Source organism: Streptomyces sp. NPDC048290 (assembly GCF_040652095.1).
Taxonomy (GTDB): domain Bacteria; phylum Actinomycetota; class Actinomycetes; order Streptomycetales; family Streptomycetaceae; genus Streptomyces.
Window position 1 is genome coordinate 1 of record NZ_JBEZLM010000040.1, and the last position, 55,972, is coordinate 55,972.

46 protein-coding genes and 3 pseudogenes are annotated in these 55,972 nt (G+C 71.7%); 33 read left to right on the top strand and 16 right to left on the bottom strand.

Features of this window, described 5'->3' with window-relative positions:
• Positions 1–247 precede the first annotated feature (247 nt).
• The gene (locus AB0D49_RS39440; protein ID WP_362768273.1) at positions 248–1,492 is read left to right on the top strand and encodes an MFS transporter; all 1,245 of its coding nucleotides are present in this window, start codon (positions 248–250) and stop codon (positions 1,490–1,492) included.
• Here AB0D49_RS39440 and AB0D49_RS39445 read toward each other — a convergent pair.
• From AB0D49_RS39445 to AB0D49_RS39455, 3 genes are all read right to left on the bottom strand, one after another.
• Positions 1,479–2,027, bottom strand: coding sequence for a kinase (locus AB0D49_RS39445; protein WP_362768276.1), 549 nt, complete (start codon positions 2,025–2,027; stop codon positions 1,479–1,481). The genes AB0D49_RS39440 and AB0D49_RS39445 overlap by 14 nt on opposite strands.
• Before the next feature lie 56 nt (positions 2,028–2,083).
• A complete protein-coding gene (locus AB0D49_RS39450) occupies positions 2,084–3,022 on the bottom strand; it encodes a GNAT family N-acetyltransferase (RefSeq protein ID WP_362768278.1) in 939 nt (312 codons plus the stop codon).
• Positions 3,023–3,900: 878 nt separating this feature from the next.
• On the bottom strand, positions 3,901–5,460 hold the full coding sequence (locus AB0D49_RS39455) for an APC family permease (RefSeq protein ID WP_362768281.1): 1,560 nt from the start codon (positions 5,458–5,460) through the stop codon (positions 3,901–3,903).
• Between the two features lie 334 nt (positions 5,461–5,794).
• Between AB0D49_RS39455 and AB0D49_RS39460 the strand changes: the two genes are divergently transcribed.
• The 3 genes from AB0D49_RS39460 to AB0D49_RS39470 all read left to right on the top strand — a co-directional run bounded on the left by AB0D49_RS39460 (position 5,795) and on the right by AB0D49_RS39470 (position 8,102).
• Positions 5,795–6,430 (top strand): lipoprotein, encoded by a 636-nt coding sequence (locus AB0D49_RS39460; RefSeq protein WP_362768284.1) that lies wholly within the window; start codon positions 5,795–5,797, stop codon positions 6,428–6,430.
• Between the two features lie 104 nt (positions 6,431–6,534).
• Positions 6,535–7,836 (top strand): phosphodiester glycosidase family protein, encoded by a 1,302-nt coding sequence (locus tag AB0D49_RS39465; RefSeq protein WP_362768287.1) that lies wholly within the window; start codon positions 6,535–6,537, stop codon positions 7,834–7,836.
• Between the two features lie 98 nt (positions 7,837–7,934).
• On the top strand, positions 7,935–8,102 hold the full coding sequence (locus tag AB0D49_RS39470; protein WP_362768290.1) for a hypothetical protein: 168 nt from the start codon (positions 7,935–7,937) through the stop codon (positions 8,100–8,102).
• A gap of 1 nt (position 8,103) precedes the next feature.
• Here AB0D49_RS39470 and AB0D49_RS39475 read toward each other — a convergent pair whose 3' ends face one another.
• Positions 8,104–8,742: a methyltransferase domain-containing protein gene (locus AB0D49_RS39475; protein WP_362768293.1), complete on the bottom strand. Its 639-nt coding sequence runs from the start codon at positions 8,740–8,742 to the stop codon at positions 8,104–8,106.
• A 110-nt stretch (positions 8,743–8,852) separates the two neighbouring features.
• On the opposite strand from AB0D49_RS39475, the gene AB0D49_RS39480 reads away from it, so the two are divergent.
• Complete coding sequence (locus tag AB0D49_RS39480; protein ID WP_362768296.1) at positions 8,853–9,305, top strand: NAD(P)H-dependent oxidoreductase; 453 nt, start codon at positions 8,853–8,855, stop codon at positions 9,303–9,305.
• A 159-nt stretch (positions 9,306–9,464) separates the two neighbouring features.
• Here the strand turns inward: AB0D49_RS39480 and AB0D49_RS39485 are convergent, their stop codons facing one another.
• On the bottom strand, positions 9,465–10,181 hold the full coding sequence (locus AB0D49_RS39485; protein WP_362768299.1) for a response regulator: 717 nt from the start codon (positions 10,179–10,181) through the stop codon (positions 9,465–9,467).
• Positions 10,178–11,848, bottom strand: a complete 1,671-nt coding sequence (locus tag AB0D49_RS39490; RefSeq protein ID WP_362768302.1) for a sensor histidine kinase — start codon at positions 11,846–11,848, stop codon at positions 10,178–10,180. The genes AB0D49_RS39485 and AB0D49_RS39490 overlap by 4 nt, the downstream gene beginning before the upstream one ends.
• Before the next feature lie 323 nt (positions 11,849–12,171).
• On the opposite strand from AB0D49_RS39490, the gene AB0D49_RS39495 reads away from it, so the two are divergent.
• The 10 genes and pseudogenes from AB0D49_RS39495 to AB0D49_RS39540 all read left to right on the top strand — a co-directional run bounded on the left by AB0D49_RS39495 (position 12,172) and on the right by AB0D49_RS39540 (position 24,466).
• Complete coding sequence (locus tag AB0D49_RS39495; RefSeq protein WP_362768387.1) at positions 12,172–13,155, top strand: tripartite tricarboxylate transporter substrate binding protein; 984 nt, start codon at positions 12,172–12,174, stop codon at positions 13,153–13,155.
• A complete protein-coding gene (locus tag AB0D49_RS39500; RefSeq protein ID WP_362768305.1) occupies positions 13,152–13,691 on the top strand; it encodes a tripartite tricarboxylate transporter TctB family protein in 540 nt (179 codons plus the stop codon). Before AB0D49_RS39495 ends, AB0D49_RS39500 begins: the two co-directional genes overlap by 4 nt.
• Position 13,692: 1 nt before the next feature.
• The gene (locus tag AB0D49_RS39505) at positions 13,693–15,192 is read left to right on the top strand and encodes a tripartite tricarboxylate transporter permease (RefSeq protein WP_362768308.1); all 1,500 of its coding nucleotides are present in this window, start codon (positions 13,693–13,695) and stop codon (positions 15,190–15,192) included.
• A gap of 188 nt (positions 15,193–15,380) precedes the next feature.
• Positions 15,381–16,244, top strand: coding sequence for a DUF4232 domain-containing protein (locus AB0D49_RS39510; protein WP_362768311.1), 864 nt, complete (start codon positions 15,381–15,383; stop codon positions 16,242–16,244).
• A 37-nt stretch (positions 16,245–16,281) separates the two neighbouring features.
• The gene (locus tag AB0D49_RS39515; RefSeq protein WP_362768314.1) at positions 16,282–16,740 is read left to right on the top strand and encodes an SRPBCC family protein; all 459 of its coding nucleotides are present in this window, start codon (positions 16,282–16,284) and stop codon (positions 16,738–16,740) included.
• A gap of 133 nt (positions 16,741–16,873) precedes the next feature.
• Positions 16,874–17,377: pseudogene (locus AB0D49_RS39520) on the top strand (hypothetical protein); the annotation flags it as partial.
• 90 nt (positions 17,378–17,467) lie between these two features.
• Positions 17,468–18,880, top strand: a complete 1,413-nt coding sequence (locus tag AB0D49_RS39525; RefSeq protein WP_362768390.1) for a hypothetical protein — start codon at positions 17,468–17,470, stop codon at positions 18,878–18,880.
• A gap of 14 nt (positions 18,881–18,894) precedes the next feature.
• On the top strand, positions 18,895–20,331 hold the full coding sequence (locus tag AB0D49_RS39530) for a VWA domain-containing protein (protein WP_362768393.1): 1,437 nt from the start codon (positions 18,895–18,897) through the stop codon (positions 20,329–20,331).
• 167 nt (positions 20,332–20,498) lie between these two features.
• A complete protein-coding gene (locus tag AB0D49_RS39535) occupies positions 20,499–21,647 on the top strand; it encodes an AAA family ATPase (RefSeq protein WP_362768317.1) in 1,149 nt (382 codons plus the stop codon).
• Positions 21,644–24,466 carry a hypothetical protein gene (locus tag AB0D49_RS39540; RefSeq protein ID WP_362768320.1) on the top strand — a complete coding sequence of 941 codons (2,823 nt, stop codon included), beginning with the start codon at positions 21,644–21,646 and terminating at the stop codon, positions 24,464–24,466. The genes AB0D49_RS39535 and AB0D49_RS39540 overlap by 4 nt, the downstream gene beginning before the upstream one ends.
• Positions 24,467–24,549: 83 nt before the next feature.
• Here the strand turns inward: AB0D49_RS39540 and AB0D49_RS39545 are convergent, their stop codons facing one another.
• From AB0D49_RS39545 to AB0D49_RS39555, 3 genes are all read right to left on the bottom strand, one after another.
• On the bottom strand, positions 24,550–25,020 hold the full coding sequence (locus AB0D49_RS39545; RefSeq protein WP_362768323.1) for a hypothetical protein: 471 nt from the start codon (positions 25,018–25,020) through the stop codon (positions 24,550–24,552).
• Positions 25,021–25,038: 18 nt separating this feature from the next.
• A complete protein-coding gene (mgrA, locus tag AB0D49_RS39550) occupies positions 25,039–26,082 on the bottom strand; it encodes an L-glyceraldehyde 3-phosphate reductase (RefSeq protein ID WP_362768395.1) in 1,044 nt (347 codons plus the stop codon).
• Positions 26,083–26,247: 165 nt separating this feature from the next.
• Complete coding sequence (locus AB0D49_RS39555) at positions 26,248–28,257, bottom strand: hypothetical protein (RefSeq protein WP_362768326.1); 2,010 nt, start codon at positions 28,255–28,257, stop codon at positions 26,248–26,250.
• Between the two features lie 724 nt (positions 28,258–28,981).
• Here AB0D49_RS39555 and AB0D49_RS39560 point away from each other — a divergent pair.
• On the top strand, positions 28,982–29,818 hold the full coding sequence (locus AB0D49_RS39560; protein WP_362768329.1) for an aldo/keto reductase: 837 nt from the start codon (positions 28,982–28,984) through the stop codon (positions 29,816–29,818).
• 197 nt (positions 29,819–30,015) lie between these two features.
• On the opposite strand, the gene AB0D49_RS39565 is transcribed toward AB0D49_RS39560, so the two are convergent.
• The gene (locus AB0D49_RS39565) at positions 30,016–30,702 is read right to left on the bottom strand and encodes a DUF2848 domain-containing protein (protein ID WP_362768332.1); all 687 of its coding nucleotides are present in this window, start codon (positions 30,700–30,702) and stop codon (positions 30,016–30,018) included.
• A 164-nt stretch (positions 30,703–30,866) separates the two neighbouring features.
• Here AB0D49_RS39565 and AB0D49_RS39570 point away from each other — a divergent pair, with 164 nt between their 5' ends.
• Both AB0D49_RS39570 and AB0D49_RS39575 read left to right on the top strand, forming a co-directional pair.
• On the top strand, positions 30,867–32,228 hold the full coding sequence (locus AB0D49_RS39570; RefSeq protein WP_362768335.1) for an MFS transporter: 1,362 nt from the start codon (positions 30,867–30,869) through the stop codon (positions 32,226–32,228).
• 56 nt (positions 32,229–32,284) lie between these two features.
• The gene (locus AB0D49_RS39575) at positions 32,285–33,076 is read left to right on the top strand and encodes a carbon-nitrogen hydrolase family protein (protein ID WP_362768338.1); all 792 of its coding nucleotides are present in this window, start codon (positions 32,285–32,287) and stop codon (positions 33,074–33,076) included.
• 79 nt (positions 33,077–33,155) lie between these two features.
• Here AB0D49_RS39575 and AB0D49_RS39580 read toward each other — a convergent pair whose 3' ends face one another.
• Positions 33,156–33,824, bottom strand: a complete 669-nt coding sequence (locus AB0D49_RS39580) for a GntR family transcriptional regulator (RefSeq protein WP_362768341.1) — start codon at positions 33,822–33,824, stop codon at positions 33,156–33,158.
• A gap of 322 nt (positions 33,825–34,146) precedes the next feature.
• Here AB0D49_RS39580 and AB0D49_RS39585 point away from each other — a divergent pair, with 322 nt between their 5' ends.
• Together AB0D49_RS39585 and AB0D49_RS39590 are read left to right on the top strand one after the other, a co-directional pair.
• Complete coding sequence (locus tag AB0D49_RS39585; RefSeq protein ID WP_362768398.1) at positions 34,147–34,542, top strand: helix-turn-helix transcriptional regulator; 396 nt, start codon at positions 34,147–34,149, stop codon at positions 34,540–34,542.
• A 9-nt stretch (positions 34,543–34,551) separates the two neighbouring features.
• Positions 34,552–34,962 (top strand): VOC family protein, encoded by a 411-nt coding sequence (locus tag AB0D49_RS39590; RefSeq protein WP_362768343.1) that lies wholly within the window; start codon positions 34,552–34,554, stop codon positions 34,960–34,962.
• Positions 34,963–35,146: 184 nt separating this feature from the next.
• On the opposite strand, the gene AB0D49_RS39595 is transcribed toward AB0D49_RS39590, so the two are convergent.
• Entirely contained in the window at positions 35,147–35,782 is a 636-nt protein-coding gene (locus AB0D49_RS39595; protein ID WP_362768346.1) for a hypothetical protein, read from the bottom strand.
• A gap of 220 nt (positions 35,783–36,002) precedes the next feature.
• Between AB0D49_RS39595 and AB0D49_RS39600 the strand changes: the two are divergent.
• A pseudogene (locus AB0D49_RS39600) lies at positions 36,003–36,338 on the top strand (metalloregulator ArsR/SmtB family transcription factor); the annotation flags it as partial.
• A gap of 170 nt (positions 36,339–36,508) precedes the next feature.
• A complete protein-coding gene (locus AB0D49_RS39605) occupies positions 36,509–36,997 on the top strand; it encodes an SRPBCC domain-containing protein (protein WP_362768349.1) in 489 nt (162 codons plus the stop codon).
• A 58-nt stretch (positions 36,998–37,055) separates the two neighbouring features.
• Here the strand turns inward: AB0D49_RS39605 and AB0D49_RS39610 are convergent, their stop codons facing one another.
• On the bottom strand, positions 37,056–38,219 hold the full coding sequence (locus AB0D49_RS39610; RefSeq protein ID WP_362768352.1) for a S1 family peptidase: 1,164 nt from the start codon (positions 38,217–38,219) through the stop codon (positions 37,056–37,058).
• Positions 38,220–38,557: 338 nt separating this feature from the next.
• On the opposite strand from AB0D49_RS39610, the gene AB0D49_RS39615 reads away from it, so the two are divergent.
• Both AB0D49_RS39615 and AB0D49_RS39620 read left to right on the top strand, forming a co-directional pair.
• Positions 38,558–39,193, top strand: coding sequence for a class I SAM-dependent methyltransferase (locus AB0D49_RS39615; RefSeq protein WP_362768354.1), 636 nt, complete (start codon positions 38,558–38,560; stop codon positions 39,191–39,193).
• Positions 39,194–39,437: 244 nt separating this feature from the next.
• A complete protein-coding gene (locus AB0D49_RS39620) occupies positions 39,438–40,406 on the top strand; it encodes a pirin family protein (protein ID WP_362768356.1) in 969 nt (322 codons plus the stop codon).
• Between the two features lie 1,006 nt (positions 40,407–41,412).
• On the opposite strand, the gene AB0D49_RS39625 is transcribed toward AB0D49_RS39620, so the two are convergent.
• From AB0D49_RS39625 to AB0D49_RS39635, 3 genes are all read right to left on the bottom strand, one after another.
• Complete coding sequence (locus AB0D49_RS39625; RefSeq protein WP_362768358.1) at positions 41,413–42,465, bottom strand: methyltransferase; 1,053 nt, start codon at positions 42,463–42,465, stop codon at positions 41,413–41,415.
• 588 nt (positions 42,466–43,053) lie between these two features.
• Positions 43,054–47,358: a trypsin-like peptidase domain-containing protein gene (locus tag AB0D49_RS39630; RefSeq protein ID WP_362768361.1), complete on the bottom strand. Its 4,305-nt coding sequence runs from the start codon at positions 47,356–47,358 to the stop codon at positions 43,054–43,056.
• 1 nt (position 47,359) lies between these two features.
• Positions 47,360–48,082, bottom strand: a complete 723-nt coding sequence (locus AB0D49_RS39635; RefSeq protein ID WP_362768364.1) for a CU044_2847 family protein — start codon at positions 48,080–48,082, stop codon at positions 47,360–47,362.
• Between the two features lie 320 nt (positions 48,083–48,402).
• Between AB0D49_RS39635 and AB0D49_RS39640 the strand changes: the two are divergent.
• The 9 genes and pseudogenes from AB0D49_RS39640 to istB form a co-directional block, all read left to right on the top strand.
• Positions 48,403–48,576: pseudogene (locus AB0D49_RS39640) on the top strand (type I CRISPR-associated protein Cas7); the annotation flags it as partial.
• A gap of 178 nt (positions 48,577–48,754) precedes the next feature.
• Positions 48,755–49,699, top strand: coding sequence for a transposase family protein (locus AB0D49_RS39645; RefSeq protein WP_362768368.1), 945 nt, complete (start codon positions 48,755–48,757; stop codon positions 49,697–49,699).
• A gap of 91 nt (positions 49,700–49,790) precedes the next feature.
• Positions 49,791–50,141, top strand: a complete 351-nt coding sequence (locus tag AB0D49_RS39650; protein WP_362768370.1) for a prealbumin-like fold domain-containing protein — start codon at positions 49,791–49,793, stop codon at positions 50,139–50,141.
• A 153-nt stretch (positions 50,142–50,294) separates the two neighbouring features.
• Positions 50,295–50,477, top strand: a complete 183-nt coding sequence (locus tag AB0D49_RS39655) for an LPXTG cell wall anchor domain-containing protein (RefSeq protein WP_362768373.1) — start codon at positions 50,295–50,297, stop codon at positions 50,475–50,477.
• Positions 50,478–51,089: 612 nt separating this feature from the next.
• Positions 51,090–51,443 (top strand): DUF317 domain-containing protein, encoded by a 354-nt coding sequence (locus AB0D49_RS39660; protein ID WP_362768375.1) that lies wholly within the window; start codon positions 51,090–51,092, stop codon positions 51,441–51,443.
• Between the two features lie 159 nt (positions 51,444–51,602).
• A complete protein-coding gene (locus AB0D49_RS39665; RefSeq protein ID WP_362768401.1) occupies positions 51,603–51,878 on the top strand; it encodes a hypothetical protein in 276 nt (91 codons plus the stop codon).
• Between the two features lie 210 nt (positions 51,879–52,088).
• On the top strand, positions 52,089–52,652 hold the full coding sequence (locus tag AB0D49_RS39670; RefSeq protein ID WP_362768378.1) for a DUF317 domain-containing protein: 564 nt from the start codon (positions 52,089–52,091) through the stop codon (positions 52,650–52,652).
• An 847-nt stretch (positions 52,653–53,499) separates the two neighbouring features.
• Entirely contained in the window at positions 53,500–55,122 is a 1,623-nt protein-coding gene (istA, locus tag AB0D49_RS39675) for an IS21 family transposase (protein WP_362768381.1), read from the top strand.
• Positions 55,119–55,883, top strand: coding sequence for an IS21-like element helper ATPase IstB (istB, locus tag AB0D49_RS39680; RefSeq protein ID WP_362768384.1), 765 nt, complete (start codon positions 55,119–55,121; stop codon positions 55,881–55,883). The genes istA and istB overlap by 4 nt, the downstream gene beginning before the upstream one ends.
• Positions 55,884–55,972: the final 89 nt, after the last annotated feature.

The window sequence follows — 55,972 nt, forward strand, 5'->3', positions numbered from 1 at the left end:
GCAATGGCTCCACACCTACAATCACCACCGCGGACACACCGCACTCGCAGGCAAACCACCCGCCAGCCGCGTCCCCAACCTCACAGGGCAATACATCTAGCCCGCCCGGCCCCGCGCACACCATCCGCCGGGCTCGCCTCACAACCACGTGTTGTGGGGCGGGCCCGGCGGTTGTTTGTGTCCGGTCCCGCCGGTCGTTTGGATGACCGGTCCGGAGTCCGGACGGTGTCAGGGGCGGAGGAGTGTCATGGGGCGGCGGTCGCTGGGGCCCGCGTTCACCCGGCTGTGGGCGGCGTACGCCGTCAGTTCTTTCGGTACGCGGCTGGCGTTCGACGCGTTCCCGATGATCGCGGTGCTGGTGCTGCACGCCGGGCCCACCCGGGTCGCGGTGCTCGCGGCGGCCGGTACCGCGGTCGGCGCGGTGGCGGCGGTGCCGCTCGGGCCCTGGGTGGAGTTCCGGTACAAGCGGCCGGTGATGATCGGCACGGATCTGGTCCGGGCCGCGGCGCTGGGGACCGTGCCGGTCGCCTTCGTGCTCGGCCTGCTGACCTTCGGCCAGCTGCTGGTCGTGTCGGTGGTGGTCGCCGGGGCCGACATCGCGTTCGGCGCGGCGGCGGGCGCCCATCTGAAGGCACTGCTCCCGCCACGGGACCTGCTGGCCGCCAACGCCCGCTTCGAGTCGACCAACTGGACGGTCACCATGGTCGGGCCGCCGCTCGGCGGGGCCGCCGTCGGACTGCTCGGGCCGATGGTGACCGTGCTCGCCGACGCCGTGAGCCATCTCCTGTCCGCGCTGGGCATCCACGCCACCCCCGGCACGGAGGCCGCCCCGCGCCCCGCCCCGGCCGGCGGACCCGGCCGCGCGGACCTGCTGGACGGCTGGCGCCACCTCCTCGGCCACCCGGTCCTGCGCCCGCTGCTGCTGAACAACGCCCTGGTGAACGGTCTGATCATGGCCGGTGCGCCGCTGCTCGCCGTGCTCATGCTCGGCCCGCTCGGCTTCGCCCCCTGGGTCTACGCCCTCGCCTTCGCCGCGCCCTGTCTGGGCGGACTGCTGGGCTCCCGGCTGTCCCGGCCCCTGGTGGCCCGCCATGGCGCGCACCGGGTGCTGCGGGTCGCCGGGACCCTGCGCGTCTGCTGGTCAGTGCCGCTGGCCTTCGTGGGGCCCGGCACGGGCGGACTGCTGCTGGTCATGGCCGCCGAACTCGCGCTGATCACCTGCGCCGCCGTCTTCACGCCGGTCCTCGCCACCCGTCGGCTGGACCTCACCCCGCCCGGCCAGGTCGCCCGTACGCTCGCCGCCTGGACCGTCACCACCAGGACCGTCACCGCCGCGACCACGGCCCTGTGGGGGCTGCTCGCCGCCGCCGTGGGCATCCGCCCCGCGCTCGCGCTCGCGGGTCTGCTGCTCCTGGCGACCCCGCTGCTGCTGCCCCGCCACGACCCGGACCCGGAACCGGACCGGGAGCGGCCCGCCGTCACACCGGGCTGACGCCCTGCGCCCGCGCCGCCAGCCCGGACGTGCGCAGCACCAGCTCCACCGTCTCGGCCAGCGCACTGCTCGCCGGTACGACCGTCTCCAGCCCGCCCGGCAGCAGATCGGCCGGGTGGTACCACTCCCGTAGCTGCGCGGCGCCGACCGTGTCCGCGATCGGCTTGGTGGCGTGCCGGGCGAGGGTCTCCTCGAAGGGGACGTCGAGGTAGAACCAGTGGTCCCGCCCCGCGTAGTCGGCCCGCAGCCGGGCCAGCATGGCGCCGTAGTGGGCGACGGAGAGGATGCCTTCGAGGACCGTGTGGAAGCCGTGGTCCAGCGCGTGCCGCACGGTCAGTTCGATCAGGCCGATGTTCGCCCCACCGGGGACGTCCCGCTCGCGCAGCACCTCGCGCCGCAGCACGTCCTGGCCGACCAGGGCGATGCCCCGGCCGTACCGTGCGCGCAGCCCGGCGGCCACGGAACTCTTGCCGGAGGCGCTGTTGCCGCGCAGCACCAGCAACTGAGTGGGGGGAGTGGTCGGGTCCTTCGTCACCGGGTCATCATCGCCGACCGGTGGGGTCCACCGGTGACGGTCCGTACACCGCCGCCTCAGCCGTCGACGGTCGTCTCCCAGGTGTCCACCGCGTAGCGGACCGTCATGCCGTGGCGGCCGTAGAGCTGGGGCGCTCCCGTGTCGTTGGCCGTGTCGACGCCCAGGCCGATCTTCTCCCGGCCCCGGCTCGCGAACTCGGCGAACGCCCGGCGCAGCAGGAAGCCGCCGAGGCCGCGGCCCCGGGCCTCGCGGACCACACCGAGACCGCTGACCCAGGCCGAGCTGCTGAGGTCGTTGCGGCCCAGCAGGAATCCGGCGTCGCCCAGACCGTCGACCGAGACGATCCAGACCAGGGACCAGTCGATCAGCTCGGTGTCGAGGTCGGCCAGCCACTGCTCGTAGGTGCGTGCCTGGTGGTCGAAGTGGTCGACGAACGTCAGCTGGTCCAGGGCGTGGGCGCGGACCTGGTCCTCCTCGGTGAGACACGCCCGCACGCTCACTCCGGGCGGCGCCTCGGGCGCCAGGTCGCGCGCCGGGTCCAGGGGACGGGTCAGATGGTGGTAGCGCCGTACGGGATGCCAGCCGTGCTCGGTGAGCAGGGCCGTGTCGGTGGTGGGGCTGGTGTTGAGGGCCATGTGGATCACGGCCCGCGCGGCGCCGTTGGAGCGGGCCTTGGCCAGGGCGCGGGCCTCCATCGCCCGCAGCACCCGCTGGCCGGTCTCCTGGTGGTCGGGCAGCACATAGTGCTCGATGTCGATGCGCTCGGCGCCCGAGTCGTCCCAGAGCAGCCCATAGGCGACCAGCCGGTCCCCGTCGTAGGCGAGCCAGGAGTCGGTCTTCAGGTCCGCCTCCGGGTGCCGCAGGTCCGACTCGATGGTGTGCAGATCCGTGTCGGGGGTGCCGATCTCGATCCGGTCGATCTCATTGAGCAACTCGGTGATGGCCGGGGCGTCGGCGAGCGTGGCGGGACGTATGGAGAGGGAGGAGGTGGGCATGGCGCCAGGCTCCGGGACGAACGGGGCGGCACGCAACGGAATTTATCCCCGGTGGTCGGCCTCGCGGCCCGGTCGGTGGCGGCTGACCTCGCCGCGTGGTCCCTGGTGGTCGGTCTCGCTGCCTGGTCTCCGGCGGCCGACCGAGCTGCCCGGTCCGCGGCGGCCGACCGCGCTGCCTGGCTCCCGGTGGTCGGCCTTGCTGCCTGGCTCTTGGTGGTCGGTCTCGCTGCCTGGTCTCCGGCGGCCGACCGAGCTGCCCGGTCCGCGGCGGCCGACCGCGCTGTCTGGTCTCCGGCGGCCGACCGAGCTGCCCGGTCCGCGGCGGCCGACCGCGCTGTCTGGTCTCCGGCGGCCGACTGCGCTGCCTGGCTCCCGGTGGTCGGCCTTGCTGCCTGGCTCTTGGTGGTCGGTCTCGCTGCCTGGTCTCCGGCAGCCGGCCGAGCTGCCCGGTCCGCGGCGGCCGACTGCGCTGCCTGGCTCCCGGCGGTCGGCCTTGCTGCCTGGCTCCCGGTGGTCGGTCTCGCTGCCTGGCTCTTGGTGGTCGGTCCCGCCGCCCGGTCTCCGGCGGCCGGCCGAGCTGCCTGGCTCCCGCTGGTCGGCCTTGCCGCCCGGCTGCCGCTGGTCGGCCGCGCTGCCCGGCTCCTGGTGGTCGGCCTCGCCGCCCTGGTCTCCGGCGGCCGACCGCGCTGCCTGGCTCCCGGCAGCCGACCGAGCTGCCCGGCTTCCGGTGGCCGACCGCGCCGCCCGGCTTCCGGTGGTCGGACTCGCGGCCCAGCCCCCCACAGCCGCCCGCGCCGCCCAGCCCCCACAGCCGCCCGCGCCGCCCGGTCCCCGGCGACCGATCGCGCCGCCCGCCCCCTCCCGCCTCCTCGTCGCGCTCAGCTCTCCGCCACCAGTGCCGGTGTCGACTTCGTCAGGATCTCGCCGCGGAAGAACGCCGGGCTCTTCCAGCGCATCACGAACATGATCACCAGGCCGAGGGCCAGCAGACCCACGCCGATCACGAAGACCGAGCCCACACCGAACACTGACGAGCCGCTGCCGTACGCCGGGTCCCACATGTCCGCGAGGGTCTTGCCGAAGACCGCCGCCAGCAGCAGTCCGCCGACCACCGGGAACAGTCCCTTGAAGAGGAGGTCGCGGCCCGACCTGCGCAGCTCGGCGCGGAAGTACCAGGCGCAGGCGAAGGCGGTGAGCGCGTAGTAGAAGCAGATCATCAGGCCGAGCGCGTAGATCGTGTCCACCAGGACGTGCTCGCTGACCAGCGTCATCAGGGTGTAGAACACACCGGTCGCCACGCCCGCCGTGACGGTCGCCCGGCCCGGTGTGCGGAACCGCTCGTGCACCCGCGCGTAGGACGCGGGCAGCGCCTCGTACGTCGACATGGCGAGGACCGTGCGGGCCACCGGGATGAACGTGGTCTGGAGGCTGGCCGCCGCCGACGCGAGGACCGCGACGAACAGCAGGACGCCGAGGCCGGGACCCATGATGGGACCGGCCAGCGCGGCGAAGACGTTGTCCGAGGTCTCCGGGTTGGCGAGGCCGAGGCCCTGGTCGCCGGAGCCGACCACCATCTGCGCGGCCACCCCGGTGGCCAGGTAGGAGCCGACCAGGACCACCATGGCGACCAGCGCCGCGCGGCCCGGCGTACGGTCGCTGCCGGTGGTCTCCTCGTTGGCGGTGAGACAGGCGTCCCAGCCCCAGTACATGAAGATCGACAGCGACAGGCCCGCCGTGAAGGCGGCGAAGGACTGGACGGCGAACGGATTGAGCCAGGACCAGGAGAAGTCCATGGAGGTGGTGAAGTCCGCGCTGCCCGCCTTGCCGAAGGCCATGGCGACGAAGACCGCGAGCACCACCAGCTGGAGCGCCACCAGCGCGTACTGCACGCCCTTGGTGGCCGTCATGCCCCGGTAGCTGATCACCGTGGCGATGGCGATCAGCGCCAGACAGGTGCCGATGTGGACCGCCTTGTTGTCGTCCAGCGCGGCCACCGCGGAACTGCCGGTGATCTCCCCGGCCAGCAGCCAGAAGTACGAGGTCGCCACGCCCGCCAGGTTCGACAGCACGATGATCGTGGCGATCACCAGACCCCAGCCGCACATCCAGCCGACCTTCGGGCCGAACGCCTTGACCGTCCAGGTGAAGGAGGTGCCGCAGTCCGGCATCGCCCGGTTCAGCTCACGGTAGGCGAAGGCGACCAGCAGCATCGGCAGGAAGCCCGCGAGGAACACCGCCGGCATCTGCACGCCGACCTCCCCGGCCGTGGAGCCGAGCGTGGAGGTGAGGCAGTAGACGGGGGCGACCGTGGAGACACCGATGACCGCGCTGCCCAGCAGGCCGACGGAGTTCCCGCTCAGGCCCTTGGTGCGTATGCCGTCGGCGGGGGCCCCGTCGCCGTGGTCGGTGGCCTGGGGCCGTACGTCCAGCTCAGTCATGAACGAGACGTTAAATCCTGCGGTTTCCGTGGTTCCGGTTGTGTGGACCGGACAGGGGGAAGGGGGCGGGTCTGGCAATCCAGTGTGTCTGGTGTTGTATGCCTCTGATTGGAAGGTCACGTGGGGGTTGTGGGCGCTGCTTCTCATGGCTGATGACGGGTGTCCGATATGCGGTTATCGCAGGTGTGTCCGGATTTCGGTGTCCAGGATTTTCCCGTGTGGGCCGCGTCACATTCGACGGCCGGTGGCGGGACGGGGGTCCCCGGGTCACCGCGCACGCCCGCGCGCATCTACAGTGTCCGTCCTCAGTGGATCAAGACGGGGAGCGTGAACAGTGCGGGTGGGACCGGGGAACAGAGCGGCGGCCGTGGCGGTGGCGGTGGCGGTGATCGGGCTGACCGGGTGCGGGAGCGGCGGGGGCGGCCGGGCCTCCACCCCGGAACCGGCCTCGACCCTGGCGTCGGCGTCGGCGTCGGCGTCGGCGGCGCAGATACGCCCCGGCGGCACCCTCGGCGGCGCCGGGTCCCCGTGTGAGCTGCCGGTGACCTTCGACATCGCCGAGGAGTGGACGGCCGAGTCCGTCGACACCCCGCTGGAGATCGGGTCCGTCACCCTGGCCTGCGAGATCGACGCCAAGCCCGCCGGACACATCGGCTACCTCCGGGTGTGGACCGGAACGCCGGGCGACGACGACCCCGAGGCGGTGCTGCGCGCCCACCTCGCCGTGGACACCGGAGCCGTGAAGAGCGGGGAGCGCTACCGCTCGCTCACCATCGGCGGAGCCCCCGCCGCCGAGGTCTCCTATGTCTCCAGCGACGACATCCTCGGGGAGCGGCCGGAGCTGGCGTTCGCCCTGACGACTCCGGACGGCCCCGTCGTCGTCACCCTCGACGCACCCGACGCGGACGAGCACGAAGCCGTGCGGCCGGGGTACGAACTGGCCAGGCGCACTCTGCGCCCCGCTGGCTGAAAACCGTAACGTACTGCGCCGTACGGGTTGTTGTTCACCTCCACGGAGGCGTGAAAACAACTGGCCCTGTGGTGCCCGTCGTCTGGGGCGCTCAAGCTCCCCGCATGACTGCCTTCCGACGACCGATCAGACCCCAGGTGATCCGAGGAGCCGCAGCTACGGCGGCGGCTCTGACGCTGTTCCTCGCCCCGGCCGTCCACGCCTCGGCGGCACCGTCCCGCACCCCCTCGGTGCAGGCGACGCTGCCGCTCGGGGACGCCGGACTCACGGAGACCCGCAGCACCCAGACGCTCGCTCGCGGAGTCACCCTCACCACGATCGTCCGCGGCACCGAGCCCGCGCCGCCGGACCAGATCAACACCACCACCAAGGGCCCCTGGGTGGTCAACGTCCTGACCATCGACCCCGGCGCGGCCGGCGGCCACCTCACCGCCGTCCACGGCCCCGACCTCGCTCGCACCGAGCGCACCACCGATCTCGTCCGGCAGTCCGGCGCGCTGGCCGGCGTCAACGGCTCCTTCTTCACCTTCACCGCCAGCCAGCAGTACCCCGGCGACCCCGTCGGCCTCGGTCTGTACGGCGGGAAGCTGCTCAGCGAGCCCACCGCCGACCCCGCCGAGACCTCCTTCGTGGTCGACGCCCGCACCGGCAAGGCGCTCGTCGGCAGGTTCAGCTGGACCGGCGGCGTCCGCAACCGGCAGTCCGGCGCCACCGTCCCGCTGGAGTACCTCAACCATCCGCCCGTCGTCCCCGCCGGATGCGCCCAGCTCCCCGACCCGACGACCTGCACCGCGACCGGTGACGTCGTCCGCTTCACCCCGGAGTTCGCCGCCACCACCCCGTCCGGCGCCGGTGTCGAGATGGTCCTCGACCAGCGCGGCTGTGTGGTGCGCACCGCGCGGACCCGGGGCACCGCCCTGACCGCCGGACAGACCTCCCTCCAGGCCACCGGCAGGGAGACGGCCACGCTCCTCAAGGCCGCGGGCACCGGATGCGTGAACATCACCTCGACCCTGCGCGACGAGAAGGGCGCCACGGTGCCGGTGCACTCCGGACTGTCCGGTGTGAACGGCCGCTACCGGCTCACCGCGGGCGGCGAGATCGTCGTACCGCCCGGCACGGGCAGCTTCTTCGACCGCAACCCGCGCACCATCGCGGGGACCACCGTGGACGGGAAGATCGTCCTGGGTACCGTCGACGGCCGCATGACCACCAGCGTCGGTACGACGATGAACGAGACCGCCGCCGTCGCCGACGCGCTCGGGATGCGGGACGCCGTGAACCTCGACGGAGGCGGCTCCACCACGCTGTCCGTCCGGGGCGAACTGGTGAACCGGCCCAGCGGCACCACGGAACGGCCCGTCGGGGACGCGCTGGTCTTCCTGGAGACGCCCTACCGGCGCTGAGCCCCCTAGTAGTCCTGGAGACGCACGCCCTACCGGCGCTGAGCCCCCCCCCGGTAATCCACGCGCCGCACGCCACCGCCCCGGCTACCGTGACCCGGGTGACCGAACTCCATGGCACCCGGGTCGTCCCGCGCACCAGCGAGCCCGGCGACATCCCCGCCCTCGCCGCCCTGCGCGCCACCTCTGAGGTCGCCGTGTACTGGCGCGGGGGCCCCGACCTGACGGCCGACGTCGCCGAGGACCTGGCCGACCCCGACAGCCGCTGAGTCAGTCCGCGCGGCGGCAGTGCAGGAACAGCTGCGGCTCCGGGCCCGCCCCGGGCAGCGCGGGGGTGAACAGCACCTCGTCGCGGTCCAGCACGGTCAGCCCCGCCTCCGCCGCCAGGGCCAGCACGCGGTCGGCGGAGAAACTCGTCGCCCGCACGGTCTGGCCCATGAACACCACCTCGACGTCCTCGACCTCCAGCGGCACCGTGGCCAGCATCAGATGGCCGCCCGGCTTCAGCGCCCCGGCCAGCCGCCCCAGCAGCTCCGACTGTTCGGACCTGGCCATCTGGAGCAGCGAGAAGTACACACAGACCGCGTCGAACCGGGCCCGCGGCAGCGGCAGCGCCCTGATGTCGGCGCACTCGAAGGACGCCCCCGGCACCTGACGGGCGGCGATCCCCACCATCACCGGCGAGATGTCGATGCCCCGTACGTCATGTCCGGCCGCGGCGAGCGTCTCGGCGGTCGGTCGGCCCGTGCCGCTCCCCACGTCCAGCACACTGCTGCCCGGCGCCAGCCGTGCCAGCAGGCGGTCCAGGGAGCGGCGGTGCGGCTCCGAGGCGGCGAACGCGTCCTGGTACGCGGCGCCGATCGCGTCGAACGTCACAGCGGCGGGGGGCCTGGCGGAGGCAGCGGTCACGATGCGGTTCCCTTCGTGGGGCGGGGCGGCGTACGCGATCGTCCCAGCCCGGACCGGCGGAGCCCAAGACCGCGGTTGCGCGTCGGCGCTGCGGCGGGCAGGGTTCCCGCGTGGCCACCTTGCTGATCGTGCATCACACCCCCTCGCCCCACTGCCAGGCACTGTTCGAAGCCGTGGTGTCCGGTGCCACCGACCCGGACATCGAGGGCGTCGACGTGGTACGGCGGGCCGCGCTGGCGGCGACCGCCTCGGACGTCCTCGCCGCCGACGGCCTGCTGCTCGGCACCCCGGCCAACCTGGGGTACATCAGCGGCGCCCTCAAGCATTTCTTCGACCAGATCTACTACCCGTGCCTGGACAGCACCCGGGGACGGCCCTTCGGTACCTGGGTGCACGGCGGCAGCGATGTCACCGGCGCGGCCCGCGCCCTCGACACCATCACCACCGGCCTCGGCTGGCGGCGGGCCGCCGAACCGGTCACCGTCACCGGGGCACCCGGCAAGACCGACCTGGAAGCCTGTTGGGAGCTGGGCGCGACCCTCGCCGCCGGTCTGATGGGCTGAGCGGGTCTGATGGGCTGAGCCGGTCTGATGGGCTGAGCCGGTCTGATGGGCTGAGCCCGTCTGATGCGCTGAGCCGGTCTGCTGCGCCGAGCCGGTCTGATGGGCTGAGCCCGTCTGATGCGCTGAGCCGGTCTGCTGCGCCGAGCGGCGCGGCGGCCGTCAGCCGCGCCAGCGGTACCGCCGCTCCGGACGCCCCGCCACCCCGTACCGCAGCGCCACCTCCGCCGTCCCGGTGGTGTGGAAGTACTCCAGATAGCGGCGGGCGCTGACCCGGGACACCCCGGTGAGGGTGGCGCACTCGGTCGCCGACAAGGTGCCCTCCGACTCCCGCAGGGTCCGCCCGATCAGATCGGCCGTCTCCACACTCATCCCCTTGGGCAGCCCGCCCGCCGCCGGACCCGAGCCGCCCGACAGCACCCGGTCCACATCGGCCTGGCTGCGCACCACCGTCGTCAGCAGCCGCCCGCGTTGCGCCGCGTACCGCTCCAGCCGGGACCGGAGGTCCTCGAACTCGAACGGCTTGAGGAGATAGTCGACCACCCCGTGCCGTACCGCGCCGCGCACGGTGTCGGCCTCCCGGGCGGCGCTGATCACCATCACGTCGCAGTCGTGTCCGGCGGCCCGCAGCCGGGGGATCACATCGAGCCCGAACCCGTCCGGCAGATACAGATCGAGCAGCACCAGATCGGGGCGGTGCTCGTCGGCCGCCGCCACCGCCTCCGCACCCGTGCTGGCGACCCCGACGACCCGGAACGGCCGTACCCGCTCCACGAAGGCGCGGTGCACCCGGGCCACCATGAAGTCGTCGTCCACGACGAGGACGTCCAGTGTCTTCGCCGGGTCCGCGTCCCGGGCCGGGCCGTTCGCCGCAGTCATCTCCGCGCTCCTTCCGTCGCCTCGCCGGTGAGACGACCGACTGTCATGCGCGCGGTGAACTGAGCCCCTTCGGGCGTGTTGGTCACGGCGATCTCCCCGCCGTGCCGTTCACAGACCAGCCGGGTCAGGGCCAGTCCGATGCCGCGCTCGCCCTCCCGGGCGACCTTGGTGGTGAAACCGTGCTCGAACACCTCACGGGCCAGCTCCGTCGGCACCCCGGGACCCGAGTCCCGTACGACGATCTCCACGCCGGAGGCGTCCTGGCGGATGTCGACCTCGACCCAGGCGTCCCGGTCACCGGCGGACCCGGCGGGGGCCGCCGCGTCGACCGCGTTGTCGACCAGGTTGCCCACCACGGTCGCCACATCGGCGGCGTCCTCGGGGGAGAGGCGGCCCAGCGCGGTGGCGTCCGAGATGCGCAGCGCCACCCGGCGCTCGGCGGCCAGCGACGACTTCGCGGTGAGCAGCGCCGCCACCGCCGTGTCCCGCACCCGGCGGCTCAGCGTGACGTCCAGGGACTGGCGGCGCAGGCTGAGCGCCCGGATGTAGCGCACCACCTCGTCCTGCTCGCCGAGCTGGATCAGCCCGGAGATGGTGTGCAACTGGTTGGCGAACTCATGGGCCTGCGCCCGCAGCAGCTCCGAGGAGCTGCGGAAGGAGCCGATCTCCCGCTCCAGCCGGGCCAGTTCGGTGCGGTCGCGCAAGGTGGTGACCGAGCCGAGGTGACGGCCGTCCTTGGTGACCGTCATCCGGTTCATCACGAGGACCCGGCCGCCGCGCAGGACGACCTCGTCCCGGCGGACCGGCGCCGCGCCCTCGCGCCGGTCCGGTGTCCCGCCGGTGAGCACATCGCGCAGTCTGCCGTCGATGCCGAGCGCGTCCAGGCCCCGCCCCTCGCAGTCCCCGGGCAGCTCGAGGAGGCGTCGGCCCACCTCGTTGACCAGGGTCAGCCGGTGCTGCGGATCGAGCGCGACCACGCCCTCGGCGATCCCGTACAGCATCGCCTCCCGGTGCTCCGCCAGACCGGCGATCTCCCGGGGCTCAAGCCCCAGCGTCTGCCGCTTGACCCGCCGGGCCAGCAGCCAGGAACCGGCCAGCCCGAGCCCGCTGGCGATCCCGAGATAGGCGATCAGATACGACGAGGCGTTGCTCAGCCGCTCCCAGACCGTGGGGGACTCCTCCCCGATCATCACCGTGCCCAGCAGCCGGCCGACACTGCCCTCCTGCTCGCCCAGCACGGGGACGCGCGCCACCCGCTCCCGGCTGTCACCGAGCGTCAGCTCGCCCGACCAGCCCCGGTCCGGCTCGACCCCCGGCGCGGACGGCAGCGGCTCCCCGATCATCGTGGGGTCGGTCGAGCTGACGATCAGACCGCCGCCGTCCGCGATGGTCACCGAGGTCACCCCGGACTGGGTCTGGGTGGAGTTCACCAGCGGTGCCAGCGCCTCGCGCGGCAGCAGCGGCTGCTCCAGCTGGCCGCGGACCAGCGGGGTCGCGGCGAGCTGCTCCGCCAGCGCGGTGACCCGGCGCCCCTCCACCCGGTCGAACGTGGCCTCCGACTGCGCCAGCGACACCGCCGCCACCGCCAGCAGCACCATCACCACGATGGCGAGCTGCAACACCAGCATCTCGCCCGCGAGGGTGTGACGGCGGAAGGTGGCGGCCATGGCGGGGTCAACCTCGGGGACGGGTGCGCGGGGACGGGGGCGGTGGCACGGCGGGCGGGGCACGGCGAGCGGGGGTAACAGGTCGCCTCATGATGGCCGTCAACCGCGCCCAGGGAAAGGCACCAGTCGGTAACGGACGGTGAGGGGGACCCGCGCCGCCCCTGTTCACCCGGCCTGGCGCCCGTGGCCACAAAGACCAAAACCTCCGTTGGTTCCGGAAGCGAGACACGGTCTTTACGCCGGTGCAACATGTGGCCCACATCACCCTCCCCCACAGGGCTTCTCCGATAGGCACTACACGCAACCGACAGGTGGTGGCATTCGTGCGCCTGCGCACTCCCCTCGCCCTGCTCGGGGCCGCCGTGCTGGTCCTCCTCGGGCCGCCGCTGCTGACCACCGGCAGCGGCGCCGAGACCGGCACCCAGATCCCGGGCCTGCGCTTCATGGTCCCCAACACGCCCGGAGGCGGCTACGACATCACCGCCCGCACGGCCGCGAAGAACGCCGAGGACGCCGGACTCACCTCCGGTATCGAGGTGTTCAACCTGCCCGGCGCGGGCGGCACCGTCGGACTGACCCGGCTGGTCAGCGAGCACGGCAACGGCAAGCTGGCGATGTCGATGGGGCTCGGCGTGGTCGGCGCGGTCCGCTCCAACGACGCGCCCAAGACGCTCGCCGACACCACCCCGATCGCCCGCCTCACCGAGGAGCAGGACGTGGTCGTGGTCGCCAAGGACTCCCCCTACCGGTCCATCGACGACCTGATCACGGCCTGGAAGGCCGACCCCGGCAAACTGCCGGTCGGCGGCGGCTCCTCGCCCGGCGGCCCGGACCATCTCGCCCCCATGCTGATGGCCCAGGCCGCCGGGATCGCCCCGAAGGACGTCAACTACATCCCCTTCGACGGCGGCGGCGAACTCCTCGCCTCCATCCTCGGCAACAAGGTCGCCTTCGGTGTCTCCGGCGTCGGCGAGTACCTCGACCAGATCAAGGCGGGCGAGCTGCGGCTGCTCGCCGTCACCGGCCCCGAGCGGGTCGACGGCCTCGACGCCCCCACCCTGATCGAGTCCGGCTACGACGTGAACTTCACCAACTGGCGCGGCATCGTCGCCCCGCCCGGTCTCTCCGACGCCGAACGCGACAAGCTCGTCCGGCTGGTGGAGGAACTCCACGACTCACCGCAGTGGCAGAAGTCGATGCAGCAGAACGGCTGGAACGACGCCTTCCTGACCGGTGACGAATTCGGCGCGTTCCTGGACGCCCAGGACAAGCGCGTGGTCTCGGTGCTGAAGGAGCTGGGACTGTGACGACACAGACCACCGACACCTCCCCGGCGCCCGCCGGGGACCGCCGCTCCTGGTGGCGCGACAACTCCGAACTCGGCGTCTGCGCCCTGCTGCTGGTCCTCGGCGTGCTGGTGCTGACCGACGCCCTCACCATGGACGTCGACATCGCCCAGCGCGGCCCCGTCGGCCCCAAGACCGTCCCCATCGCGGTCGGCGTCGGACTCCTCGTCATCGCCGCGCTGCTCGCCGTGGACGTCCTGCGCGGCGGCCGGGGCCAGGCCGAGACCGGCGAGGACGTCGACCTGTCCGAACCGGCCGACTGGCGGACCGTGCTGCTGCTCGGCGGGGTCTTCCTGGCCACCGCCGTACTCATCGAACCGGTCGGCTTCCCCATCGCCGGGGCGCTGCTGTTCTGGGGCGCGGCCTTCGCCCTCGGCAGCCGCCGCCTGGACCGGGACCCGCTGATCGCGGCGGCCCTGTCCCTCGTCACCTATGTGCTCTTCAACGACCTGCTCGGAGTACCGCTCCCCGGCGGCCCGCTGATGGGAGTGCTGTGAGATGAACGCCCTGAACTCCCTGCTGGACGGCTTCGGGACCGCCCTGACGCCGATGAACCTCATGTGGGCCGCCCTCGGTGTGCTGCTCGGCACCGCCATCGGCGTGTTGCCCGGCATCGGCCCCGCCATGGCCGTCGCCCTGCTCCTCCCGGTGACCTACGGCCTCGATCCCATCGGCGCGTTCATCATGTTCGCCGGGATCTACTACGGCGCCATGTTCGGCGGCTCCACCACCTCCATCCTCCTCAACACCCCCGGGGAGAGCGCGGCCGTGGTCGCCGCGATGGAGGGCAACCCGATGGCCAAGTCCGGGCGCGGCGCACAGGCCCTGGCCGCCGCCGCCATCGGCCACTTCACCGGCGGCATGGTCGGCACGATCCTGCTGGTCGCGCTCGCCCCGGCGGTCGCCGAACTCGCCGTCGACATCGGCGCGCCCGACTACTTCGCCATCATGGTCCTCGCGTTCATCGCGGTGACCTCGGTCCTCGGCTCCTCCCGCATCCGCGGTCTCGCCTCCCTGCTGATCGGTCTCACCATCGGCCTCGTCGGGCTCGACCAGATGACCGGACAGCAGCGCCTCACCTTCGGCTCGCTCCAGCTCGCCGACGGCGTCGACGTCGTCATCGTCGCCGTCGGACTGTTCGCCATCGGCGAGGCGCTGTGGGTCGCCGCGCATCTGCGGCGCAGACCGCCCGAGCCGATCCCGGTCGGCCGTCCCTGGCTCGGCAAGAAGGACGTCCGCCGCACCTGGAAGTCCTGGGCCCGCGGCCCGTTCATCGGCTTCCCGTTCGGCGCGATCCCCGCGGGCGGCGCCGAGATCCCCACCTTCCTGTCCTACGTCACCGAGAAGCGGCTGTCCAAGCACAAGGACGAGTGGGGCAAGGGCGCCATCGAGGGCGTCGCCGGACCCGAGTCCGCCGCGTCCGCCTCGGCGGCCGGCACCCTGGTCTCGATGCTCACCCTCGGCCTGCCCACCACGGCCGTCGCCGCCGTCATGCTGGCCGCCTTCCAGCAGTACGGCATCCAGCCCGGACCGCTGCTCTTCGAGCGCGAACCCGACCTGGTGTGGGGCCTGATCGCCTCCCTCTTCGTCGGCATGGTGCTGCTGCTCGCCCTCAACCTGCCGCTCGCGCCGGTCTGGGCGAAACTGCTGCGCATCCCGCGGCCGTACCTCTACGCGGGCATCCTGTTCTTCGCCGCGGTCGGCGCGTACGCGGTCGGCGGCGAGGTGATCGACCTGGTGATCCTGCTGGTCATCGGCCTGATCGGATTCGGTATGCGGCGCTACGGGCTGCCCGTGCTGCCGGCCGTCATCGGGGTCATCCTCGGCCCCAACGCCGAGCAACAGCTGCGCCGCGCCCTCCAGATCAGCGACGGCAGCGTGAGCGGGCTGGTGAACACCTGGTTCTCGGTGACCGTGTACGTGGTGATCGCGGTACTGCTGGCCTGGCCGCTGCTGAAGCGGCTCTTCCGGCGGGTGCGGCCGGTGGCCACCTCCTGATCCCCCCACAGGTACGCCGGCCGCCCTCCCGGAGACGGGGGAGCGGCCGGCGTTCGTGTGGGGTGGGGAGGGGACCGGTGTCCTGGTGCGGTGTCCAGGGCGAGGCGGGTGCCCCTTGTGACAGCACTGTGACCGGAACTGTGGCCTCCATCACGGTTGCCGGACGGGCGGGTTGATCGACTCGGCGGATGCGGCGCATCCCTCTTCTCCCCGCCCTCGCGGCCGGTGCCCTGGCGCTCACGGCCTGCGGAACCGGGCAGCCCGGCGCGCTCGGCCCCAGCCCCACCCCCACCGGCTGCGCCGCCGCCGCTTCGGCCGCGGCCTCGCCCGCCCCGGAGAAGGACGGCGTGCGCGTCCTCGGCTTCGCGGCGGGACCCCCCGACTGTGTCGCGTACGAGGTCACCAACCCCGGCTCCCAAGCCCTCACCTACACGATCGGCTTCACCTTCGCCGACGCCTCGGGCGGCGCCCTGCACCACGCCGAGGACACCGTGGAGGCGGTCGTGCCGGGCCGTACGGTCCGCCGCACCTTCAGCGCGGGGGGTCTGTCCGGCGGCTCCGTCCGGGCCCTCGTCTCCACCGTCCGCTCGGTCCCCGCCGACGAGGCCCCGGTCGCCGGCGGCCCCAGCTGCCCGCCCTCGGGGGTACGGGTGTACGCCGACGAGGGCGACGCGGCGATGGGCCTGCGGGTGGTGGGGCTGCACCTGGAGAACTGCGGCACCGACGCCTACGGCCTGGACGGACACCCGCGCCTCGAACTCCTCGACGCCGCCCATGACCCGGTCGACGGCGTCACGGTCCAGGAGGGCGGCAGCGGGATCGCCACCGGCACCGGCGCCGACACCCCGCCCGCCCCGCTCACCCTGCGGCGCGGCGAACGGGCGAGCGCCACCCTGGTCTGGCGCAACACCACGGAGCTGGGCGAGGACGCGGTGCACGCCCCCTACGTCCGCGTATGGGCCCGGCCCGGCGCCGATCCGGTGACGGTGACCCCGGAACTCGACCTCGGGACGACCGGACGGCTGGGTGTCGGGGCGTGGGCGAAGGAATAGGGGCGGGGGTGTGCGGCGGCCGGGCTACGTTGGCGCCATGCACACGACCCGGATCACCCGCCATGTGAACGCCGCCCCGCACCTCGTCTACCAGGCACTCATCGACCCGGAGGCGGTCGCCCGCTGGCGAGTGCCCGACGGGATGCGCACCGAGGTGCACACCTTCGAGGCGCGCGAGGGCGGCCGATTCCGGATCTCCCTGACGTACGACGCACCGGACGCGGCCGGGAAGTCCGGCGGCAACACCGACACCTACCACGGCCGCTTCACCCGGCTGCTGCCGGACGAACAGGTCGTGGAGGTGCTGGAGTTCGAGAGCGACGACCCGGCGATGCGGGGGGTCATGACGATGACGACCACGCTGGTCCCCGCCGGGGACGGCACGGATGTGGTGATGCTCCACGAGGGACTGCCCGACGCCGTGCCCGCCGCCGACAACGAGACCGGTACGCGGATGGCGCTGGACCGGCTCGCACGGCTGGTGGAGGGAAGGTAGCGCGGGCCGTCGGCGGTCTCTCCCCGTCGGGGAACGCGCAGGTCAGGGGCGTTGTCAGTGGTCCCGGCTATGTTCGTTGACGTCCCCGCCGATCGGCTGGGGAAATCCCCCTGTGCGCAAAGGAGATGGTGCGTTGTCGGCCTGGGAGAAGTCGAGCAGCGCGCGGGTGGTCCCACCCGCGCGACCCCGCAAGCTCGCGAAGGTCCCGTTCGTGGAACTGGCCGACGGACGGCTCCAGGGCGTGGTGTCCAGCGGCTCCGACATCGGGCGGGTCTATGTCTCGTCCGTCGAGGCGGGGACGTACGCGTTCGCGTGCAGCACCAACAACAACCGGCCGTGCGGCGGCGCCCGGGGCACGTTCTGCAAGCACATCACCGCCCTGCTGGACGAGTCGGTGCTCCAGTACGGGTTCGACCGTGTCGCCCGCTCGCTGCGCGTCGACCCGGTGAAGGGCACCGACCCGAGCGAACTCGACGCCGCGCACCTCGGCTACGTCATGACCCGCACCCGTCCCGCGCAGGCGGACGCAGGTGCCGCGGCGGCGGTCTTCAGCCGGTTCCTGAGGCATCTGGCCTATCTCGAACTCGCCCCGGCGACCGTGCCGCTGCCGGAGTTGCAGTGGTTCCCGCCGACGCGCCGGACGGGACTTGAGGGGACCGCCGAATCGGACGGCTCGGATGACTCCGGTGATTCCGGCTCCGGTGGTGCCGGTGGTTCCGGCGGCGGGATGCCGGGCGCCGCCGCGGGCGGGCCGGGCGGCGATCCCGTCGACGGGCTCGACGAGGCGCTCACCGCCGTCGACGCCTTCGACCGTGCCCTGTGCGGCGGGCTGCTGCGGCCCCGGCCCGAGGAGGCCGACGCCCTCGCCGACTTCGCCCGCTCCCTCGCCGGGACCCCGCTGGCCGAGCGGGTCGGCGAGGCGGCCGACAAGGCGGCGGCCGGTGCCGCGAGCGAGGAGCATCTCGTCGTCCTCGCCGCCGCCCGCACCGCCCTGCTCGGCTCCGTCCACGACGCGCTCCTGATCCGCGCCGACGCCTTCGCCGGACGCCCCCGCGCCGCCGACACCGACGCCCTGCCCGGCCCCACGGCGGGAGAGACCGCCAATGTGCTCGCCGCCGCCCGCTCCTGGCTCGGCGACCTGGCGCGCACCGGATGGCAGGGCATCGACCACGAACTGATCTCCGCAGCCGCCCCGGTCGTCACCGCGCTGCTCCCGGACCCGGCGCTGCGCAGGCCGGCCACCCTCCTGGACGGCTTCGCCGCCGAACTCGCCGCGTCCTGCCCCGGCGCCACCCTGGAGCGGATCCCGGTCCGCCGCTGGGCCGACCTGTGGTCCCGCGCGACCCTGCTGACCCTGCCCGGCGCCGCGACCCCGGCCGCCACCGGCACGGTCACCGGCAGACTCCTCCCGCTCGGCGTCGATGTGCACGAACACGCCACCGCCGCCCAGGCCCAGGTGCACGCCGTCCTCGAACCCGCCGACGGCTCGTCCCCCCGGCTGGTGCGCGCCGCGATCTCGGTGCCCAAGCCGGACACGGTCCTCGGCGCGGGCGTCTGGCAGTTGATGCGCCCCCACATGTCCCTGCTGGCCGCCGTGAGCGAGGGCCGCTCCATGGAGCTGACCGGTATGCCGGTCACCGCCGAGGGCGACCTCCTGTGGAGCGACGAGCACGCCCGCGGGGGAGCACCGGCCGACGCCTTCGCCACCGCGCGGGTCGCGCTGCCGACCGCCACCGCGGCGCCCACGGCCCCCCTGGACCGCCACCCGGCCCGGATCGCCGTCCCGGTCTTCCTGGAGGGCTACGCGGTCCAGGGCGGCGGCGACACCGAGGAGCTGACGTTCACCGTCGCGGGCACACCGCTCGCCGTGGACACCGACCGGGTCCCGGTGGCCGGTCCGCTCACCCCGGAGGCCGTCGCCGCCTCCGGCGCCTGCATCGGACTGCTGCGGTGGGACGCCGGGGCGTTCCGGCTCCAGCCGCTCGCCGTGGAGGCGACCGTGCGCAAGAAGAGCGTGGCGGTGCACGCCGGGGGCTGGGCGGGCGGCACCAAGGACCGGGTCGGGGTGAAGGCGGAGAAGGCGGCGACCGACGCCGTGGCGGCCCTGCGCGAGCGGGCGGGAAGGCTGTTGCGGAAATGACCGACACACCTGACATGGCTGAGGTGGCCGCAGCGCCCGGGGCCGGGGCGAGCATCGAGGACAACCGGCGGCAGGTCCTGTACTGGCGGCTGCTGGCCCGGCTCTTCGACCACGACGAACAGGCCACGCTGGAGTCCGCGAGCCTCGCCGTCGTCGAGGACATCGGACTGCCGCCCGCGCTGCTGGACCCGCAGATCTCCGTGGACTCGATCGTGCAGCGCCATCCCGATCTGGCCGGGGAGTTCGACGGGCTGATGGTGCCCGAGCCGGACGGGGCCGACGGGAAGGGGGACGGTCGGGACCGGGCCGCCGAGGTGCGCCGCGCCGCACTGGTCTCCAAGGTGCTGCTCAATGTCTTCGCCACCGGCAGCGGCACCGTCACCGCGGAGCAGCTCTCCCGCTGGCAGTCCGACGCGGGCTGGCTGGAGCGCGCCCTCGGCTGCGAGGTCGGCGGACTGCGCGGCGGCAACGGCCGCTCCGGACCAGGCGCGGCCGGCACCGGAGCGAGCCCGACCGGCGGAGGCGGCCGGTACACCATCCCCGACCTGAGCAATCTGCTGCCGGCCATCGGCCCCGAACTGGGCGCCCTGGAAGGCGATCTGGTCAAGCGGATGCATCTGCGCGAGGTCCTCGCCGATCCGCGGCTGGCCGCCCGGCTCACCCCCAGCATGTCCCTCATCGAGCAACTGCTGCGGGACAAGAACAACCTCTCCGGCGTCGCCCTCGCCAACGCCAAGGCGCTGATCCGGCGCTTCGTCGACGAGGTCGCCGACGTGCTGCGCACTCAGGTGGAGAAGGCCACCGTCGGCACCCTCGACCGGTCGATCCCCCCGAAGCGCGTCTACCGCAACCTGGACCTGGACCGCACGATCTGGAAGAACCTCACCAACTGGGACCCGGAGGAGGAGCGGCTGTACGTCGACCGCCTCTACTACCGGCACACCACCCGCAAGACCACACCGCAGCGGCTGATCGTGGTGGTCGACCAGTCGGGCTCCATGGTCGACTCCATGGTGAACTGCACGATCCTGGCGTCCATCTTCGCCGGACTCCCCAAGGTCGACGTCCACCTCCTCGCCTACGACACCCAGGCACTCGACCTCACCCCCTGGGTGCAGGACCCCTTCGAGACCCTGCTGCGCACCCAGCTCGGCGGCGGCACCGACGGCACGGTCGCGATGGCGCTGGCCCAGCCGAAGATCGCCGAGCCGCGCAACACGGTCGTGGTGTGGATCTCCGACTTCTACGAGTGGCGGAGCGAGGAACTGTTCCAGTCGATGGCGGCGATCCATCGCTCGGGCGTGAAGTTCATCCCGGTGGGATCGGTGACCAGCTCGGGGCGGGGGAGTGTGAACCCCTGGTTCCGGGACCGGTTCAAGGATCTGGGGACGCCGGTGATATCCGGGCACATCCGCAAGCTCGTCCATGAGCTGAAGAACTTCCTGACGTGACGTGACGTGACGTGACGTGACCTGGCCCTGACCTGGCCTGAGCGGGCCTGAGCGGGCCCGTACTGCCCGCCTTGATCCGGCCGGAGCTTCCTGACCCGAGCGGGCTGGGCGCTCCTCGGTGTCTCTCCGACTTCTCAACGCTTCCCGTATGCATAGAAAGGCATGACATGTCCGACCTGTTGCGCGCCCCCGCCGAGCTGAAGTACGCCGAGGAGCTGGACTGGCTGGAGTCCGTCGACGACGGCCCCAAGCCGTTCTCCTGGCGGCTGTCGCCGAAGATGGTCCGGCTGTTCATCCTCGGCTCCGAGCGTGCCGACGGTCTCGACCGTGAGATCTCCCAGAAGTGGTTCGGCGACCGCAGCTTCGTCGAGCGCTCCATCGTCACCCTGGCCTCCGACCGGGGACTGCTGCTCATCGGCGACCCCGGCACCGGCAAGAGCTGGCTGGCGGAGCTGCTGTCCGCCGCGATCTCCCGCAACTCCACCCTGGTGGTGCAGGGCACGGCGGGCACCACCGAGGACCACATCAAGTACTCCTGGAACGTGTCCATGGTCATCGCCAAGGGCCAGTCACGGCAGTCGATGATCCCCTCGCCCATCATGACCGCGATGGAGAGCGGCGCCATCGGCCGTTTCGAGGAGCTGACCCGCTCCACCAGCGATGTCCAGGACGCGCTGATCTCGATCCTCTCCGAGAAGTACATCTCCGTACCCGAACTCGGCGGCACCGCGGGTGACTCCGGGGATGGCGGCGAGGGCGCCGACAACATCGTCTTCGCCAAGCCCGGCTTCTCCATCATCGCCACCGCCAACAGCCGCGACCGGGGCGTCAACGACCTGTCGTCCGCGCTCAAGCGCCGCTTCAACTTCGTCCGTATCCCCGTCGTCACCAACAAGAAGGCGGAGGCGGAGATCGTCCGCTTCCGCACCGAGGAACTGCTGCGCCGCCACCACATAGCGCTGGACGTGCCGCCGACCCTGCTGGACGTGCTGCTCCAGAGCTTCGCCGATCTGCGGGCCTCCGCCGCCGCGGCGGGCAGCGACGACGAGAAGCTGGAGTCCGCGCTGTCCACCGCCGAGCAGATCGGCGTCCTGGAGGACGCCATCCTGCACAGCAACTTCTTCGGCGAGCGCGCCCTGACCGCGCACACCCTGGCCTCCTCCCTCGTCGGCTCGCTGGCCCGCCGCGCACCGGAGGACCTCGCCATCCTCAACAAGTATCTGCACGGGGTCGTCGAGCCGCGCAGCAAGGACGAGGGCGGCTCCTGGCCGGAGTTCCTCGAAGGCGGACGCGACGCCATCGCGACCCTGTCGTGAGCGCCCCCACCCCCGTGCCCGCCCGTCAGCAGGGCGACGGCGGCCCCTTCACCGCCCTGCGCGGCCAGCTCCAGGACGCCGCCACCGCCTTCGCCGACGGCCCCGGCGCGCTGGAGGGCATCCTCCTCGGCATCGTCGACGACGTCGACCGCGCTGTCCGGGAACCGCTGGAGATCTTCCCGGTCTGCCACCACTCGCCCGCCTCCGCCGTCGCCATGGCCCGCAGACTGCGCGAGAAGCAGCCCAAGGTGGTCTATCTGGAGCTGTGCGAGGACATGGCCCCGCTCCTGACCGAACTGCGCAACTGCAAGCTCCCGGTCGCCGTCCAGGCGTTCGCCAGTGACGTCGACGGGTTCCCCGCCGACTGGTCGCCGCTGTCGGTGGTCGCCCCGATCACCGAGGCGTCCGCCGAGTACCAGGCCATCGCCTACGCCCTGGACACCCCGGGCGTGGAACTCGTCCTGGTCGACCGGTCCGCGGACCATGTCTTCCAGTGGGACCGCCGCGACGAGACCTCCGAGACCCCCGCCGATCCCGACGCCCCGGAACCGGCGGAGGAGGCCGCGCTGCACGGCGACGCCGTCGGCGTGGAGATCGGCGACCTGCGCCCCCGCTTCGCCGAACTGGAGGAGCACCTGCTGCGGCACGGCCGGGTCCGGCACTGGTCCGAGTGGTGGCACCAGTACGTCGAACTGCCCCTCGGCGACAGCGACCACGACACCTACCGCCAGGTCATGCTGCTCATCGGCAGCCTCTTCCGGCGCCTCGCGCCCGGCGACCCGCACCGCGTCCGGGTCGACGAGGACCGCGAGCGCTATATGTGGACGAGGATGCGCGAGCACCTCGCCGCGACCGGCACCGACCCCGCCGACTGTCTCTATGTCTGCGGCGCCTTCCACGCGGCCAGCCGGGTCGAGGAGTTCGGCGTGCACGGCACGGACCGCTTCGAGATCAGCCCGCGCACCGCCACGACCTGGCAGTACGGACTGATCCCGTCCAGCCACGCGGCCATCGAGGCACAGTTCGGCCTCGCGGGCGGCTCGGTGTCCATCGCCGCGACGGTCTGGACAAAGAACCTCCGCCGTACCCGCGTCACCCCCTTCCGGCTGACCGGCCAGACCGGCACCAGGAAACCCGCCAAGGCCACCCGGCAGCCGCCCCCGGCCCAGCAGACCCCCGCCGCCGACCGGCTCACCGGCTTCCTGCACCGCCCGCCCGTCCTCGACCCGCTCGACGAGGCCGAACTCCTCGGCTGGTCCGTGGACATCGTCCGCGCGGCCCGCCGCAACGGCTACCTCGCCTCCACCGCCGACGCCATCGCCGTCTTCGAGACGTCGATCCTCCTCGCCGGGATGCGCGACCGCGCCCGCCCGACGCCGTACGACTTCCAGGACGCCGCCGTCACCTGCATCGAGAAGGACAGCGTGCCCGGCCGGCGCGATGTGCGCCGGATCGTGGAGATCATGATGGGCGGCGACCGGATCGGCCAGGTCGGCTACGAGTCGCTGCCGCCGCTCGCCCGGGATGTCCACGACCGGCTGGCCCCCCTCGGACTCCCCCTCCAGCAACGCGGCGTCAAACGGGCCCTGCTCGACATCGCCGGGGAGCCCGCGCTGCGGGCCTGCTCCGATGTGCTGTGGATGCTGCGCCATCTGCTGCCGCAGGGCGCGGCCCGCCCCATCATGGGCGAGCGCCGCCTCGGCGACGAACCCATCCAGGAGTCCTGGGACCTCGCCCTCGGCACCCACCAACGCGCCCTGATCGAACTCGGCTACGAGGGCGTCAGCCTCGAACAGGTCCTGGAGCAGCGACTGCGCCGCCGCGCCTACGACCCCCGGGCCACCGCGGCGACCGTCCTGGAGACCGTCGAGGACGCGACCCGACTGCTGCGCAGCCGCCGCCTCGCCGACGAACTCGGCAACCGCGCCCTGGCGGTCCTCGCCACCGAACGCGGCGTCGACGGGGCACCGGAGGTACTGCGCAGGGTCCGCCGGCTGCTGGCGTACTACCGCACCAGCGAACCGGCCCTCCCCGCCTGGATCGAGTCGTTCGTCACCGCGGGCTACGCGCACTACTGCACCCTGCTGCCGACCGCGTTCACCGACGAGGAGGCGGGTGTCCGGCAGGTCGGGGCGATGCTGGGGTTCCTGTTCAGCATGGAGGGCCTCGCCCTGTCGCTGGGCTGCGACCGGACCCAGCTCGAGCTGGCCGTCGCCCAGTCCCACCCCGAGGACCCGCCCAAGACGGCGCTGCTCTGGTCCGCGCGGACCCATGTGGGCACACTCACCCGCGAGGAACTGCGGACCCGGGTCGACGCCCTGCTCGCCAACCCGCTGACCGTGCCGTCCTACCCGCGCTACCTCAGCGGCTTCCTGCACGCCCTGGAGCCGGTCCCGGCGCTGACCGACTTCGTCGTGGAAGCGGTGTCCCACGCCTTCGCCCGGCTGCCCGACCCGGTGCTGCTGCCCTGGCTGCCCACCCTGATCACCACCCTGCGCGCGGACGGCGCCGAGTTCGCCCCCCTGCTGATCAAGGAGGCCGGACGGGTCTTCCCCGGGCGGCTGACGGCCCTGGACAGCTGGGTCCCGCCCTGGCGGACCGACCGCACCCGCACCAGGGCCCGCCGCCCCGCGGCCACGCCCACCGGAGCCGCACTGCTCCCCGCCCACCCGGCAACCTGCGACGCCCTGGCGGCCCTACTGGGCTGCGACACCCCTTGGCCCCTCCCCGAGCCCCCGTCCACCGGGGGCGCGAAGCTCCTCACCCACCATCCGCAGACAACCGGGGCGGTGACGGCGCTACTGGCCGGGAGACCATGACCGCAGGACCGGCGGGGCGCCGAGTGGGCACAACACCCACCTGGCGCCCCGCCGGAACCCGGACCACGAACCCGGGCTCACCCTCAGCCGATCCAGTCCCCAGTGTGCCGATGCCGGTCCAACCCCACCGCCGAGAATTCGTCCTCCCCGGCACCGGCCACCGCACCCAGCCGCCGCAGCGCCTGCGAGACCGGGCTCCCGGGCGCCGGACACGCCTCGCCCTCCCGGATCCGGAGAGGGCCCAGCACCAGCGCGCCCCGGTCCCAGACGGCGGCCGACTGCTCGCCCACGCCGCCGAAGAACTCGGCCTCCGCATAGGCCACCGGCCCGGCGGCGGACCAGTGGGCCAGCATCCGCGCGAACCCTTCCGACAGCCGCCAGAATCCCAGGGCGCCCACCCCGCCGCCGTCCGCGACGGAGTCGAAGAGGGCGTCCGTCATCGGCATCAGCGACAGCCCCTGCCCGATCGACGCCAGCCGCGCCGCGGGCAGCCCCCGTACGGCGTCGCTCAGGACCGCCTCGGAGGCGATCACCGCGTGCAGGGTGTATCCCATGTACCGGCTCCTACGACGTCAGCCCAGATTGCCCAGCCGGGCGTCCCGCCACAGGTCGACCCCGCCGTCCGTCGCGTATGTGTCGATCTCGGCGAGTTCCTCGGCGCTGAAGTCCAGGTTCTCCAGCGCGGCCACGTTCTGTTCCAGCTGCTCCACCCGGGACGCGCCGATGACCAGCGAGGTCACCCGCTTGTCCCGCAGCGCCCAGGCCAGCGCCAGCTGCGCCAGGGTCTGTCCGCGCCGCGCCGCGAGGTCGTTCAGCGCCCGCAGCCGGCCGAGCATGTCCTCGGTCAGCCAGTCGGCGTCGAAGGACTTGTCCTGGGCGGCCCGGGAGTCACCGGGCACCCCGTTCAGATAGCGGCCGGTCAGCAGGCCCTGGGCCAGCGCGGTGAAGCCGATGATCCCGAAGCCCTCCTCCTGCGCCACATCGAGCAGACCGTCGTGCTCGATCCAGCGGTTCAGCATGTTGTACGACGGCTGGTGGATCAGCAGCGGCGTCCCCAGGTCGCGCAGGATCGCCACGGCCTCACGGGTGCGCTCGGCGTCGTAGGAGGAGATGCCGACGTAGAGCGCCTTGCCCTGGCGGACGGCCGTGTCGAGCGCGCCCATCGTCTCCTCCAGCGGCGTGGTCGCGTCCAGCCGGTGGGAGTAGAAGATGTCGACATAGTCCAGGCCCATCCGGCTCAGCGACTGGTCGAGCGAGGCGAGCACATACTTCCGGGAGCCGCCGCCCTGACCGTAGGGACCGGGCCACATGTCCCAGCCGGCCTTGGTGGAGACGACCAGCTCGTCCCGGTAGGGCTTGAGGTCCTCCCGCATCAGCCGCCCGAAGTTGATCTCGGCGGAGCCGTAGGGCGGGCCGTAGTTGTTCGCCAGGTCGTGATGGGTGATCCCGAGGTCGAAGGCGCGCAGCGCGATCTCGCGCTGGGTCTCGAAGGGCTTGTCGTCTCCGAAGTTGTGCCAGTAGCCCAGCGACAGCAGGGGGAGATCGAGACCGGAGCGGCCGGTGCGGCGGTAGCGCATGGTGCCGTCGTAGCGCTCGGGGTCGGCGACATGGTTCATCGGACAGTCTCCGGGGGTGGTGCCGTGCGGGAGTCCCAGCGGGATCGAGGGGACTGACCCACAGTGCATGCGAGTGATCGTGAAGTCCAACTGTTCCCGGTCATCGTATTCAGCGACCCGGCTTCTGAATCGGCCGCCCCCGCTGACACCGTCACCGCTGCCGCCTCACCCCTTCCGGCGCCCGGCGGACGTCATCCGCCCCCACACCGCCCGGCGCGGCACAGCCACCGCCGTCCACCCGGCACCCGGCCACCCCTGCTCCACCTGGCCGAGCAGCCGACGCAGGGCCACACTGCCGTACGGCTCGGGCAGCCCGGCGTCCAGCCCCGCCAGCGCGCGGCGGCCACGGCGCCAGGCGCGGGAGGTCCGGCCCAGCCGGTGATCCACCAGCGCCCGCGTGGAGCGGGCCACCAGCGTCGCCCACGCGTCGTCCCGGACACCGGGCGTCGCCAGGGCCCGGCGGGCACTGCGCAGCGCCGCCCGCGGATCGAGATCGGCAAGCACCAAGGCGGCCATGGCCCGGCTCAGCGCGGGCGACGGACCGCCCGGCGCATACGGCGGAACGAGGTCCGCGGCGGCCCCGAACTGCTCGACGGCACCACGGGCGTCCCCCGCGCGCAGCGCCATCACCCCCTGCACATGCGCGATCCGGCCGACCAGCGCGTCGTCACCCGCCTCGACGGCGGCGGGCCAGGCCCGTCCCAGCAGGGCGCGCGCGGTCCGCGGATCGTCCGGCGCGCACAGCCACGCGGCCAGCACCTGCGCCCGGAGCGCGTACGGCCCCGCCGCCGCGCACAGCGGCAGCAGCCGCAGCGCGTACGCCCGCCCCTCCTCGGCCCGCCCGTACACCACCCACCAGAACCACAGATGGACGACGGTCTCCAGCGCGGCCTCCGCGTGGGCGGGCTGGGCGAAGGCATGCCGGATCATCGCCCGGACGTCCGCCTCCTCGTCCAGCACGACCCGGGCCGCGCCGCTCTGGTCGCCGGAGTTCCACAGGTCGGCGGCGACCGCGGCCACATGGCGGCAGTGCGCCATCCGCCGCTCGGCGGCCACCGCGAACTCGCCCTGGGAACGCAGCCGTTCCCTGCCGAACTCCCGGGCCGCCCGGCCCATGCGATAGCGCGGACCGCGCACCCCGCCCGGCGGCTCCACCGGCTCCAGCACCCCCAGCGCCGACAACTGCGCCAGACACCCCGGCACCCGCACCGGCGCGACCCCGCCGCCCGCGCACAGGAACACCGCCGCGTCCTCGCTGAACGCGCCCGCGAACACACTGGCCCGCGCCCACACCGTCCGCTCCGCCCGCGCGCACAGCGTGTACCCGGCACCGATCGACTCCCGCAGCGAACGTTTCCCCGGCCGCCCGGGATCGGGCCCGTCCAGCCAGCACTGCCCCCGGGCCAGCAGGTCGGCCAGCGCGCCCGGGGGATGGCGGGCGGTCTGGTGGGCGGCGAGTTCGACGGCCAGCGGATTGCCGTCCAGCACCGCGCAGATCGTCGCGGCGTCGCGCAGTTCGGCGTCGGAGGTGAAGGTGTGCGCGCCATGGGCCCGCGCCTGCCGGACGAAGAGAGCGACGGCGGGGCCACCGCCGGGCAGACCGTCGGGGGAGTCGACGGCGAGCGGCCCGACCCGCAGCACCCGCTCGTCCCCGAGCCCCAGCGGGCGCCGCGAGGTGACGAGGACCCGCAGCGCCGGAACGGCCATCAGCAGCCGCTGCACCAGCCCGACACACTCCCCGTGGACGGGATCGACTCCGTCGAGGAGCAGGAGGGTGGGGGAGGGGGAGGGGGAGGCCGGGGAGGGGGAGGAGGGGGCGGCGCTGATGGTGGCGGTGGTGGTGGCTCCGGCCGTGGTGTTCCCGGCGCCGATCTCGCCGTCGGCCAGGCCCAGCCGGTCCAGCACGGCGGCGGTGAGGGCGCCCGGCGGCACCGGGAGCGGTCCGTCGCCGACGCCGTACGGAGCCGGAGCCGGAGTCCGGTCCGCGGCGGGCTCGCCGCCGCTCCGCCGCGCCCCGCCACCCCACGTCCCGCCCGCGCCCCAGCTCAGCCGGACCACCCGCCGCCAAGGCGCGCCGCGCATGTCCGCCACACCAACCGCCGCCAGCGCGCTCTTGCCGACCCCGGCGGCGCCCGCCACGGTCACCAGCCGGTGCCGGGCCAGGAGCCGGTGCAACTCGGCGCTCTCCCGCGCCCGCCCGATCAGCGCGTCCGGCCCTGGTCCGGGTGCCAGCGCGTCCGGCCCCGGTCCGACAGCCGTCGCGTCCGACCCCGACCCCGCGCCCCCGGACCCAGCCGCACCCGACCCCGCGCCCCCGGACCCAGCCGCACCGGGCCCGGCGCCCCCGGACCCCGGCGACCCCTCCGCGCCCGTGCCCGTCCGGTCCCGGAAGGGCACCCCTCCCGCGCCGCTGCCCCTTACGCCGTCACCGCTCGCCCACACCTGAAACGCTCCCCGCTGTGCCGTCACTCGCTCGCGCCCCGACCGTGCGCGACGGCTCAAGGGACTGCCTCCTGGGCGGGCCGTTCCTGTGCAGAACCGTCACTGCGGCAAGGTCACGGCTACCCAACGGGGCAGGGGCGCACGGAGTGGCGCGGGCGCGCGCCGGATCACACGAGCCGACGAACGATAGAACGCGCGCCCGGACGCACGTCCGGACACACCACCGGGCGTACGGCCGGACGCATCACTGGCCGTACGCCCGGACGCCCCCCGGGACGGACGACCGGACCCCCGACCGACCCCGCCCCGGCCAAGACCCCTTCCCCGCAACGCCGTTGAAGGGCAAGCACACCGCCGTTGAAGCACCCGCGAACCCTTCCCCCGAACCGCCGCTCACCCCCTCCCACCCCCCGCCCCGGCTGCTAGCGTGCGCACGGATACAGGGGGGGACACGGCCATGACGGCGACGACCACGTTCCAGATCGGCGGAGACCTACGCGTACGACGGCTCGGCTTCGGGGCGATGCATCTGCCCGCCGCACCCGAGCCGGACCGGGCGAACGCCCTCGCCGTGGCCCGGCGCGCCGTCGAACTGGGCGTCACGCTCATCGACACCGCGTATCTCTACGGCTGGGGCGCCAACGAGGAACTCCTCGCCGAGGCGCTCCACCCCTACCCCGCCGACCTCCTGCTGACCACCAAGGTCGGAGTGGCCCGCCCCAAGGGCGAAGGCGTCCTGGACGGCCGCCCCGAGACACTCCGCGCCCAGGTCGACGCGGCACTCGGCAGACTCCGCACCGAACGGATCGAGCTGCTCCAGCTCCACCGTGTCGACCCCGAGATACCGCTCGCCGACCAGGTCGGCGCCCTGCGGGAGCTGCGCACCGCCGGGAAGATCGCCCGTATCGGCCTCTCCGAGGTCACCGTCGCGCAACTCGCCGAGGCGCGCACGATCACGGACATCGCGAGCGTCCAGAACCGGTACAACCTGCTCGACCGGGAGCACGAACCCGTCCTCGCGGCGTGTGAGAAGGCCAGGATCGCGTTCCTGCCGTGGCGCCCCGTGGCCTGGGGCGCGGCGGGCGTGCGGGCCGAGATCGCGGCCGTGGCGGCGGACGCGGACGCCACCCCCACCCAGGTCGCCCTGGCCTGGCTGCTCGGCCACTCCCCGGTGATCTGCCCGATCCCGGGCACCGCGAGCCTGGACCACCTGGCCGAGAACATGGCGGCCGACGCCCTCCGTCTGACCCCCGACCAGCGCGACCGCCTGGACTGGCTGCGCGAGGAGGACTGAGCGGAGGGGCGCAGCGCGAGCGGGGGTCGAGAACTGGGCGGGGTCGGCGCAGCGCGAGCGGGGGCGGAGCACTGGGCGGGTCGGCGGACTGACCGAGGCCGGAGGACTGACCGGGGCCCGTAGGAGGCACCGGGACGCACCCCGCCCCACCTACGTCACCCCCAACCCCACCTCACCCCCCACCCCACCCCCGCGCGTCAGCCGATCGGCTCAGGAAGCCGCCGCACCACATACGCCAGCTCGATCACCTCACCCGTCCCCGGATCCCCCAGCTCCACCCGCCATCCCTCGGCGAACTGGTCCACCCCGTGGGCCATCGGGATCGTGCCGGAGATCAGCACCGTCCCCGGCACCAGCGCGTCCCGTCCGCGCAGGACGTCGACCCAGTACGCGGGGGTGAGCAGCTCGGCCAGGGTGCCGTCCTGGATCAGGGTCTCCCGCCCGCCGTGACCGACCCAGGCGCGCAGGGTCAGCGCGTCGATCCGCCCGGCCACGTCGGACAGGCGCCAGGCGCGCCGGGCGAGGACGTCGGGCCCGGCGTTCTTGCTCCACGCCACCCCGTGCACCTCCAGCTCGCGGTCGGTGTGGTCGCACGCGGCGGTCAGCAGCAGCTCCCCGTCGTCCGCGACGACCAGCGCCCACTCGGCCTCACCGGAGGTCCGCCCGTGCTGGACGGAGACGGTCCCGGTCTGCTGGGCGAGGTAGGGGGAGATCGGGTAGAGCGCCGGGGTCACCGAGGGCGCGGGCACCCCCAGCTCGGCCAGTTCGGCGACATGCGCGGCGACATCGTCCTGACTGCGCCCCGCGTACCCGGCGTTGAGCACCTGGGTGACGGTGACCTGGTGGGTCGTTCCGTCGGGCAGTTCGAAGGTCAGCACGGTCATGGAGGTACTCCCAGAGTTCGGGTCGGGCATCCGCCCAAGGGGGCGGGCCGGGTTTCCGTCAGGTCTCCCGGCGGTCAATTTCCTGCGCGGGGGGTTGCGCATACGACCTGTATACAAGAAGTATGCCCAGAGGTCGATGTCCCCTCGACGCAAGGATGAGAAACATGCACGACTCCCCGCAGGTCGCCGAAGCCGCCGCCGCCCGGCGCTCGGGCGCCCGCCGGGCCTTCGCCGCCAGCCTCACCGGCACGGCCCTGGAGTGGTACGACTTCGCCGTCTACTCGGCCGCCGCCGCCCTGGTCTTCGGCGATCTGTTCTTCCCGTCGGAGGACCCGCTCACCGGCACCCTGCTCGCGTTCTCGACCTACGCGGTCGGCTATGTCTCGCGCCCGCTGGGCGGCTTCGTCTTCGGCCGCCTCGGCGATGTCATCGGCCGCAAGAAGGTACTGATCGCCACCCTCGTCCTGATCGGCGCGGCCACCTTCCTCATCGGTGTCCTCCCCAGCTACGACACGATGGGCGTGGCCGCCCCCGCGATCCTGGTCCTGCTGCGCTTCGCCCAGGGCGTCGGCGTCGGCGGCGAGTGGGGCGGCGCGGTCCTGCTCTCCAGCGAGTTCGGCGATCCCAAGCGGCGCGGCTTCTACGCCTCCGCCGCCCAGGTCGGCCCGCCCGCCGGAAACCTGATGGCCAACGGTGTGCTCGCCGCCCTCGGAGTGGCCCTCACCGAGGAGCAGTTCGAGTCCTGGGGCTGGCGGGTGGCGTTCCTGCTCTCCGGCGCCCTGGTCGGCTTCGGCCTGTGGATTCGCGCCAAGCTGGAGGAGACCCCGGTCTTCAAGGCGATGGAGGCGGAGCAGACCCGCCCCGAGACCCCGATCCGGGAGGTCTTCACCACCCAGCCGCGCGCCCTGACCGCCGCCATCCTCTGCCGGGTCGCCCCGGACGTGCTGTACGCCATGTTCACGGTGTTCGTCCTGACCTACGCCACCGAGGAACTCGACATGTCCCGGGGCTCCGCCCTCACCGCGGTCCTCGTCGGCTCCTCCCTCCAGGTCTTCCTGATCCCGCTCGCGGGCGCGGTCTCCGACCGGGTCGACCGCCGTGTCCTGTACGGCGTCAGCGCGGTCGCCGCCGGTATCTGGCCGTTCGTCTTCTTCCCGATGGCGGACGCGGGCTGGTTCGCCCTGGCCGCGGGCGTGGTGGTCGGCCTCGCCATCCACTCCTTCCTCTACGGCCCCCAGGCGGCCTTCATCGCCGAACAGTTCTCGCCCCGGCTGCGCTACACCGGCTCCTCCCTCGCCTACACCCTGGCCGGGATCATCGGCGGCGCGGTCGCCCCGCTCCTGTTCACCGCGCTGCTCAGCGCGTACGACAGCTGGCTGCCGCTGGCGCTCTACATCGCGCTGACGGTCGTCGTCACCCTGGTCGGCGTCCTCCTGGGCCGGGACGCGTCCCACGCGATCGAGGAGGACGCCCAACTCGCCGTCACCGCACCACGACCGGACGACGCACCGGCGAAATCCCTCTGAGACCCTGAGACCACCGTCCGTCGCACCGACCGACCGACCGCGAAGGAGCCGCCGCCGTGCGCATCGCCCTGAGCCAGCTGACCACCGGACCGGACCCGGCGAAGAACCTCGCGCTCATCGAGGACTGGACCCGCCGCGCCGCCGACGCCGGGGCCCGGGTGGTGGTCTTCCCGGAGGCGTCGATGGCCTGCTTCGGCACCCCGCTCGCCCCCCTCGCCGAACCCCTCGACGGCCCATGGGCGGACGGCGTCCGCGCCATCGCCGCCGAGACGGGCACGGTCGTCGTCGCCGGGATGTTCACCCCGGCGGACGAGGGCCGGGTCACCAACACCCTGCTCGCGACCGGCCCGGCGGTGGAGACGTCGTACGACAAGATCCATCTCTACGACGCCTTCGGCTACCGGGAGTCGGAGAGTGTCGCCGCCGGTGACCGGGTGGTGACGGTGGAGGTGGAGGGCGTCCGGCTCGGCCTGGCCACCTGCTACGACGTCCGCTTCCCGGAACTGTTCCGGGCGCACGCCGACGCGGGCGCGACGGCGACCCTGCTGGCCGCGTCCTGGGGCGCGGGCCCCGGCAAACTCGACCAGTGGGAACTGCTGCTGCGGGCCCGCGCGCTGGACGCCACGCTGTGGGTCGCCGCGGTGGACCAGGCCGACCCCGGCACCGCCCCCGGCACGGCCCCCACGGGCATCGGCCACAGCCGGGTGGTGGGCCCCGACGGCACGATCCGGGCGGCCCTGTCCGAGGCGCCGGACCTGCTGGTCACGGACCTGGACACGGAGGAGGTCACCCAGACCCGCCGCCGCGTCTCGGTCCTGTCCAACCGCCGCAAGGATCTGTGGACCTGAGCCGTGGGGGCGGGCCGGGGGCCGGGACAGCCCGCCGGGAACACCTTGAGTGTGGACGCCAGATGCTCGGCGGGGCGGGTCAGCCCGCCAGCAACACCTTCAGCGTGGACGCCAGATGCGCGTCGATCGCCGCGCAGGCCCCCTCCGCGTCCCCCGCGGCGATCGCCTCAAGAATGGCCAGGTGCTCCACGAGGACGGCCTCCTGACGCCCCTGCTGGGCGAAGAGCGCGGTCACCCCGGTCCGCACCTGCCGGCTGCGCAACCCGTCGTAGTGCCGCTCCAGCAGCCCGTTGCCGACGGCGGCCACCATCGAGGCGTGGAAGAGATGGTCGACGGCGATGAACTCCCGGGCCTGCTCCGGGCCCATGAGTCCGCGCTGCCGGTCGAGGAGTGCGCGCAGCTCGGCCACCGGCGCCCGCCGTTCGGCGATCACCTGCCGGGCCGCGTACCGCTCCACGATCCCGCGCAGCTCCATCAGCTCGCCGATCTCACGCCCGGTCAGCGGCGCGACCCGGGCGCCCCGCTTCGGCACCAGCTCGACCAGTTCCTCGGCGGCCAGCATCAGCAGCGCCTCACGGATCGGCGTACGGGACACGCCGATGCGGTCGGCGATCTCCTGCTCCGACAGGAACACGCCCTGCATCTCCGGGTCCGTGAGCACGGTCTCCTTGAGATACGTGTATGCCTTCTGCCGCCCGGACACCGACACCACCGCTACCCCCATGAGGTCGCCCACCGTCGCATACATCTTGTATACGGAAGCTACCACGGGGTCGCCGGAGCGGCGCCGCCACGGCCGGGACCAGTCGGGCAGCACGTCGTGGGCGGACTTGGTTCTCCAGGTCGGGGTAGTGGGCGCTGTCCCGGACGATCACCCGGTACCGGCCGGAGAAGGCGTCGACATACGAGAGCCGGGAGGAACGGGACCGATCACTGCGCTCCACCATGACGACAGGGCAGGCACCGACACCACAACATGGCAACTGAGTTGTCATGCCCGAGCCGCCCTCCCCCCTCCCGTGTGATGAGATGACGTAGTGCGCACGCCCACCGAGGACACCAACCGCCGGATGCTGCGGGCCCGGGACGCCATGGACCGCCGCTACGCCGAGCCCCTGGACGTGCCGGCGCTGGCCCGGATCGCCCATGTGTCACCGGCCCACTTCAGCCGTACCTTCCGTGCCGTGTTCGGTGAGACCCCGCACCGCTACCTTCAGCGCCGCAGGATCGAACGCGCGATGTCCCTGCTCCGCGAGAGCGACCTCACCGCGACGGACATCTCCCTCCGGGTCGGCTTCTCCAGTTTCGGCACCTTCAGCCGCACGTTCCGGGAGATCGTGGGCCGCTCCCCGAGCGAGTACCGCAAGCAGGCGACCGCCCATCCCGTCCCGACCTGCTTCACCAAGGCGTGGACCCGCCCGAACCGAGCAGTTTCGGATAAGCCGCCACCACCGTCCGCCGATTAGCGTGAAGCCATGTTCACAGCGATCACCCACTCCCAGATCTACGTCCTCGACCAGAACGAGGCGCTCGACTTCTACGTCGGCAAGCTCGGCCTCGAGGTGCACAGCGATGTCGACTTCGGCGCCATACGCTGGCTCACCGTCAACGTCCCCGGCCACCCCGACCGGCAGATCCTGCTGGAGGCCCCTGGCGGCCCCGCGATGTCCGGGGAGACCGCCCGCGAGGTCCGCGAACTGCTCACCAAGGGGGCGACGGGCGGCTCACTCATCTTCAGCACGGACGACTGCCAGGCGACCTACGAGTCACTACGAGCGCGCGGCGTCGAATTCACGGAGGAACCGACCAAGCGCCCGTACGGCATCGACGCGGCCCTGCGCGACCCGTTCGGCAACAGCATCAGGTTCACCCAGCTGAAGGAGTGACGGGCGGAGCAGTGAGGTCGGGGAGGCCGTAGCTGGTCGGGATCGTCGTGGCGCTGCCTGCCTGGTCGACGCGCGGACAGCCGCCCCGACCGGGGAGGGGCGGCGACGAGCTACACACGGAGGTCGGCGGCTGCGGAGGTCCCCCGCACGGCCTCCATGACCAGCATGGGTCCGGTGTCATCACTCACACGACGTCCGGGTCATCGTCGTCCGCCTTGGGAACCACCGGCGCGTGCAGGTAGGTCTCGGGCTCGATCCGGCCGCCCGTCGATGTCTCATGGTGTTCGAAGAGTGTGCCGAAGGCATGGCCGAAGTACAGGGTCTCCAGCCGGGGCCAGGTCCGGCGGGACAGCGCGAGCGCGGCGTGTTCCGCGGAGCGGTGGTAGTCGGTGAGGCGCAGCTCCAGCTTGCCGAGCCGGTGCGCGGCCGGGTGGGACAACAGGGCGTCGATCAGCGCGGCCTCCCACTGTTCGGGGTCGGCCGGATCGAGCGCCCCGGCGTGGGGCAGATCCGCCAGCAGCCGTTCCGCCAGTGCCCGACGCCTCGGCCGGGTCTCCTCCGCCAGCGCGAAGGACGCCTCCTCGATGAAGCCACGCCTCCAGGTGAACCGCCAGGAGCCGTCATCGCGCAGCGCGTCGAGTCCGACGTACCGCTCCACCTCCCCGTACGCCGCGGTCAACCCCGCCGCGTCCGCATCGGAGTGCTCCAGCCGGATAGCCGCTCCCCGGGGATCACCGGCCGCGTCCAGCGCGCCCGCGTGGGCGAGCCATGCCTCCCCCTCGTCGTCGGAAGCCGGAAGCGCGGTGTCGAACCCCTGCATGTGACTCTCCGAACTCACTGTGCCCGCCACGGAACGCCGATCCGGATGGCCCCGCCACAGCCGACGCCACCGCGCGGATCGGCAGCGGCACAGTACGCCGAAGTGGTCACCGCCCACGACCCGCTCCCCTCCGCTCCGGCCTCGGCGGTCGTCGCCGTACCGCCGTCGTGAGGCGCCCGCACTTGCCAGTCGGCCCAGGCCGGGCGTAACGTACAACCAAATGGTTGTAGGTGAGTGGACCGAGACCGATGAGGCGGTGGACCGGCTGTTCCACGCGCTCGCCGACCCGACGCGGCGGGACATCCTGCGGCGCTGTGTCGGCGCCGAACTGTCGGTGTCACGCCTGGCCACGGCCTACCCGATGAGCTTCGCCGCGGTGCAGAAGCATGTGGCGGTGCTGGAGCGGGCGGGCCTGGTCAGCAAGCGGCGCAGCGGCCGGGAACAGCGGGTGCGTGCCGAACCCGACGGCGTCCGCCGCGCCCGGCAGGCGCTGGACGACCTGGAGGCGCTGTGGCGCGGACGGGTGCGGCGCATGACCGAGCTGCTGACCGAGGACGAACACCTCGACCGTCAGGACCCAGCCCCACAGGACCCCGGCGCCCAGAACCCCGACCCTCAGGACCCCGGCGCCCAGAACCCCGACCCTCAGGACCCCGGCGCCCAGGCACGCGGCGCCACGGCCCCAGAATCCGCATCCGACCCCCCTCCGACCGAAGGGAACGACCGATGACCGTCAAGAGCTTCGACAAGGACCTGGAGAACCTCACCCTCACCCTGACCGCCGAGTTCCCGGCCCCCGTGGACAAGGTGTGGCAGCTGTGGGCCGACCCGCGCCGACTGGAGCGCTGGTGGGGTCCGCCGTCGTACCCGACGACCTTCGTGGAGTACGACCTCACCCCCGGCGGGGACGCCCGGTACTTCATGACCGGCCCCGAGGGCGACAAGCATCACGGGTACTGGCGGATCAGCACCGTCGAGCCGCCCGCGGGACTGGAGTTCACCGAGGGCTTCACCCATGCGGACGGCACTCCGGACGACGCGATGCCGAGCATGAACGTACGGGTCCGGCTGGTCGCGCGGGAGGGTGGGACGCGGATGGAGATGCGCTCCCAGTTCGACTCCAGGGCGCAGATGGAGCAGATGTTCGCCATGGGCGTGGAGGAGGGCCTCACGACGGCGGTCGGCCAGATGGACGCGCTACTGACCGAGCTGTAAGGGGAAGGGGGCGGCACTCATCGTTCTGGTGCCGCCCCCTCCCCCTCCCGCACCTACCTCACGCCGTATGCAGCGTCAGCCCATACCGCTGGAGGATCTCGTTGACCGGCTGGTACCAGGTCTGCCCGCCGGTGGAGCAGTTGCCCCAGCCGCCCGAGGTGACGCCTTGGGCCTGGTCGCCGCTGATGAACGAACCGCCCGAGTCACCGCCCTCGGCGCAGACACTGGTCTTGGTCATCTGATGGACCGCGCCCTGGGCGTAGTTGACGGTCTCGTTCTTGGCGAGCAGATTGCCGCAGCGCCAGTGCGTGGTGGAGCCGGAGCGGCAGATGGAGGCGCCGACCGGTGCCTCGGCCGAACCGCGCACCAGCCGGTCCGGGATCGTGCCCCAGCCGAGCACGACGGGTACGGTCCACCAGCCGCTGCCCACATTCACCCAGGCGTAGTCGTTGTCCGGGAACGACGAGCCCTGGAAGTTGCCGATGTACGAGCCGTCCCAGCCGCGGACCTGCGCCCCGGCCTGACCGCAGTGCCCCGCGGTCACGAAGCCGCCGTGCACGGAGAAGCCGATGGAACAGCGGACATTGCCGGTGTAGTAGGGGTCCCCGCCGACGGTCCCGGCGGCGAAGGTCTGCGGCGCCGACGCGACGGTCCGCACGGTCACGGGCCCCGCCTCGCGGGCCTCGGCCAGGAACCGCTGGACAGCACCGTCCGCACGGTCCGACCGGACGACGTTCACGACGACCGTGCTGGCGGCCGGGTCGACGTGCCAGCTGCTGACGCCGGAGGGCGCCGTCAGACGGTCGATCCGGGACTTCGCGGTGTCGAGCGCGCGCTCGCTGTGCGCGACGGACTGGACACGGGCGCCGGTGGCTCGGACGGCGGCGGTGGTGGCGGGGGAGGCGTCGGAGGTGAGCGCCACGGTCAGCCGCGCGGTGCCGGCGTCGTACCAGGAACCGCCGTAGGCGGCACCGGCGGCGCGGCGGGCGGCCGGGAGCAGTGCGGTGGCCTCGGCCTCGGTGGCCAGCCGGTCGACCGCCTCGGCTTTCGTCAGTCCGAGGTCGCGCTGCATGGCGGAGAGCAGCCCGGCGTCGGCCGGGGCGTCGGGGGCGGCTTCGGGGGTGGGGGCCGTGGCCGCGGCCGGGGTGATGCCGGAGGCGGTCCAGGTGCCGAGGACGAGGAGGATGGCGAGACCGGCGTGCTTGAGTCCGGTGCGTCTCATGGACGTTGCCCTTCGTCGTTCCAGGTGGTGTGGGGGTGGAACAACCGCGATCCGAGGACTCTGAGAGCGCTCTCACGTGGGGTGTGGTGAGCGTAGCGGCGCGGAGGGGTCAGGTCCATGCCAAGCGGGTGGGAGATTTCGGCGCCGTGTGGATGCGGCTGGGGGGGGGCGAGCTTGCCGAAACGGCAAGAGGGCTTGTCGGGGGAGCGGGGTGGGAAGGAGGCTGGCTTCTGCCGGGGCGAGCTGATGGGGTTCCGGTGCGTTGATCCGATACACCCGAAATGCCGATTACGTACACCGGCGATGAACACCGGCGATGACCACACCGGGAGGAATTCATGACCGACGCCCCTGTGACCGAACCCGCGGAATTCTGGGAGTCCCGTTACCGTGACAGCGGCCGGGTGTGGAGCGGGAACCCCAATGAGCTGCTGGTCCGTGAGGTCTCCGGCCTGCACCCGGGGACCGCGCTCGACCTAGGCTGCGGTGAGGGCGGCGACGCGATCTGGCTCGCCGCGCACGGCTGGCGGGTCACCGGCGTGGACATCTCGGCGACGGCACTCGCCCGCGCCGCCGAGCACGCGCGGGACGCGGGAGTCGGTGACCGGGTCGCACTGGAACGGCATGAACTGGGAGTGACGTTCCCGGACGGCACCTTCGACCTCGTCAGCGCCCACTACCTCCAGTCACCGGTGGCACTGGACCAGGACGGTGTGCTGAGCAGCGCGGCGCGCGCGGTGGCGCCGGGCGGAACCCTGCTCATCGTGATGCACGCGGCTTGGCCGGACTGGCAGACGGATCCGCCCTTCACCGCCGAATTCCCCACCCTGGACGGCGTGTTGGAGAAGCTGGCGCTTCCGGCGGGGGAGTGGACGGTACAGACACGGGAGCGGGTCCGGCGGGCGAGTGTGTCGCCGGAGGGCGTGGCGGGGCATCGGGACGACAACGTGTGGCGTGTCCGGCGCAGCGGCTGAGGAGAGGGCACGGGGAGGGAGCCGGGCGGCCTCCTGGCTCGAGCTCGCCGAGCTCGGTTAGCCGTACGGCAGGGGCGCAGGGCGAAGGCGCCCAGCAGCAGCCGCCCGTCGAACGGACGCCCCGGCGCTGGACATCACCCCTGGCTTCAGCAGCGGAGTCAGTGAATCAGCGCTTCCCACCACCCGAGTTACGATCGGGACTCTGAGCGGCGACACGCCGTCGGACCAGGGAAGGGACCGCACAGTGAGCAACACGGAGACACATCCGGCCGAGATGAACTGCGCGGCGGGTCCGGACGGCACGCGCCCCGCACTCCAGGTGCTCACCCCGCGTGATGTGCCGCTCGGCGGCCCGCGGGCGATGAGGGTACGGCGGACCCTGCCTCAGCGGGCCCGGACACTGATCGGAGCGTGGTGCTTCGCCGACCACTACGGCCCCGACGACGTGTCGGCGAGCGGCGGCATGGACGTGGCCCCGCATCCGCACACCGGTCTCCAGACGGTCAGCTGGCTGTTCAGCGGCGAGATCGAACACCGTGACAGCCTCGGCAGCCACGCCTATGTACGGCCCGGCGAGCTGAACCTGATGACCGGCGGCCACGGCATCTGCCATTCGGAGGTCTCCACCCCGGGCACCACGACCCTGCACGGCGTCCAGCTCTGGGTCGCGCTCCCCGGCGAACACCGCGACGCGCCCCGCGACTTCCAGCACCACGTCCCCGAGCCGGTACAACTGGAGGGCGCGCGGGCCCGGGTCTTCCTCGGCACTCTCGCGGGCGACACCTCACCCGTGCGCACCTTCACCCCGCTCCTCGGCGCCGAACTCACCCTCCTCCCCGGCACCACCCTCACCCTCGACGTCGACCCCGCCTTCGAACACGGCGTCCTCGTCGACCGCGGCACCGTCACCGCCCACGGCACGCCCCTCAAACACGCCGAGATGGGCTACGCGCCCCCGAACCACCCCACGCTCACCCTGACGAACGACGGCCCGGACGAGACCCGGCTCATCCTGCTGGGCGGCCCGCCGTTCGAGGAGGAGATCGTGATGTGGTGGAACTTCATCGGCCGTTCGCACGAGGACATCGCGAAGGCCCGACGGGACTGGATGGAGGGCGACCGCTTCGGGGTGGTGACCGGGTACGAGGGTGATCGGCTGCCGGCGCCTGAGCTGCCGACGATTGCGCTGAAGCCGCGGGGGCGGGCGCGCTGAGCTGGGGAGACCTTGGTAGGGCGAATGCCCTCGGTGGATCGAGATTGCGCCCCCCTGGCCCGTGCGGCGAGGGGGCGCAGTCGAGAAGGAACGGACTCTCGCGAGAGAGAGTCCGTACTCCCAAGTGTTGGCAACTGTGACCAGGCATGTTCAAACACTTGCTGACCTTTTGCTGACCTTACTAACGGGTAATCACTTCTGCTGTGCTGTGTGCACGGCGGATGACCGGTGGAGCGGGAGAGGCCATCGCTCAGTGGGGGTTCAGGTCGGCAGAGAGTGTCCGTGCGGTGTCCATGCCGTGGCGTCCGGGGTGCTGCTGGGCACCGGCCGGCGAGACGCTGAAGTGCGGGACAAACTGCCGCATGGTGCGGTTCGTGCAGGAGCGCACGGCTACCAGCGCACCGGGTCCGCCGGGCGCAAAGCACCGTGCTTGGCCCCCATCTTGAACGTTCCCTCGCTGCTTGTCGGGGATTCGGTGTAGGACGTCGTGAATGCAGTGATTGGCATATTGCCGGATTCCGGCGGCCCCGTAACCGAAGTCAATAGTCCGTTGACTATGGCGAACAATGTGAGGGTATCCGCCCGTGACATCGAGTCGAGCAGTGGCATGAAATTCTCAATCACCCTCGCCCGAGACTGCCAGTTTTGTGGCAACCGTGGCTGGGTTGTCGTGGACTGATTCTTGCGGATCTTCGTCCGGCCCCCTCGCGTCGAGGGCGTAGTTCTGCACGAAGATCCGCCGCAGGGGCCTGGACCTGCTCGCCGTCGCGCAGGCTGGCAGGTAGCGGTGGACGTAGCGCAGGAGCAGGCGGAGGTTCTCGCCGCTCTCCTTGATCCGGGTCTTCGGTTGGGACGGGTTCTATCCGAGCCGGGCCGCGCGACCGTAGCGCTTGGCCCACTTCTCGTTCACCAGCGCGACGAGTTCGTGCGGAGCACGGCGGGCCAGTTTCTCCAAGGCGGCCCGCACGGCTTCGGCAAGGGCACTACCTGGGACATCCCGGTGACGTCACGCGGAGGCGGCGGCCACCACGATGGAGAGCACCGCCGGGGTGGGGACCACCTGGTCGAGGCGTAGTCCGGCTGCGGCGAGGAGGCGTACGAAGTCGGCCTCGGTGCGTTCCCGGCCGGTCAGTGACGCCATCATCATCAGGTCCAGGGTTTTGGCCTGATGAGGTGTGTCGCCGTCCGGGACGACCGCGTCGATCACCAGGACGCGGCCGCCGGGGGCCAGGGCGGCACGGCAGTTGCGCAGGATGGTCACGCACTGGTCGTCGTCCCAGTCGTGCAGGATTCGTTTGAGCATGAGGATGTCACCGGCCGGTACCGAGTGGAAGAAGTCTCCCTCGGAGGTCCGCCAGCGGCCGGCGGGATCGGCCCCATCCGGTACGGGGGTGGCGAGCGAGTGGCCCGCCAGGACGTGCCCCTGGTCGTGGAGGATTCCGTGCAGGGCGGGCCCGGTGGCCAGCACGTGGCGGAGCAGGCCGCCGTATCCGCCGCCCACGTCGACCACCGTGGCGTTGTCGGGGAAGTTCCAGCTGCGGGCGATGGGGCCGTTCTCCGCGTCGGACAGGGACGCCATGCCGGTGTGGAAGACGGCGGTGGTCGGCGCATCCCGCGCGAAGTATGTGAAGAAGTCGGTGCCGAAGATGGCGTCGAATGCGGAGCCGCCGTCGGTGAGGCACCGTGTCATCTCGCCGGCGGGGCGCCACATCGTCGGGTCCGTGAGCATCAGGACCGCAGCGCGGGCCGATACCGGTGCCCCGGAGCGGAGCGCGTCGCCGTCCGGGGTGAGGCTGAAGCGTCCACCGCTGTCCTGCTCGAACAGGCCCCGGGTGGCCAGCAGCCGCAGTACCCGGTGGAGGTTGTGCTCGTCGGTGCCGGTCACGGCCGCCAGTTCCGCCGGGGTGCGCGGGCCGTCGGCGAGGTGGTCCGCGACGCCGATGTCTGCGGCGGCACGCAGCGCGGCAGGGTAGAGGAATTCCAGGGCCTGCGCCACGATCAGGGCGTTGCTCCGCCGGTCCTCTGCCATCGCGTCCACCGGGCGTGTGCTGTCTGTCATCCGACCGCCTCCAGGCAGAATTCGAAGGTGCCGGTGGGCACCCACCCGGGCAAGCATGGCAGCGCTGCACAGGGCGGGGGTCCCGTTCCCGCCATTGGGCACAGCTCTCGACGCGAGCCCTCTGCCAGGCCTTCTGACGATGGCGGGCATGTGGTGCCACCAGTCCCGGGCGGGCTCGCTGAGCAACCTGCCTCTCGTGGCAGGGAGGGCACATGCCCGCAGCTAAGCCCCCGTCGGAGGACGGACGCTCCACCCGCCAGTTCGTCAAGACGTTCGCCATAGCCTGCGGGGCCGAAGGGATGGCGGTGTGCGAGTGGGAACAGGCGTGGGACCGGGCCGAGGAACAGCGGCTCGGAACGTCTGCGCTCCTTGCAGGGCGCCTGGCCTCCGAAGGCGTCCTTCCGGACGGCCGCCACTTCTACTTCCATTCCGATCCCGCGCGAAACCCCGGTGGGCAGGAAGTCGGTGGATCACCCGCTGGGCGTTTCCGATTCTGGGGGTGGTGCTGGCCAAGACCGACAAGGCGGCCCCGGGTGCGTGTATAGGCGAGAAACGAGAGTGCTGCGCGAGCTGAGCGACCGTCGCACGTCACTGGGCGGTGCAGGGCGGCTCGGTGCGAGCACCCGGAGGAAGATCGTTCCGCTCCTCGTCGGTGAAGGGCCGGCCCGCGGCTTTGCACAGCAAGCGCCACCAGTCGTCCGTCTCGACGCTTATGGCCTGGACCTGGCCGCTGGCGAGGAAGCGGACCGTGGAGCCGGACAGGGTGACGGCCATGGAGTCGGTACTGCCAGGCGGGGACGGACCGACGGCCATGACCCGGCCGGACGGCACCTCGTGCAGCACGAGATTGCCGCCGGGGTCCAGCACCAGTAGCCGGTCTCTCGCAATGAAGCCGACCATCATCGCACTGGTCGGAAAGGGGACTGTCCTTCCCACCCTGCGCCCAGTCGCCACGTCCCAGAACCGCAGTTTCTCGTCGCTGTAAGCGACCGCGGCGAGGCGCCCGTCGGCGCTGAACATGGCCGGGGCCGGACTCTTCGTCAGATCCAGAGTCAAGTCCACGCTGACCGCCGTGTTCCAGTCGGATACCTGCTTGCCAGCGACGAGGTCCCACACGATCACGTGTCCTCCTTGCCGGCCCAGGCTGGTGACGATCAGTGCCTGCGAGGGATACCCCGGACGCGGGACGATCCGACCAGAAGCGAGTAGCAGCGGTACGGTGCCTGGTGGGGGAGACACGCGGAGCGCGGGTGCGAGGACGGTCGCTGTGGCGGGGTCCACACGGAGTACCTCGTTCGACGACAGCAATACAGCGAGGTCACCGTTGCCGAGTTGGGCCACCCACTCGATGTATGCCCCGTTCGGCACGGGCAGATCGACGTCCTCATGACTCGCGGGGTCGTCGGCCGAGTACAGCGTCAGGGCACTACCAGCCTGGTCCCACAGTGCTATGTACCCCTTCCCGTCCTTGTCCGCCCAGGTCATCTGCCATCCGTGCGCTCCCTGAGCCTTGCCGGGTGGAGCGGCTGAGCGGACACGAACGTCCCGGCCGACGACGTGCAATCGGTCTTCCCTGAAAATAGCGAACCGATCCGCGTCCGGGGCCAGGGCCACGGAGTTTGCGTCGATGTCGGAGGTGAGGGCCGGTGGGATGCTCTCGTCGGGGCTGAGCAGGAGCAGGCTCTCACCGATCGCAGCGACCATCCTGGGCGCCTCGTCGCCGTTTTCGCGACCCCAGACTGCGGTGGGGATTTCGTCCCCAGTCGTAGCGTCCGTGGGTACGACCGCCGTCCATGCCCTGCCGGGGTGTACTCCGACCACGGTGAGAAGTCCGTACTCCACGCTGCCGTCGGCGTCGGTCCCCGCTTCGGCGAAGTCCGTCCGATACAGCTGGGTCGCATCGTCCTGGAAGAACTCCACGGGGAGACCCGTGGCGGGTGTGGTGCCGTCCATGTTCAAGTACCTGTTGTGCCCGGTAGGCATTGCGATCTCCAGGAAGGTGCCGCGTGCCGTGAACCGGAGGCTGTGTTCACTGTCCGTGATCAGCCGCCGCTTCTCCCTGCCGTCGGACAGCGTGAACACCCCGGACGACCAGACCGGAGCCGTTGCGTTCGGCTTATACCAGGTGAGGGCGATGGCATCGCTGCCCTCGGCGAAGGCAGCCGAACCGGCATGCCTGCCCCCGATCAACTGTTCGACCCCAGGGATCGGCTCACCGGAGGAGACGGTCCACGCGTTCAGGCGGGCCTGCTGCTCGCTCCCACCAGGCTTGTAGTCGGAGGCGTACAGACGCAGCAGACGTGACCCGTCGTCGGAGAAGTCGATCGCGGGCGCAAAGACCTGGTCTTGGTCCGGTCCGGCGCCTATCAGTAGACGCCCCTCGGTATCGTCGGAGCCGACCTCCCATAGCCTGACCGAGGCGTTGGCGTCGGCGACGGCGTACCACCGGCCGTCGTCACTGAAGGCGTCGAAGAAGTCTCCCGTGGGGACTGCTTGGAGCGTACGGACGCGGGGGTGCTCGGACGTCGCCCCGGTGATGAGCCGGATCTGGCTGCTGCTCTCTTCCTCCGCTGATACGACGACGGCGAGCACGTCGGCCTCCGGCGCTGACGCGAGGGACGTCACGGTGCCCTGCCACAGGCCGGTTCGTGCGCTCTTCACGCTGCGCATGCGCAGGTACTGCCGGAACAACGCCGACCGCGCCTTGTCGGTGTCCGACGTCGCCCAGGCTCCCAGCGCAGCCTGCACCGACGTCTCGAAGTCGGTGGCTGACCGCTCCTCGGAGCGGTCAGCCAGTTGCTGTGACGCCAGGGTGCGCAGGTGTTCCTCGGCTCGGTCCCGCCGCTGCACGGCGTCCACTGCGAGCAGGGTCGTCAGAACGGCGAGGACGACCGTGACGGCGGCGAACGACATCAGTCCGTATGTGCCCAGACGTGCGCGGCGTCGGCCCGCGGTCAGATAGGCACGCTGCAGATCGGTGACGTCTGCGGGGCGCTCGGTCAGCCAGCGCTTCGCGGCCCCCAGCAGCCGCTCGGGCGGCGTGGCGAGCAACCGGCCGCCCGACTCATTCCATTGGCGCGCGTGGTCCTCCACCTCGGCCTGCCAGGCGCGGAACTCGGCGCCCTGGCGAAGGCAGTCGCCGAGCCACAGCCACTCACGCAGCAATGCCTCGTGCGCGATCCGCAGCGACTCGCCGGAGCCCTCCGTGTGCCGTCGGCTGGTCCACACGAGCAGCTTCTCGCGCACCATGCGACGCGCCAACCGCGTCTGGCCCTCATCGAGTTCGGCGGCCGGTACGTCGTCGGGCACGAACCTGCCGACCCCGTCCGGGCGGGCCAGTCGCTGGAACAGCCGCCGTGCCGCCTGCTCATCGGTCGCTCCCTCCACCACGGCGTTGTCCAGGGTGGCCTGCGCGTGTCTTGCCAACGCCCCGGAGAGTCCACCCAGTTCCTCGTAGGCGGCCGTGGTGAGACGTCCGCCGGCACGGTGCCGCCACAGCTCTGCCAGGGTGAACTCCAGCAGCGGTAGGCAGTTCGCCTCCCCGTGCGCCTCCTGGGCCTCGTGGGCGTCCCGCAGCAGCAGTTGCAGCAGTCCAGGCTGGAGCGTGACCCCCGGAGTGGTCCGCAGCGGTTCCGACACGATCCGGACCAGCGCCGCCTCCGGGAGCGGGTCGGCGTACACGAGCGCTGCCCGCCGTTCGGCAGCGGGCAGCGCGGGGGCCAGTACATCGAGCGTGGCGTGGCGGGCCGACAACACCGCCCGCAGTCCGCGCCCCGGCACGGCGTCGGAGACATCGGTGAGTTCACGCAACCATATGACGACCTGCCGGGCCGCCCGGGGCACCGTCGCATACTCCTCGAACTGGTCGACCAGCAGCACGCACAGCCGATCCCTCGCTGCGGCACGCAGTCGCTCACGCAGGTGCGTGAGCGCGATACCGCCGTCGGACAGTGCCTGCCGTACGACATGGACACGCGAGTCGTCCGCCGAGCCGCCCTCGGCTGTGTCCCACAACGCGAGCAACGCCTCGCCGAGGAACTCGGCAGGAGGGTCCGCTTCCCGTGGCGTACGCACCGTGACGACTGCGTCCGCAGCCCGCAGCCTGGGCAGCAGGCCCGCACGCAGCAACGATGACTTCCCCGTACCCGACTGACCGGTCAGCAGCGTCAACGGCCGGACCCGGACGGCCTCCGTGAGGTCCTTCGTCTCCTGTTCCCGGCCGTGGAAGAGATGAGAGTCCTCCTCCTCGAAGCGCAGCAGGCCCTTGAAGGGGCCCGAGCCGTCGTCCGCCTCTTGGAGTGCAAGGCGCCGCTCGGGGACGAGGTACGCGGTCCCCTCCAGGCCGGCACGCCCGCGTGTCGCCAGCATGCCGACCACCGCGTGTGCCTCGACGTCCCAGACGGGGCTGCCGCTGAAACCGCCGGCGAGCGGCACGCTGCCCTGTCCGGCGTCGAGTTGGAAGCGGCCCCTTCCCTCGCCGCCGCGCAGGACGCCGTGAGCATTCACACCGGTGCGGGTGGTCACAGGGAAGCCGTAGACACGGGCTTCGATCCCCCAGGGCGGCACATCGAGGCCGGCCAGCGGCAGGGGCGTGGTGCCCGGTACCTCCCCCGCGAGACGGAGCACCAGGACGTCGTCCGCTGGGCGCCACTCGGCGACGGCGGTCGAGACCGGCGCCGACGGGTCCGCAAGCAGCGGGAAGTCCACCCGCAGCGGCACATCGGGAGCCGTCGAGAGCGCCTGCGGCTGCCCGAGCATCAGATGGGCACAGGTGCACACGAGGTCGGGAGCGAGCAGGAAGCCAGCACCGCGAGGTTCGCCGTCCGGGCCGAGGATCCGGGCGAGCCCCCACTCGAAGACCGCGCCGGAGGGAGAAGGGGGCGGCGGTGCCACGTCAGAGGCCGCCCTCGTGCCCACTCGTGCCGGGGGCGGCGGTGTCCGGCTCGGCGGCATCGTCGGATGCGGCGGCGTCCTGGACGGCGACTGCCTGTGTACCGGCGTCCTGCGTGCCGACGCTCGGTGTCGTGGCTACCGGTGCGGCCCGGCTCTCCGTGCAGTCGGCGTCTCCCGGCTCCGCGCCACGGTTCCGTGCGTCCGGCTGCCGCTCCCACTCGAGCAGAATCTTGAAGTGCCCCTCGGATGCGGCACGGGCGAGAACGACGCCTGCCTCCGCGCTCAGCTTCACCCCAAACTCCATGGCCACCCGGTCAGGGCTCTGAGGCATCGCGCGCAGCGAATCCAGTACGTCCTGGGCGGCCGGACGCACACGGTCCACCGCCTGCCGTAGGGTTTCGGCCGTGTCTGCGGCGCGGTCCGGCCTCGGCCGGGCTATCGGCTCGTAAGGGTCCCTGTCGGGTGCATCGTCGACCTCCGCCCACACCACCGTGCCGTCGCTCGCCTGGAAGTTGGTCGTATCCGTCATCGCGTCCGCCGGTCCGTCGCACCACTGCGCCCAATGGGGAAATGACCCTAGAGAATGTGCGTAGAGCAGACAATGGCTTCGATAGCCAAAGGGTGCGAGCGAGTTACGGCCATCGTTGGATAGTCCACCGGACACCACGCGGTTGCGATCTTCCGTCGCAGCGGAGGCAACCGCCAGTTCTCCTTCAGGCGTCATCAGGACGGGTCTGTCAGCGCTTTCGCCAGGCGCGCGGATCAAGCCACAGCCTCGTATCGTCAAACGATTGAGGGCCTGCCGTTCAGGGCGTCGTTCCCTCTCATGGGCGCCGTCACCGCTGGCGGCGGTCCTCACCTCTTCCAGTGAACGCGGGCCTGTCCGCCGCTCCGGTGCCGATGATCAGTCGGCCGACGACGCGCCGCGGAAACGAAGCGGCCGGGCCGAGTTCGAAGCCGCGATGGGCCCCTGACGCTCTCGGCAGCGACGCCGGCCAGCTCGACGCCCAGCAGTGGATGTGCCGGACCTTCTTCGACATCCGCATGTTCGGCGCCGTCATGACCACCGGCAAGAAGGACCGCCAGGCGGGCCGCGTCCGCGGCCCCGTCCAGCTCACCTTCTCCCGCTCCGTCGACCCCGTCACCCCGCTCGAGTACGGCATCACCCGCGTCACCCCCACCAAGAGCGAAGACCTCGGGAAGAAGACCACCGAGATGGGCTCCAAGCACATCGTCCCCTACGGCCTCTACCGCGGCGAAGGCCACTCCAGCGCCCCCTCGCCCACCGCACCTGCGTCACCAGCGACGACCTCGCCAGGTCGCAAAAGCCGTCCAGGGTCGTCTAACGAGCTCGTGCATGGTTGGCGCTGGCACGTCGAGACTTTGATCGTCGATCATGGTCTGCGTGGTGGGGAACCGGACGCGTGCAGCGGTGCTTCGCAGTCAGCAGATCACCGGACTGAGTTCAGAGGTGATCGCCGAACTCGTAGCGGAGATCGGCCCGTTGTGGCACGAGCGGCACCAGGCGACACTCGCCTCGCGTCCCCGCCGCCGAGCTGTCGGCGCCGGTGCCAAGCACAAGCTTGTCTTCGTCGACCGGCTCCTGGCCACGCTGATTCACCTCCGCCACGGCGCCACCCACGACGTACTGGCCTGCTGGTTCGACGTAGATCGCTCCACCATCACGCGCGCGATCGGTGAAGTACGGCCGCTGCTGGCCCAGCGGGGCTGCACCATCACTCCCGGCCTTCGGCTCCGCACGCTCGCCGAGGTGGTCGACCACCTCGGCGAGAACCAGCAGACCGGGATCATCGACGGCACCGAGATCCGCGTCCGCCGCCCCGCCGCCGGACGCAAGGACCGGGACAAGTTCATCTCGGGGAAGAACAAGCAGAACGCCGTCAAGTCCATGGTCTTCACGGACGCGGACGGCCGCCTCTTGTACTGCAGCCCGGCAGAGCCCGCGAGCTGTGCGGACATCACCCATGCCCGCAAGTTGGGGCTGGTCAGGCTCCTGGCCGACGGCCCTGCGGTGGAGATCCTCGCGGATGCCGGCTACCAAGGTCTGGGTGCCCAGACCGGCGGACGTGTGGTGACCCCGCCGCACCGCAAGTTCAAGAAGAACGCCCCGGACTGGTACGAGGAGATCCATGAGCAACGGCGTAAGGCCCACTCCTCGCGCCGGATCCGCGTCGAGCACGGCATCGCTCACCTGAAGAACTGGCGAGCCCTCGCCCGCCACCACGGTCGTCGTGAGCACATGAGCGACATCATCCAAGCGATCGCTGCACTGCTCTCACACCAACAGGCGGCCACTCTCGCGATCGATGAACGAGTATGAGCGCTGGGCCGGTTCACGCCCCTCGACGTGCCAGCGCCAACCATGCACGAGCTCGAAAGAGGTATCCAGCGGCAGCACCTTGCACGACACGGTGGACGACCGTGACGTCATCGTCACGCCCGGCGCCGACACCCCGCTCACCATCATCGATCCCTTCAAGCCCGCCGACCTGTTGGTGAAGAAGACCGACAAGAAGACCGGAAAGCCTCTGGCCGGCGCCGTCATCAACATCACCCCGTCCACCGGCACCGGCACGGCGATCACCCTGACCACCGGCAAGGACGGCACCGCCACCGCCAAGCTCCCCGTCTCCTCCCGGCAAGGCACCCCGTACACCGGCACCGAGACCAGGGCGCCCGCCGGCTACGAACTCGACACCACCCCGGTCAGGATCACCGCGAAGCCCGCCGGGAAGACCACCGCAACCTTCACCAACACCTAGAAGGCCAGACCCACCCAGCCTTCGACCCCGCCCCCGACGGCCACCCCGCCGGTTGCTCCGACCACCCCGCCGACCGGTCCTGCGACGCCTGCGCCGGCCACCCCGACAGCCCCCGGCACTCCGCCCCCGACCCAGGCCCCTTCCGCCGGGCCAGTGCCTCCGGCAGACAGGCCCACCGGCCCGGCCGCCGAGGGCTCCCTCGCGCACACCGGGACCGACTCCACCTCTTGGCTCCTCGCGGCCAGCGGCCTCCTGGTCACCGCCGGCGGCGGCGCCCTGATCGCTGCGCGGCGCAGGAAGAGCCGAGCAGGGGAGGACAGCCCGGCCACCAGCTGACTGGGACAACGGCCCTGCACGGCAGCGCGGCGAGCGGCACCAAGAAGGCGCGCTCCTGATCCGCTGTGCCTGACCGGCGCGTTCGTGCTCACCCCCAGGCCGAGGGCCCCGGGAACCACACCACGTGGTTCCCGGGGCCCTCGGCGCATCCGGCGAATCCGCCACTGCCGGATTTCCCACGGGGTCAGACACGCAAGACGGTCACCGACGCAAGGGCACCCGCCGCCCAGGCGATCAGCTGGCCCTGCCCCCTGCTGAAGCCGTTCGCGTCTGCCCACCGCAGCATGATCACCGCCTCACTCGTCATGCCGCCATTCCCTTTCCCGAGCGCTCCGCCTGCCGGAGCCGCGGTCTGCACCCGCTGTATACGCCCTCTGAGTGGCTCTCCGGCCCGGATATCGCTCTGCAGGGCCTGTCGGCCTCGGCCAAGGCAGCTTCCTGGAAGCCAAGTTGGTCCACCCAGGTCACAGACCGGCAGCGAACTGGCCTCCGCTCTCACGGACCAGTTCGCTGGGGGCAGACGAGAAAGAACCCGGAAGGACTGGAAGAACCGTCGCGGGCATGTCAACGTAGACGACTTCCCTGGAAACCCACAGGTCAGAAGGGTTTGTTTTGACCGCTGACGTCACCCGGCCGGGATTCTCCACGACCGTCGAGGCATTGCGGCTGCGTAGTTGGCAGCTCGGTCCGGGCCAGCCGATGGATGTGATCGACCAGTTCTCCGAAGCCGATTTCAAGGTCGTTGTGGACGACCGCGCTGATGTCCACATCAATTCCCGTGACGGCCGTTTCTACCTGGGCTGGTTCCCGGACGGCCGTCCCGGCACGGCGGGCGGGGGGTGGCGGATCGCCGTCACCGGCACCGCCGCCGTCCCCGGCTACGGCGTGTCCTTCGACACGCAGACGCCGTCGCCGGTCGTGGCCGCCGCCGTGGCGGCTGTCCTGGCGGGTTCCCGTCCGCTCTGAACCGTCGTTCCTCCCGTTCCGGCAGTCCGTGCAAGGGGCCCCGTGGCCCATGCCGGCCGCAGACACGGCCGCGCCGCCGTTCGTTCCCCTTCAACGATCTTGCCGTCTCCGGATACGAGGAGCGCTTCTGTGAGTACGCCGCGCCCAGGTCCCGCCGAGATGACCGTCGCAGACCTCATTGGCCTGCTGTCCGCCATGGACCAGAACGCCCCGGCACGACTCGCGGTCAATCCTTTCTACCCCATGGCCCACACGATCGCCGCCGTCGTCAGTGCCCGCGACGAGGAGGGCCGGAGCGTCGTGTTCCTCGCCGAGTCCGGCGAACAGCTCGGCCACCTGCCCCCGGACGTCGCGGTGCGGCTCACGTGGCAGGAGCCGACCGTCGCTCCGCCCCACCGACGTCGCAGGACTGCCCGCCCCGACATTGGCCAGTAGCCACCCTCGACGACCTGCACCGGAGGCGCCCTGAACCTGAACCCGCACGACCCCTTCGAGCCCTCTCCCGGCCCTTCGGGCCCGCTGCGGTCCTGGGTCACCCCGCGTCATCTCGCCGGGGACGACGGCATCCTCGCCGACCGGATCGGCGCCACCCTGAGCAGCGTCGGCTGGAGGATGTGGCCGACCAGCCGCAGCACCCTCCTCTATGTGAGTCCCGATGCGCTGCGCGGTGCCGAATGGGTACGTGCGGGCTGTCCGTTCGAGCTGGGCGGTCTGCCGGTCGCCTGGCAGGTCACCGCCCGCACCGGCACCACGAGCGCCCTGCGGGAGTGGAACGCCTACCTCACCGAGGGCGTCCCCCACGAAGCGCTCGCCGACTTCCTCCTCGCCCTGGACGCCCGCACCGACCCCACCACCCTGTACGACGGACCCGACCGTGTCCTGGACGCGGTGTTCGCCCAGGGCTGGCTGCCCGACATCGACCATCCCGCCACCACAGCCACCGCCCCCGACCTTGCAGCGTCCCTGTGCCTGGCCACCGTCCCCGAGCACGTCTTCGACGCCGACCCGCGCCCCGATCTGGCCGGCTGGCAGGCGTGGGCCGACCCGGCACCGGGCGACGGGCTGCTGTGGTGCGCGACCTTCAGCGCCAGCGTCCCCCACGACCTCGTCGCCGCTTTCGCCGCCTCCCTCGCCAGCCCGGCGCCGGTTCCGCGCCGCATCCTGCCCGACGCCTCCCGCCACCGCCTCACCGTCATCCCGCCCCACTGACCAGCCGCGCGCGACGGATGTGAACCTCGCCGTCGACCTTGTTCCCCGGGGTGACGACGGCCTCGTCTCTGCCCTGCCCCTGTTTCCGGCTTGCCGAAGTCTGCTTGACCCTGCCACTGAGCCGCCTGTCGCCAGCCCGGTCAACGTCCCCCGTACGGGGTCCTTGACAGCGCCCGGACGATCACGGCTCCTGCGCAGCCCACTCACCCGACCTGGTCCTTGTCGGTGAGAACACCGCCCACATACTGCTCCTGCTGTACCCGCTCCCTGCTGATGCTGACGACCGAGCCGCACCTCGAAAGGAGCCATAGCCCCGGCCCTCCGCCGGCACCGGTCCCGGCGGAGCCGCCCATGGACCGGTCCCCGGGCACCTCATCTACTACTGCGTCAAACCCTTCGAACCCGGACATCCAGCCCCCACGCGCCGCCGCTGCGCCGGATGCTCCCGTCGCGCCGACGCCTGGATCCGCCTGAGGGAGCACGCGGGCGGACTGGTGCTGGCCGCCCCGGACCGTGCCACGGCGGCGACCCGGTCAGCCAGCTGAGATCCGGCGATGCCTACACCCTCTCCGGCTGTGATGATGTGAACGGTCAGCGATTTCCCCAACTTCTGAGGCTTCATGGTCACGGAATGGGACAGGGCCGCGGTCACGAGTCTCCAAGGGGAACTTGACCACAGCGGAAGCCTCGAAGATCCCATATCAGGTGGTTTGACCTGTGAGTGATCGTTCCATCCGAATCCTTCAGGTTCCCCTTGGGCATCCCCGAGCTGGGTTGAGGGTCCTGACCGTCTCGGAGTCATCACCGTCCCTCGACCGAAGGGCCGAGAGGTCGACGGACACTCTGGATGGCGAGGAGAACGTTCACCGTGGTCGACATCGTCGAGATCTACGTCCACTGGTACGCGGGCAGGTCGAAGAACCAGCTCGCGGCCTCGCTGGGGGTGGACCGCAAGACCATCAGAAAGTATCTGGCGCCGGCGGAGGCGTCCGGGATGGCCCCGGGCGGGCCGCCCATGAGCGAGGCGGACTGGGGAAAACTGATCAAGAGCTGGTTCCCGGAGCTGACCCGGCGCCGGCTGAACCAGGTGACGTGGGCGGAGATCGAGCCGCACCGCGACCTGGTCAAGGGGCTGCTGGAGACGACCACGGTCACCACGATCCACCAACGCCTCAAAGATGAGGGGAAGTTGGCGGTGTCGTTGTCGACGTTCCGTCGGTGGGTGACCGAGAACCTCCCGGACGAGTCGGCCCGGTCGAAGGTGACGGTGCTGCGGGACGACGTCGAGCCGGGCTCGGAAGCCCAGATCGACTACGGCTTCCTGGGGCAGTGGATCAATCCGTCGACCGGTAAACGACATCGGATCTGGGCATTCGTGATGGTCTTGCCCTGCTCACGGCACATGTTCGTCCGACCGGTGGTTCACATGGACCAGCACGCGTGGACCCAGGCCCACGTCGAAGCGTTCCGCTATTTCGGCGGTGTCCCACGGCGGTTGGTGCCGGACAACCTGCGCACGGCGGTGGACCGGCCGGACCTCTACGACCCGAAGATCAACAAGTCGTACGCCGAGCTCGCGACCTACTACGGCGCCCTGGTCGACCCGGCCCGGGCGGCGAAGCCGAAGGACAAGCCGCGGGTTGAGCGGCCGATGCCATATGTCCGCGACTCGTTCTGGAGCGGGCGGGATTTCACCTCGGTCGAGCAGATGCAGGCGGAGGCCCTGACCTGGTCGGCCGGCACTGCCGGCCGCAGGCAGTGCCGCCCGCTGGGCGGTGCGAGTCCGCTGTCGGTGTTCGAGGCGGTGGAGGCCAAGGTCCTGCTGCCGGTGCCGGACAAGCCGTTCGTGCTGGCCCGCTGGTCCACCGCGGCAGTCGGCCCTGACATCCACATCAAGGTCGGCCGCACCCTCTACTCGGTGCCGTGGAAACCCATCGGCCGCAAGGTCGACGTCCGCTCCACCGCCACGATGGTCCAGGTCTTCCACGAGGGCGAGCTGGTCAAGACCCACGCCGCACTCGACCAGGGCAAGCGCACGGACAAGAGCGATTATCCGCCGGAGAAGATCGCCTTCCAGATGAAGACGCCGATCTGGTGCCGCAGCCAGTCCTCCGACGTCGGCGACGCCTGCCGCGAGGTGATCGACCAGTTGCTGGAGCTCAACGCGCTCTACCGGCTCCGCGCGGCCCAGGGGATCCTCGGGCTGCGGAAGAAGTACGGCGATCAGCGGCTGGAGGCGGCCTGCACCAAGGCCATCGCGGTCGGCGACCCCTCCTACCGGACCATCAAGGGCATCCTGATCGCGGGCACCGAGACCGACCCCGAGCCGGAGACCGGCGACGCCGGGGCTGCGGCCTTTCTCCACGGCCCCGAGGGCCTGTTCGCTGCGAGCATCCCCTCCCAGACCTCCGGCGAGCTTGACACCCCGGGCCGCGCTGACGCCGACGACGCCGAGGAGGCCGCTCGATGAGCGTGATGGACACCGACCTGCGCGAGTCGCTGAAGGCACTTCGGCTGTCCGGGATGCTGGAGACCCTGGACGCGCGGCTGATCCAGGCCCACGGCGGTGAACTCGGCCACCTGGACTTCCTCCAGGTCCTCTGCCAGGACGAGATCACCCGCCGCGAGACCGTCGCCTTCCAGCGGCGCCTGCAGAAGGCAAAGTTCGAGCAGCAGGTCACCCTGGAGGAGTTCGACTTCGCCGCTTCTCCGAAGCTGCCCGCGGCCCAGATCCGCGACCTGGCCGCCCTGCGCTGGCTCCACGCAGGCGAGTCGGTGATCTTGTTCGGGCCGGTCGGGGTGGGCAAGACCCACGTCGCCCAGGCCCTGGGGCACCTGGCCGTCCGCCAGGGCGCGAACGTCCGCTTCACGAAGACCAGCCGGGTCCTGGCCGAGCTCGCCGGCGGCCACGCGGACCGCACCTGGGACAAGCGCATCCGCGAGCTGATCCGACCCGACGTCCTCATCCTGGACGACTTCGCCATGCGGCAGCTGAGCGCATCCCAGGCCGATGACCTCTACGAACTGGTCTCCGAGCGGCAGGGGCGCTCGCTGATCATCACCAGCAACCGGGCTCCCAGCGACTGGTATCCCCTCTTCCCGAACCCCGTCGTCGCCGAGTCGCTGCTCGACCGACTGATCAACACCAGCCACCAGGTCATCATGAACGGCCCCAGCTACCGGCCCAACAAGCGTCCCAAGAACCCCATCGACAAGCCTCCGTCCACCTAGTGCTGTGACCGGATAGGTTCGCCGGGTTGGTGGTCATGGCGGTTGGATGTGGGGTGACGTCCGATCCGATCGCTGGAGGCGCGGTGGCT

Excerpts from the sequence above, each read along its gene's own strand:
- AB0D49_RS39450 (WP_362768278.1), bottom strand. The coding sequence starts at position 3,022 with ATGCCCACCTCCTCCCTCTCCATACGTCCCGCCACGCTCGCCGACGCC.
- AB0D49_RS39665 (WP_362768401.1), top strand. The coding sequence starts at position 51,603 with ATGACCGTCGCAGACCTCATTGGCCTGCTGTCCGCCATGGACCAGAAC.
- AB0D49_RS39585 (WP_362768398.1), top strand. The coding sequence starts at position 34,147 with ATGCTGCGGGCCCGGGACGCCATGGACCGCCGCTACGCCGAGCCCCTG.
- AB0D49_RS39545 (WP_362768323.1), bottom strand. The coding sequence starts at position 25,020 with ATGGGATACACCCTGCACGCGGTGATCGCCTCCGAGGCGGTCCTGAGC.
- istA (WP_362768381.1), top strand. The coding sequence starts at position 53,500 with ATGGCGAGGAGAACGTTCACCGTGGTCGACATCGTCGAGATCTACGTC.
- AB0D49_RS39635 (WP_362768364.1), bottom strand. The coding sequence starts at position 48,082 with ATGACGCCTGAAGGAGAACTGGCGGTTGCCTCCGCTGCGACGGAAGAT.
- AB0D49_RS39465 (WP_362768287.1), top strand. The coding sequence starts at position 6,535 with ATGACTGCCTTCCGACGACCGATCAGACCCCAGGTGATCCGAGGAGCC.
- AB0D49_RS39505 (WP_362768308.1), top strand. The coding sequence starts at position 13,693 with ATGAACGCCCTGAACTCCCTGCTGGACGGCTTCGGGACCGCCCTGACG.
- AB0D49_RS39515 (WP_362768314.1), top strand. The coding sequence starts at position 16,282 with ATGCACACGACCCGGATCACCCGCCATGTGAACGCCGCCCCGCACCTC.
- AB0D49_RS39530 (WP_362768393.1), top strand. The coding sequence starts at position 18,895 with ATGGCTGAGGTGGCCGCAGCGCCCGGGGCCGGGGCGAGCATCGAGGAC.
- AB0D49_RS39615 (WP_362768354.1), top strand. The coding sequence starts at position 38,558 with ATGACCGACGCCCCTGTGACCGAACCCGCGGAATTCTGGGAGTCCCGT.
- AB0D49_RS39570 (WP_362768335.1), top strand. The coding sequence starts at position 30,867 with ATGCACGACTCCCCGCAGGTCGCCGAAGCCGCCGCCGCCCGGCGCTCG.
- AB0D49_RS39590 (WP_362768343.1), top strand. The coding sequence starts at position 34,552 with ATGTTCACAGCGATCACCCACTCCCAGATCTACGTCCTCGACCAGAAC.
- AB0D49_RS39645 (WP_362768368.1), top strand. The coding sequence starts at position 48,755 with ATGGTCTGCGTGGTGGGGAACCGGACGCGTGCAGCGGTGCTTCGCAGT.
- AB0D49_RS39610 (WP_362768352.1), bottom strand. The coding sequence starts at position 38,219 with ATGAGACGCACCGGACTCAAGCACGCCGGTCTCGCCATCCTCCTCGTC.
- AB0D49_RS39455 (WP_362768281.1), bottom strand. The coding sequence starts at position 5,460 with ATGACTGAGCTGGACGTACGGCCCCAGGCCACCGACCACGGCGACGGG.
- AB0D49_RS39560 (WP_362768329.1), top strand. The coding sequence starts at position 28,982 with ATGACGGCGACGACCACGTTCCAGATCGGCGGAGACCTACGCGTACGA.
- AB0D49_RS39605 (WP_362768349.1), top strand. The coding sequence starts at position 36,509 with ATGACCGTCAAGAGCTTCGACAAGGACCTGGAGAACCTCACCCTCACC.
- AB0D49_RS39490 (WP_362768302.1), bottom strand. The coding sequence starts at position 11,848 with ATGGCCGCCACCTTCCGCCGTCACACCCTCGCGGGCGAGATGCTGGTG.
- AB0D49_RS39580 (WP_362768341.1), bottom strand. The coding sequence starts at position 33,824 with ATGTATGCGACGGTGGGCGACCTCATGGGGGTAGCGGTGGTGTCGGTG.
- AB0D49_RS39485 (WP_362768299.1), bottom strand. The coding sequence starts at position 10,181 with ATGACTGCGGCGAACGGCCCGGCCCGGGACGCGGACCCGGCGAAGACA.
- AB0D49_RS39625 (WP_362768358.1), bottom strand. The coding sequence starts at position 42,465 with ATGACAGACAGCACACGCCCGGTGGACGCGATGGCAGAGGACCGGCGG.
- AB0D49_RS39595 (WP_362768346.1), bottom strand. The coding sequence starts at position 35,782 with ATGCAGGGGTTCGACACCGCGCTTCCGGCTTCCGACGACGAGGGGGAG.
- AB0D49_RS39535 (WP_362768317.1), top strand. The coding sequence starts at position 20,499 with ATGTCCGACCTGTTGCGCGCCCCCGCCGAGCTGAAGTACGCCGAGGAG.
- mgrA (WP_362768395.1), bottom strand. The coding sequence starts at position 26,082 with ATGAACCATGTCGCCGACCCCGAGCGCTACGACGGCACCATGCGCTAC.
- istB (WP_362768384.1), top strand. The coding sequence starts at position 55,119 with ATGAGCGTGATGGACACCGACCTGCGCGAGTCGCTGAAGGCACTTCGG.
- AB0D49_RS39510 (WP_362768311.1), top strand. The coding sequence starts at position 15,381 with ATGCGGCGCATCCCTCTTCTCCCCGCCCTCGCGGCCGGTGCCCTGGCG.
- AB0D49_RS39565 (WP_362768332.1), bottom strand. The coding sequence starts at position 30,702 with ATGACCGTGCTGACCTTCGAACTGCCCGACGGAACGACCCACCAGGTC.
- AB0D49_RS39440 (WP_362768273.1), top strand. The coding sequence starts at position 248 with ATGGGGCGGCGGTCGCTGGGGCCCGCGTTCACCCGGCTGTGGGCGGCG.
- AB0D49_RS39525 (WP_362768390.1), top strand. The coding sequence starts at position 17,468 with ATGCCGGGCGCCGCCGCGGGCGGGCCGGGCGGCGATCCCGTCGACGGG.